We start from the raw sequence: 54,849 nt of genomic DNA, 5'->3' as shown, positions 1-54,849 counted from the left end.
TCGCCCGATCCTGTGCGCCAGTGCCGACCAACTGGCGGCCTGATCCGGCGAAAGTTCTGCCGATAGAGTCGCGTCGAACAGCTTCAGCCATGGCTCGAACATGCCCGGCCGCACATTGCCCGCCTGAATATGTTTCTCCATCGGGTTGCCGTCATAGCTGCGCTCGCCCAAAATCGCATTGGCCCAAAACCGGGCGATCTTGGCCTCGTGCGGGGGCCAGTCGGTGATATGGGCGGCAAAGACCGGGCCAAGCACCGGATGCGCGCGGACACCGGCATAGAACCGGGCGACGACACGCTCGATCTCTGGTCTTGTGATGTCGAATTTGGCAAACGGAGTGGACGTCATGACGCCAAGATGGGGCTGCAACCCCCTGTTCGCCAGTGGCCATCTGGTCGCGCCACGGGCCTCTGGACGACCCCCGCCCGCAGGCCTATAAGGCGCGTTATGACCCGCCTATTCGTGCGCATCATTATTCGAATTATTGGCCCGGCTCTCTGAGACCAAGAGACGCCGGGACAAGGTGTTTGATTTTTCGCACCGCCCTGATAACCCCATCCCGACCGAATATCACGAGGACGCCGATCCATGTGCGCCGACACGCCTGAGCAATCGCTCGACTACAAAGACACACTGAACCTGCCCAAAACCGATTTCCCGATGCGCGCGGGCCTTCCCAAGCGCGAGCCTGAATGGCTGGAACGTTGGGAGAAGATGGGCATCTATGATCGCCTGCGCGAAAAAGAGGGCCGCACGCCCTTCACGCTGCATGACGGCCCCCCCTATGCCAACGGCCACCTGCATATCGGCCACGCGCTGAACAAGACGATCAAGGACATGATCGTGCGGTCGCATCAGATGATGGGACATGACAGCCGCTACATCCCCGGCTGGGATTGCCACGGTCTGCCCATTGAATGGAAGATCGAGGAACAGTACCGCAACAAGGGGCTGAACAAGGATGACGTGGACGTGGTGGCCTTCCGGCAGGAATGCCGCAAATTCGCGGAAGGCTGGGTCGATATCCAACGCGAGGAATTCAAGCGCCTTGGCATCACCGGCAACTGGGCCGATCCCTACCTGACCATGGCCTATCACGCCGAGCGGGTCATCGCCGAGGAATTCATGAAGTTCCTGATGAACGGCACGCTCTATCAGGGGTCCAAACCCGTGATGTGGAGCCCTGTTGAAAAGACCGCGCTGGCCGAAGCCGAGATCGAATATCACGACCACAAGAGCCACACGATCTGGGTGCCGTTCAAGTCCACGAACGGGCAGGGCGATCTTCAAGGCGCCAAGGCTGTCATCTGGACGACGACCCCCTGGACGATCCCGTCGAACAAGGCCGTGGCCTTCAATCCGGCGATCTCTTACGGGCTTTACGAAGTCACCGGCCGGCCCGAAGAATGCTGGTGCCGGATCGGTGACCGCTACCTGTTGGCCGACAAGCTGGCCGCCGACGTGCTGACCAAGTCGCGGCTCGAAGAGTCCATGTATCGCCGCTTGCGCGACGTGACGGCGGATGAGCTTGGTGCGCTGATGCTACAGCACCCCTTCCACGGCTTCGATGGGGCAGAGGGCTTCTGGGACTACGACGTGCCGATGATCGACGGTGATCATGTGACCGACGATGCGGGCACGGGCTTCGTCCATACCGCGCCGTCCCACGGGGCCGACGACTATGAATGCTTCATGAAGCGCAACTGGCTTGACCGGATGACCCACAACGTGGGTGAGGAATCCGAGTTCCTGCCGCATGTGCCCTTCTTCGCCGGTCTTCAGGTCTTTGATCGCAAGGGCAAGGAAGGTAAGGCCAACGCCGCCGTGATCGACAAACTGGTCGAGGCTGGCAGCATCATCGCCCGTGGCCGCGTGACCCACAGCTATCCTCATAGCTGGCGGTCCAAAGCCCCGGTCATCTTCCGCAACACGCCGCAATGGTTTGCGGCCATCGACAAGCCCGTGGGCGACGAGCAGGACCAGTACGGCACCACGATCCGCGAACGCGCCCTGACTTCTATCGACAGCCTTGTGAAATGGACCCCGCAGACCGGGCGCAACCGGCTTTATTCCATGATCGAGGCTCGGCCCGACTGGGTTCTGTCCCGTCAGCGGGCCTGGGGTGTGCCACTGACCTGCTTCACCAAGAAAGGCGCCTTGCCGACCGACGCAGATTTCCTGCTGCGCAATGCAGAGGTCAACGCCCGCATCGCAGCGGCATTCGAAGCCGATGGGGCTGACGTCTGGTACATGGACGGCGCGAAGGAGCGGTTCCTGGGCGGCATCGTGAATCCGGGCGACTACGATCAGGTCTTCGATGTGCTGGATGTGTGGTTCGACTCTGGCTCCACCCACGCTTTCGTGCTGCGGGACCGGGAAGACGGCACCGCTGATGGCATCGCCGATGTCTACATGGAAGGCACCGACCAGCATCGCGGCTGGTTCCATTCCTCGCTGCTGCAGGCCTGTGGAACCCTTGGCCGCGCGCCCTATCGCAATGTGGTGACGCATGGCTTTACGCTGGACGAAAAGGGCATGAAGATGTCCAAGTCGCTCGGCAACACCATCGTGCCCGAGGCGGTCGTGAAGCAATACGGGGCCGACATTCTGCGCCTTTGGGTGGCTCAGGCCGATTACACAAACGACCAGCGCATCGGGCCGGAGATCCTTAAAGGCACCGCTGACAGCTATCGCCGGTTGCGCAACACGATGCGCTTCATGCTGGGGTCGCTGGCGGACTTCAGCGAAGCGGACCGGGTTGACCCCGCCAATATGCCGGAGCTTGAACGGTGGGTTCTGCACCGTTTGGCGGAACTGGATCACACCGTGCGCGCGGGCTATGCGAGCTTCGATTTCCAAGGCGTGTTCCAGGCGCTGTTCAACTTCGCCACCACGGATCTGTCGGCCTTCTATTTCGACATCCGCAAGGATGCGCTCTATTGCGATGGCGACACCCTGAACCGCCGTGCGGCGCGGACGGTGCTGGATATCCTGTTCCACCGGCTGACCACCTGGCTTGCGCCGATTCTGGTTTTCACGATGGAAGAGGTCTGGCTGGAACGCTTCCCGGGTGATGACAGCTCGGTCCATCTGGTGGATTTCCCCGAGACTCCGGCCGATTGGCGGGACGAGCCGCTGGCCGCGAAATGGGCCAAGGTGCGCTGTGCCCGTCGGGTGGTCACGGCCGCGCTGGAAATCCAGCGCCGAGAGAAGGTGATCGGTGCCTCGCTGGAAGCCGCCCCGGTGGTTCATGTGCGCGATGCCGACACATTGGCGGCGCTTCGGTCGATCGACTTCGCAGATGTCGTGATCACTTCGGATGTCAGCCTGACCGGTGACCCCCTGCCGCAAGAGGCGTTCCGCCTGCCCGAGGTCCAGGGCGTCGGCGTGGTGTTTGAAACTGCCGAGGGAGAGAAGTGCCAGCGTTGCTGGAAGATCCTGCCCGATGTGGGCAGCCACAGCCATGCAGCTACCTGCAAACGCTGCGATGAGGCGCTCGGCTAAGGCAAGCTGACGGTTTTCGGAAAGGGCGTCCAGAAAGGGGCGCCCTTTTTCGTGGACGGATCAGTCGAGCAATGTCCGCAAATAATCCGGGTCCGCAAAGGTTCCCCAGCCCAGGACCATTCGGCCCGGTCCGCGTGTCGTCTGTATAGATTCAACAAAAGTGCCGCGCACGGATGTGCCGTACATTCCGGCGGGGATGACTTGCGCTTCGGAATAGATCTCTGCGCCGGTCGTGTCCCGGCAGGTCATCGTGCCCGCGCCAGACCGGTCCAGTCGCATCTCCATCGGCATCTCGCAGGTGATCCCGTCACCCGACAAGCGGGTCAGGCTGGACAGTTCGAAATCCATTTGGCTGTCGCCCGTCAGCACCCATTCGGTTCCATCGGCCAGTTGCATGACACCGGCTGCCTGAGTTCGCAGCGTGTCGGAACATCCGGTTAGCCCCGTCAAAAGAAAGGTCGTGATCGCAATAGTCCTGAGCGTTTGCATCGCAGCCTCCTGCCCGTGTTTTTCGAGGATCATCCGGCAGTTGGTGCGCGCTGGCAATGGGCGTGGGGCAGGGCCGCGCAAACCGGCGGTGCTCAGCGCAAGGGACATGTGCGTTTTCGCAGGGTCTCCCACGCCTTTCACATACCTCGGCCACATCCTATCTTTGGTTGACGACAGCGCGACTCAGCCAAGACAGGACAGCTTCATGACCGACCCCAAACCCTATGAGCCCCCCAAGGTCTGGACCTGGGTAAAGGAAAGCGGCGGCACCTTCGCCTCTATCAACCGGCCTATTGCCGGTGCGACCCATGACAAGGAATTGCCCGTCGGTCAGCATCCCTTCCAGCTTTATTCTCAGGGCACACCCAATGGGGTGAAAGTCACCGTGATGTTCGAAGAGCTTCTGGCCGCTGGCCATGACGCCGAATACGACGCCTGGCTGATCAGCATTGGCAAGGGCGACCAGTTCGGCTCGGGCTTCGTGGATGTGAACCCCAACTCCAAGATTCCGGCGCTGGTGGACCGGTCAGGTTCCGAACCCGTGCGCGTGTTCGAGTCCGGCTCGATCCTGATGCATCTGGCCGAGAAATTCGGGGCGTTCCTGCCTGCCTCTGGCCCGGCGCGGACCGAAACGCTGAACTGGTTGTTCTGGCAGATGGGCAGCGCGCCTTATCTGGGTGGCGGGTTCGGCCATTTCTACGCCTATGCGCCGGAAAAATGGGAATACCCGATCAACCGCTTTGCGATGGAGGTGAAGCGTCAGCTGGACGTATTGGACCGCCATCTCGCGGATCACGAATGGATGGCCGGCGGTGAATACTCCATCGCCGATATGGCGATCTGGCCATGGTACGGTGGCCTTGTGAAGGGCTGGCAGTACGGTGCGGGTGAGTTCCTGGACGTGGAAAGCTACACCAATGTCGTCGAATGGGCCGAGCGGATCTACGCCCGTCCGGCGGTCAAGCGGGGCCGGATGGTTAACCGCACGGCGGGCGATCCGGCAATGCAGCTGCATGAACGTCATGACGCCTCGGACTTCGATCTGCGCACCCAGGACAAGCTCGACGCCGCCGAATGATCGCCTGTGTTGATAGCCCCGTGGGTCGCCTGACCCTGACCGAGAAGGATGGGGCCATCACCGGCTTGGAATGGCGGGACGAAGATGCCACGCCAGACACTGATCTGATGAGACAGGCGGCTAGGGAACTGGCCGCCTATTTTGCGGGAAACCGGACGAGTTTCACCCTGCCGCTTGCCCCGCGTGGATCAGAGTTTCAGCAACAGTTCTACCGAGCGCTTTGCGCCATTCCCTTTGGCGAAACCCGAACCTATGGCGATCTGGCCGCTGAGCTCGGCGTCTCTGCACAAGCCATCGGGCAGGCCTGCGGGGCCAACCCCATCCCGATCCTTATTCCTTGCCACCGGGTTCTGTCCTCTACCGGGCTTGGCGGCTTTTCCGGGGCGGGTGGAATCGAGACCAAGGTGGCACTTCTCAAGCTGGAAGGCGCGGCGTCGCTTCTCATATGACCGTTTTTTAAGGCCTTTCCGGTTTCGTGCTATCCTTCGGCTCGGAACAGCCGAAAGGAGCCATGCCAATGTCCGATTTCCTTATTCATATCCACACTGGTCCGGAAAACCCCACCAAAGCCACGCTTGGCTGCCTTGTCGCGGCTACGGCGCTGAAGGCCGGTCATGATGTTCGGCTATTCTTGGCTGGAGATGGGGTGCGGTTGCTGGACCCAGAGGTGATCGAGACCCTGGAAGGGCAGGGTACCGGAAAACTCAAGGACCACATTGCCGAGATCGAGGCCCATGGCGGGAGGCTCTACCTGTCGGGCATGTCTGCGAAAGCACGGGGCTATGACGCGAGCCTGCTGGAGGGGCACCCGGCGGAATTCGCCATGCCAGATGTGCTGGTCGGTCTTGCCGACGAGGCCACCAAGGTATTGTGCTACTGATCAACCGGAGGCGCGGCAACGACCTTTCCTAGGTCGCGCGCGGGCAAGACAGGGGCGGCTGGCTGCCTAGGGTCGAAGGGTATTTCAGACTCTGAGCCCCCATGCACGAACGCCGAATACCTGAATGGCTGCGCCACGCTCCTGCGCCGGGCGTCAAGGGGTTTGCCACGCTCGCGGGATGCGAAGCGGTGGCGCGCGGCATCCTGATTTCGGTCATGCCGCTGGCGATGCTGGAGACCCTGGGCAGCGCGAAATCGGTCTCGGAGGCCTATTTCATCGTCGGGCTGCTGTCGATGGTTGCGGGGTTTCTGGTCCCTTGGCTCAACCGGTTTGTCCCGCGCCGCTGGCTCTACTCCGGGGCGGCGCTGACTTTCCTTGTCGGGGCAGTGATCGGAGCCGCCGCGCCCGACCTCATCGTCGTGACACTCGGTCTGACAACGGTGGCTGTAGCCACGCTCTTTGTCTGTTTCAACGCCTATGTGCTGGACTATATCGAACGGGTGGAGCTGGGGCGCAGCGAGACCCTGCGCATGTTCTACAGCGCGGCGGGCTGGACGATCGGTCCAGTCGCGGGCGTTTACCTTATGGAATGGTGGTACCCCGCGCCTTTTCTGATCTCGGGTGTTGCGATCCTTGGGATGTTGGGGACATTCCTTTACCTGCGCCTTGGGAATGGCAAACTGATCCAGAAGGCCAAGCGGCCCGCCACGAACCCTCTGGCCTATCTTGGCCGTTTCGCCGCGCAGCCACGGCTTGTGGCGGGCTGGCTTTTTGCCGTTATCCGGTCCTGTGGCTGGTGGGTTTATGTGGTCTACCTGCCGATCTTCGCGGTCGATGCGGGGCTGAGTGAGCAACTGGGCGGCATCATGCTGTCGATGACCAACGGCTTGCTTTTCATAACGCCACTGATGCTGCGCTGGATGCAGGGCCGGTCTGTGCGCCAGTCAGTACGCACCGGGTTCCTCGGGGCAGGCGCCCTGTCTGTCGCAGCCTTTGCACTGGCGGACTGGCCGGTGGCGGCGGTGGTGGCGTTGGCCTCGGTGTCGTTCTTCCTGATCCTGCTCGATGTCTGCGGGGGCTTGCCCTTCCTAATGGCGGTCAAACCCTCGGAACGGACCGAGATGTCAGCCGTCTATTCCAGCTTCCGCGATGTATCGGGCATTTTGACACCTGGTGCTGCGTGGCTGTTGCTGCTGGCCGCGCCACTATCATCCATCTTTGCGCTGTCCGGCGGGGCGCTGCTGGCGGCCTGGATGCTGGCCGGGCGGATGCATCCGCGTCTTGGCTTGCGACGGATTCGTATTCCGGTGCCGGAACCCGCGCCGGTCCTGGATGTGCTGCCGTTCCCGGCCCCTCCTGAGAAGGGGGCGTAGCCGGCTATTTCGGCAGCCCGGACAGAACCTCTGCCGCCGCTGCATCGGGCGATGTCTCACCCTTTGCTACCGCTGCCCCGAGCTCTGCCATGCGCGCCCGCATCGCCGGGTCGCCCGTCAAACGCGCAAGAAGTCCTGACCGCACCTCCTGCTCGAACCAGTGACGCGCCTGTTCCGCCCGCCGTTCCTGCCAGACGCCATGCTCCTTGCGCCAGTCGGCCAGCGCCTGCATCTCGTCCCATGCCCGTTCCAACCCGTCGCCCTCCACCGCTGAGACTGTCAGCGCCTTTGGGAAATCCTGCGGGTCGCGCGCGCGTTTGCGCAGCAGCCTCAGCGCCCCGGCATAGTCGGCACAGGTCCGCGTGGCTGTGGCCTTCAGATCGCCATCGGCCTTGTTGACCAGAATAAGGTCGGCAATCTCCATGATGCCACGTTTGACACCCTGCAATTCGTCGCCGCCAGCCGGGGCCAACAGCAGAACGAACAGGTCGCACATTTCGGCCACCATTGTTTCGGACTGGCCGACGCCCACGGTCTCCACAATGATCACGTCAAAACCGGCAGCCTCGCACAGTGCCACGGCCTCTCTTGTGCGGCGCGACACGCCGCCCAGATGGGACAGCGATGGCGAGGGACGGATAAAGGCGTTCTTCTGACGGCTGAGTTGCTCCATCCGGGTCTTGTCACCAAGGATGGATCCGCCGGACCGGGTCGAACTGGGGTCGACGGCCAGAACGGCAACTTTCAACCCCTGTTCCACCAGCATCATGCCGAAGCTTTCGGTGAAAGTGGATTTGCCAACGCCGGGCGTGCCAGACAGCCCGATCCGCAACGCCTGCCGCCCGTGGCCCTGCAAGGTTTCCAGCAAGGCCGTCGCCTGCGCCCGATGATCGGCCCGTGTGCTTTCAACCAGCGTCACCGCGCGAGCCAGCGCCCTGCGTTCCCCGGCAAGGATGCGGTCGGAAAGATCAGCGGGCAGGCGGGTGTCAGTCATCGGGCATCGTTTCCTGCAACGGTTCGGTGAAGCGCCAGACGTTGTTTGCCCCGCCGGATGCAGGCTTGTCTACCCGGCGCGTCGTTATAACATTCACAGGCAGCGGTTGACGCGGGCCGTTCGTGCCGCCCTTTATGGCCCGACATGACGATCAGCCCCTGGACGGACCCCAGCCAAGTGACCCGCCTGCCGATTGACCCCATCCTGCCAGATCTTGTGGCCGCCCTGCGCAGTCACGGTCGTGCCGTTTTGCAGGCCCCTCCGGGCGCGGGAAAGACCACCCGCGTGCCGCTGGCGCTGCTCAAGGCCGGGATTTCACCTGGCCGCATCCTGATGCTGGAACCCCGCAGGCTTGCTGCCCGGGCCGCGGCGGAACGCATGGCCGAGACCTTGGGTGAACAGCCCGGTCAGACCATCGGCTACCGGGTGCGCGGTGACAGCAAGGTGGGCGCTGAGACGCGGGTAGAGGTGGTGACAGAAGGCATCCTGACCCGAATGTTGCAGGACAACCCTGAATTGCCGGGCATCGGTGCGGTGATCTTTGACGAATTTCACGAACGCTCTCTCAATGCGGATCTGGGGCTGGCCCTGACATGGGAAGTGCGTGGTGCGCTTCGAGAGGACCTGCTGCTGCTGGTGATGTCGGCCACACTGGATGCAGCGCCGGTTTCCGCCCTGCTGGACAGTGCGCCGGTGATCACGTCAGAAGGCAAAGCCTTTCCGGTCGAAACCCGTTGGCGCGATGCGCCGCCGCGCAGGGAAGAGCGGTTTGAACAGTCCATGGCCACCCTGATCCGGCAGGCCCTTGCCGACTCAGTGGGGGGCATCTTGGCCTTTCTGCCCGGTGAAGGCGAAATCCGCCGTACCGCTGCCCTGCTGGATGGCCTGCCGGGCAACGTTGTCCTTCATCAGCTTTTTGGGGCCATGCCCCTTTCCGCACAGCGCGCTGCCCTGAGCCCCGAGGCCAAGGGTCTGCACAAGCTGGTGCTGGCGACGTCGATTGCCGAAACCTCGCTGACCATCCCCGATATCCGGGTCGTGGTGGACGGGGGCCGTGCCCGACGCGCGCGGTTCGATCCATCATCTGGCATGTCCCGGCTGGTGACAGAGCCCGTGTCCCGGGCCGAGGCCGATCAACGCCGGGGACGCGCGGGCCGGGTGGCGGAAGGCATCTGCTACCGCAACTGGACCAGGGGCGGCGAGGGGGCCCTGCCCGCCTTTCCCCCGGCCGAGATTGAGGCCGCCGACCTTGCGTCACTGGCACTTGACCTTGCGCTTTGGGGCGCTGGGGACGGCCAAGACCTTGCGTTCCTGACCCCACCACCCGCGGGTGCCCTGTCAGAGGCACAGGCCCTGTTGCAGGGGCTCGGGGCGTTGGACGATGCAGGCCATGTAACCGATCACGGCAAGGCGTTGTCCCGGATGCCGCTGCACCCTCGGCTTGCGCATATGCTGGCCTTGGGCGGAAAGGGGGCAGAGCGGTTGGCTGCGCTTTTGTCGGAGCGCGATCCTTTGCGTGGTCGGGGCACTGACCTGTCGCTGCGGTTACGCGCGCTGGACAACCCCGGAGAGATGAATGCAGACCGTGGCGCCGTGGCCCGCATCAAGGAAGAGGCCAGGCGGCTGGCCCGTTTCGCCAAGGGGCCAAGCCATAGCCTCGCGGAACAGGCGGCACTTGCCTATCCCGACAGGATCGGGTTGCGCCGCAAGGGGGATGCACCCCGTTTTGTCCTGTCCGGTGGTAAGGGGGCCGTGATGCCTGAAGGCGACGGGCTGGCAGGCCAGCGCCTGATCGTCGCCACGGATCTGGATGGCAACCCGAGAGAGGCGCGCATCCGCCAGGCGGTGGCCTTAAGTGAAAGCGACCTTCGGGGGCTTTACACCGACCGCATTCACTGGGTGCGGCGTTGCGACTGGTCGCGCCGGGATCGGCGGGTGATGGCGCGGGAAGAGCAGCGGTTCGGCGCGCTGACCCTGCAAGACCGGATCTGGGCGGATGCCCCGCCAGAGGCCATGATAACCGCCTTGCTTGCGGGGGTGCGCGATCTGGGGCTAGAGGTGCTCGACTGGACCAAATCGGCCCGGTTGCTGCGGGCTCGGTTGCGGGCGTCGGGGTTGGTGGACGTCTCGGATGCGGCCCTTCTGGAAAGTTTGGAAAAATGGCTCGCGCCGTTTCTGACGACCCAAACGAGCGCCGCTGATCTCAAGCGATTTGACCCGACCGAGGCGCTGAAAACCCTTGTCGATTGGGGACAGCAGCAAGAGCTGGACCGCCTTGCGCCTGCCAATTGGGTTACGCCTATGGGACGCAAGGCCGCCATTGACTATTCGGGTGAGACGCCAGAAGTCGCCCTGCGTCTGCAAGAGGTCTTTGGGACCACGACCCACCCCACGATCGGGCAAGATCGCCAACCCCTGAGGATGACATTGCTGTCCCCTGCAGGCCGTCCCGTTCAGACAACAACCGATCTTCCCGGCTTCTGGTCAGGCAGCTACGCCGATGTGCGCAAGGATATGCGGGCCCGATACCCCCGGCATCCCTGGCCGGAAGACCCCGCCCAGGCCGATCCGACGCTCCGCGCCAAACCGCGCAAACCGTGATGGGTGTGATCTTGCGGTTCGGGTCGGGGGGAGCAGGGGGGGCGTCCCCCCGCACGGACGGACGAAGGCCCCAAAGGGGTCTGAGTTCGGCCGTTCCCGGATCGACGCCGAAGGCGGCGAAACGCCCTAGCTGACCCGCAAGGCCCCGTCCGACATCACCGGCAACCCGGCCTGTCTTGCGGCGGGCAGGGCGGTCGGGTGGATCCGTTCCGACCGGTCCAAACCGATCCGCCGCTTATGCCTCAGTACGAAAATCCGGCTCCAGCCGCGCATGGTTCCGACCGACGGAGCGGCTGCATCCGTCAGGAAGCGGCTTCTCCAATGGGGGGGCAGCGGCAGCCCGCAGGCTTCTGCCTCTCCCAGCATCCAGACCAGCGGAATATTCGACAAGGGCCGCGCCGCGTTCCAGTCGCCAAGCTGACCGCCCACATCGCCATGGGTGCCGCGAAACCACATCTGCACGATATCGCCATCCCGTCCCTCGGGCAGGTCCCACAGGACAGGCGCATAGACATCGCGGGTTTCATCCATTGCCAAGGCATGACGCCCATGACGGGTGGAGGCCCCAAGTTCGTGGCTGTGAAACTCATGCGCCTGCGGGGCAAGCCGCCACAGAAGCGGCCAGCGCAGCCCGAGGGCGCGGACCGTGTCGTAGACGCCCACCAAGTCAATCCCGACCCGATCGTGACAACGGGCCGCGCGAAACGCTTTGGCCTGCGCACTGTCGGGGGCTTCCTGATACAGGCCATAAAGCCGGTCCAGCGTCTCTTCACTGATCTGTGCGGGCCTCAGCAGCCCCAGCTTGTCGATCAGCCCCGCCAATGATCGTACGGCGAAGGCCCCGCGAGAATATCCCATCAAGACCACCCGGTCGCCCGGGCGATAGTTGCGGGCCAGAAACAGATAGGCGCGTTTGATCTGGCGGTTGATGCCGATTCCGGCCAGCACCTCGACCGATCGCTTTACGCCGCGCCACTGTATGCCCGGTTCGTAGTACAGCATCACATTGGCAGAGGCGTTCAGCTCGGACAGAAGGCGGTAGGTCAGGCCAATATTTGTCTCATGGCCCCGGCGCAGCGTGGACATAGTGCCATCGAGCAGAACCACATGAGTGCAAGTCGGCCGGACCTCCGGCAGGCGCGGTTCCGGGTTCTTGAAGCCGCGCCAGAAAGACCATTTACCCCTGATCGGTGCCACTGCTCCCCTTCGCCTCCTCGATCATCTGCCAGACACGATGCGGTGTGAACGGCATATCCGCAACCCTGACGCCCAAGGGCCAAAGCGCATCCTGCACTGCGTTGGCAACGGCTGCCATCGCGCCGATGGTCCCCGCCTCGCCACAGCCTTTCATGCCGAGCATGTTGGTATCCGTATCTGTCGGTTCCGAGTGGAAATCGAAGAACGGAAAATCGCCCGCGCGCGGCATCCCGTAATCCATGAACGTGGCGGTAAGAAGCTGGCCGTTTTCGTCAAAGACCACGCGTTCGTTCATCGCCTGACCTGCCCCTTGCGCAATGCCGCCGTGTATCTGGCCCTCGACCAGCATCGGGTTCATCATGTTGCCCAGATCGTCGGTCACAGTGTAGCGCTCGATGGTTAACAAACCGGTTTCGGGGTCGATCTCCACCTCCGCGATGTGGCAGCCATTGGGGAAAGAACGGCCCGCATTGCGGATTTCCTTTTCGGCCACCAGCAAGTTGGCGTGCCCCTCTGCCTCGGCGCGTTCCGCCAGTTCCATGAGCCCCACGACCGTGTTGGACCCCGGCGCGCGAAACACAGCTTCCTCAGGGTCGAACCGCGCGCCCTCGGCGCCGATCACTTCTTCCGCGAAGGGCAAAAGCCCATCCAGCAGCACGTCAGAGGTCGCGTAGATGGCAGAGCCCTGCACGGTGACGGACCGCGATCCGCCCGTGCCGCCGCCCTTCACGATCTGATCACTGTCGCCCTGCACGATCTCGATCTGGTCCAGTTCCAGTCCCAACCGGTCGCGCAGCAGTTGCTTGTACACGGTTTCGTGCCCCTGTCCTGCGGACTGTGTGCCGACATAGACCTTTGCCCCCGTGCCGGTCAGCTCGATCTTCGCGGTTTCCATCGGCTGGCCCAGAATGGCCTCGATGTAATAGCACAGCCCCTGACCGCGCAGCTTGCCCTGTGCGGCACTTGCGGCCCGGCGAGTGGCAAAGCCGGTGCAGTCGGCTTCTCGCGCGGCCCGGTCCATCGCCCGCGCGAAATCACCGGAATCGTAGAGCTCGCCAGCCGCTGTCTTGTAGGGCATCTGGCCCGGTTTGATGAAGGAGCGGCGGCGCAGATCCATCGGGTCCATACCCAACACCCGCGCCGCATGATCCATGGCGCGTTCCAGCACATAGATCGCCTCTGGCCGTCCGGCCCCGCGATAGGCGTCGACCTGCGTGGTGTTGGTGAACACCGCCTTGTTGTTCATATAGGCCGCCTGCACGTCATAGACGCCGGGAAAGACGTGGGAAAACAGGCGGCTCTGGATGATCTGCGCGAATCCCGACACATAAGCCCCGACATTCGAGACCGTGTGCAGGCGGTAGCCTGTCAGCTTGTAGTCCGTGTCGAACGCCAGCTCTGCCGTGCAGGTCAGGTCGCGCCCGCCATTGTCCGACAGCATGGATTCCGTCCGGTCGGCCATCCAGCGCACGGGACGTTGCAGTTCCCGCGCCGCGAAAGACAGCAGGAAATGTTCCGGGTAACGCATGGTCTTCATGCCGAAGGCACCGCCCACGTCGGGTGTGGTCACCAGTACTTCATCGGGGGCCATCCCCAACCATGCGGAAATCTCGGCCTTCTTGGTCCAGACGCCCTGCCCATTCTCACACACATGCAGCCGGTCGCCCTGCATTTCGGCAGTGATCGCGCGGGGTTCCATGCTGGCGCACATGATCCGGTTGTCCTCGACCGTGACCTTGACCACATGTGCCGCCTCAGAAAGCGCCTTGTCGGCTGCGTCCTTGTCGCCCGCGCCCCACGAATAGCACAGGTTCCCCGGTGCTTCGGGGTGGATCTCCGGCCCGCCAATGGCGACACCCAGCTTCGGTTCCAGCTCGTCGAAATCCAGCACCACAAGCTCCGCCGCATCCTTCGCTGCGGCCATGGTCTCGGCCACGATGAAGACCACAGGTTCGCCCACAAACCGTACCCGGCCTTCCGCCAGAATGGGGCGGCGAGGAGCAGCGGCCTTGCCGCCGTCTTCTGTGTCGATGACCGTGAAAGGGATGGAATTGGCCAGCCCTGCCGCCACCAGATCAGCGGCTGTGACCACCAGATGTACTCCGGGGGCGGTCCGCGCCTCGGATACGTCCATTTCGGCAATCTCAGCATGGGCGACCGGGCTGCGCAGCAGGTAGCAATGCAGCGCGCCTTCGGGCACGATATCGTCGACGTACCGCCCATGCCCGGTGAGGAACCTTTGATCTTCCTGCCTTGTGACCGACTGGCTGCTTCCGAATTTCATCGCATGCTCCGCTGCTTTGCCTCATCCCCATAGGTAACAACCCCTTGGCCACTGTCCAGCCCACGCGAAAACACCCCATTTCCCGATCCCGCGCCCTTGGCCTTTCTGCGCGAAGCAGGTAAGCCAAGCGCTGACAACAGACATGGGACATCGGGCGCATGGAAAAGACCTTTAACGCCACCGAGGCCGAGCCGCGGATTTCCGCGAAATGGGAAGAGACAAACGCCTTCGCCGCTGGTGCCAATGCCAGCCGGGACGACACGTTCTGCATCATGATCCCGCCGCCGAACGTGACGGGCAGCCTGCATATGGGCCATGCCTTCAACAACACGCTTCAGGATATCCTGGTGCGCTGGCACCGGATGCGGGGGTTCGACACGCTCTGGCAGCCCGGCACCGACCATGCGGGCATCGCCACACAGATGGTGACGGAACGCGAGATGGCGGCAAAGGGCGAACCCACCCGCCGCGAGATGGGGCGCGAGGCGTTTTTGGATCGCGTCTGGCAACAGAAGGTCAAATCGCGCGGCACCATCATCGGTCAGCTGAAACGCCTTGGTGCCTCCTGCGACTGGTCGCGTGAGGCCTTTACTATGGGCGGCGCCAAAGGCGACCCCGAGGCCGGCAACGGCCCCAATTTCCACGACGCGGTGATCAAGGTCTTCGTGGAGATGTACAACAAGGGCTTCATCTATCGCGGCAAGCGGCTGGTGAACTGGGATCCGCATTTCGAGACCGCGATTTCCGACCTGGAGGTGGAGCAGGTCGAAGTGAACGGCAAGATGTGGCGCCTGCGCTACAAGCTCGATGGCGGTGAGACCTATGAACATCCGATCGAGTTCGACGAGGAAGGCAACCCGACCGACTGGGAAACCCGCGATTACCTGACCGTCGCCACCACCCGCCCCGAAACGATGCTGGGCGATACTGGCGTGGCCGTCCACCCCGAGGATCGGCGCTATGCGCACCTGATCGGCAAGACCGTGACGCTGCCGATCTGTGGCCGATCAATCCCCATCGTGGCCGACGAATACGCCGACCCCGACAAGGGCACCGGCGCGGTCAAGATCACGCCTGCCCATGACTTCAACGACATGGAAGTCGGCAAGCGCACAGGTCTGAAGGCGATCAACGTCATGACAACCCGCGCGGCGATGTTCCTGCGCGGCAATGACGATTTCGCAGGCGGCTGCCCGGCCGACATGATCGGCGCGGCCATCGAGCGTTATGACGGTATGGACCGTTATGAGGCGCGCGATGCCATCGTGACCGAGGCACGCGACAATGGCTGGCTCGACGGGATCGACGAAGACAAGCACATGGTGCCCCATGGCGACCGGTCCAAAGTGGCGATTGAGCCCTACCTGACCGACCAGTGGTTCGTGGATGCCGCCAAGATCGTGGAACCGGCGCTCGATGCCGTCCGGCAGGGCATGGCCGCGCAGGAGGCCGGGAACTTCGACGAGACCGCAGGCTACACCCGCATCCTGCCCGAACGCGACGCCAAGACCTACTACCATTGGCTGGAGAATATCGAGCCCTGGTGCATCTCGCGCCAACTCTGGTGGGGTCATCAGATTCCGGTTTGGTATGACGAGGACGGCAATGAGTACTGTGCCGCAACCGAGGACGAGGCGATTGTCATGTCGGGCGGCAAGGCGCTGACCCGGGACGAGGACGTTCTCGACACCTGGTTCTCCTCCGGTCTGTGGCCCATCGGCACGCTCAGCTGGCCCGAGGAGACCGAGGCCTACGCCAAGTATTTCCCGACCTCGACGCTGATCACCGGCTTCGACATCATCTTCTTCTGGGTTGCCCGGATGATGATGATGCAACTTGCCGTGGTCGATCAGGCCCCGTTCCACACGGTCTATGTCCATGCGCTCGTCCGCGACGAGAAGGGCAAGAAGATGTCCAAGTCCCTGGGCAACGTGCTGGACCCGCTGGAGCTCATTGACGAATACGGCGCCGACGCGGTGCGCTTTACGCTCGCCTCCATGGCTGCTATGGGCCGCGACCTGAAGCTTTCCACGCAGCGGATTGCAGGCTACCGCAACTTCGCCACCAAGATCTGGAACGCCGCCCGTTTTGCCGAGATGAACGAGTGCAAGCCGGTGCCGGGCTTCGACCCCGCAGGCGTCACCCAGACCGTCAACCGCTGGATCGTGGGCGAGATTGCCCGCGCGCGCGTGGCCCATGACGCGGCGCTTGATGCTTACCGGTTTAACGATGCAGCCAACGGGCTTTATGCCTCTGTCTGGGGTCAGGTCTGCGACTGGTATCTGGAGTTTGCCAAGCCGCTTTTCGCCTCCGGTGACGAAGCGGTCATCGCAGAAACCCGTGCCACCATGGCCTGGGTCATCGATCAATGCCTGATCCTGCTGCACCCTACCATGCCCTTCGTCACTGAAGAGCTGTGGGGCCAGATCGCGGACCGCGAAAAGATGCTGGTCCACACCGATTGGCCCGCTTATGGCGAAGACCTGATCGACGCAGACGCCGACCGCGAAATGACCTGGGTCATCGGCCTGATCGAGGCGATCCGGTCGGTGCGCGCCCAGATGCATGTGCCTGCCGGTCTGAAAGTGCCGCTCTTGCAGGCAGAGCTGGACGACAAGGGCCAGGCGGCGTGGGATCGAAACGAGGCGATGATCCTGCGGCTGGCCCGCGTGGTTGGCGTGCAAGCGGTCGATGCGCTGCCCAAGGGCGCTGTCACCATCGCCGTCGAGGGTGCGGTCTTCGGACTACCGATTGCCGATATCATCGACGTGGACGAGGAAAAGGCGCGGCTGGAAAAGGTGCTTGGCAAGCTGGCCAAGGAACTTGGCGGCCTGCGCGGGCGACTGAACAACCCCAAATTCGCCGAAAGCGCCCCGGCAGAAGTGGTCGAGGAAACACGCGACAACCTTGCCGCGCGGGAAGAGGAAGAGGCCAAGATCAAGGACGCGCTTGCCCGTCTGGCAGAGATTGGTTAACAGCTTGGCCTTTAAGGATAACCAGCGGCGCGCGGGAAACCCTTGCGCGTCGCTTCGCTTTTGGGTTCTTCTTTTGCCATGACCGGTCCACGCTACACCTCGCTCGTCCAGAGCCTTCCCGCTTCCGTCCCCTTTGTGGGCCCCGAAACCCAGGAACGGGCCCGCGGTGAAGCTTTCCGCGCGCGGCTTGGGGCCAATGAAAGCGTTTTCGGCCCATCACCCAAGGCCAAGGCCGCTATCGCCGAGGCCGCGAATGAGGCGTGGATGTATGGTGATCCAGAATCCTACGATCTGCGCGCAGCGCTTGCATCCCATCACGGGGTGGGCATGGAAAATATCGTTGTGGGCGAGGGGATCGACGGCCTGCTTGGCTATCTGGTGCGGCTGCTGATCAAGCCGGGCGATGCGGTGGTGACCTCGGACGGGGCCTACCCGACGTTCAACTACCATGTGGCCGGGTTCGGCGGTGAGCTGCACAAGGTGCCCTATGGTGGCGACCATGAAGATCCTCTGTCGCTGATCGCCAAAGCGCATGCAGCCCGTGCCAAGCTGATCTATTTCGCCAATCCCGATAACCCGATGGGTAGCTGGCATGATGCGGCCACGGTGCAGCACCTGATCAGTTCGGTACCAGAGGGCTGCCTGCTGGTGCTGGATGAGGCCTATTGTGACAGTGCCCCGGCAGATGCAGTTCCACCGCTTGATGTGGCGGACATCCGCGTGATCCGGATGCGCACCTTCTCAAAAGCCTACGGGCTGGCGGGCATGCGCGTTGGCTATGCGATTGCCGAGGCCGGGCTGATCACGTCGTTCAACAAGATCCGCAACCACTTCGGCATGAGCCGCGTGTCGCAGGCTGCTGCATTGGCGGCACTCGCCGATCAGGACTACTTGCGCGAAACGGTGAAACGGATCGCGGATGCGCGTGAAAAAATCGGCCAGATCGCGCGGGATAATGGGCTGACGCCGCTGCCATCAGCGACCAATTTCGTGACCATTGATTGTGGCCGTGACGGGGATTTTGCACGCTCCGTACTGCAAGGACTGGTATCGCGCGGAATCTTCGTTCGTATGCCGTTCACCCCCCCGCAGGATCGCTGCATCCGCGTCTCCTGTGGCCGCGACGAGGATTTGGCGGCCTTTGCAGAAGCCCTTCCCGAAGCTTTGGCAGAGGCCCGGGGCTAGGAAAATTCTTCTTGAAGAATTTTGGGTTGGAGAAGAATTTTTTCTGAAAATTCTTCTATTCCCTGGCGATGACTGCGGCCGCTGCATCCAGTCCGCCCGGCCCGTGCGGAATGCCGAGCGAGATCATCCCCGCCTGGATCGAGCCTAATACACCTAAGATCATATGCGCATTCACATGCCCCATGTGGCCGATGCGAAAGATACCATTGGCGTCTTCTTCTGGCGCGCCAAGCGGAATGCCAAGCGTGATCCCCGCCTGATGCTCCAGCCAGTGGCGAAGGCGCGTGCCTGCCACGCCACCCATCCGAACCGTTGTCACCGCGTGTGATCGGGCTTCGGCCTTTGCAATGTTCAGCTCTATCTCACTGCCCTGACCCCAGGCCTCGAACGCGGCCCAGACTGCCTGTGCCAGCACTTTGTGACGATGCCAGACCGCTTCCAGGCCCTCTTCTTTCAGGATCATATCAAGCGCTTCGCGCAGGCCGAACAGATGATGGGTGGGCGCGGTGCCGCAAAAGTGCTGATAGTAAAGCGCCGGATTGGCGCGAGGACGCCAGTCCCAATAGGGCGTCACGCAATTGGCGGCTTCGCGAGCTGCATCCGCCTTGTCGTTGAAAAAGACGAAGGCCACCCCCGGCGGCACCATCAGCCCTTTCTGGCAGCCCGCCACCATTACATCGACACCCCAATCGTCCATGTGGAATTCATCCACAGCCAGACAGGCGATATTGTCGGAAAACAGAAGGGCGGGATGCCCGGTCTCGTCCAGAACGCGGCGCAGGCCGGGGATGTCGTTCTTCACGGATGAGGCGGTGTCGACCTGAACCGCCAGAACGGCCTTGATCTTGTGGCCAGTATCGGCGCGCAGCACCTCGGCCACGCGGTCCAGATCAACGCCGGCGCGAAAGCCAAAGTCGATAACGTTCGTTTCAATCCCCAGGCCGCGTGCCATTTCCCCCCAACCCTGACAGAACCGCCCGGTTCCCAGGATCAAAATGGTATCGCCTCGTGACATTGTGTTGCTAAGCGCCGCTTCCCACGCGCCATGGCCATTGGCGATATAGATCGCCACGTCATGGGTGGTACGTGCCACCTTTTTGAGATCCGCAACGATGGTTTCCGTCATCTCCACAAGCGGCCCGGTATAGATGTTCGGTGCGGGCCGGTGCATCGCCTGCAAAACCCGGTCGGGCATGACCGACGGGCCGGGTATGGCAAGATAATGACGACCGTTGGCGAGGCTCATGGCTGGTCCTTTCTGCAGGGTATGTGCAAGCGGTAGCGGCCTGCGCAGGCGGGGTCAATTGCTGCTGTGATAGCGTTTGGCAAGCTGCGCGGGATCGGCTCCCATGCGGTATCGCAACAGGGTGAAGAGGTTCCGCCCCCCGCGTTTTATCCAACCCTCTGTCTCGTAGCGGATGGCAGAGGTTCGGGCCTCCACCGGCAAAACCGCAAGCCGCCCTTTCAGTGCTTTTGCCAACGCCACGTCTTCCATCAGGGGCTGATCGGGGTGGCCGCCAACCTGATCGTAAAGCTCATGCGAGATCAGCAATCCCTGGTCCCCGTATGGCAAGCCAAGCATCCGCGTCCGCCAATTTGCCCAGGCCGCCACGCGCCGTGCGGCCCCTGCTTCGCTGCGAAAGGCCAAGCGAAACGTTGCGGCCATGTCAGGGCTGGCGTTCATATGGGTCAGGGCAACCTCTGCCCATCCCGGTGCAAGCCACGTATCCGCGTGCAGAAACAGCAACCAAGGGGCCGATGCGGCCTTTGCTCCGCGCGCCAGCTGCCCGCCCCGGCTGGCGGGGCCGCTGACCCAGACCGCGCCCAGTTCCTTCGCGGCTTTTGCGGTTTCATCGGTAGAGCCGCCGTCCGACAGGACCAGCTCCCTCACCAGCCCCATCTCGACCCCTTCCATCAGCGAGGCAGTGCTGGCAGCCAGAAGCGGTGCGGCGTTCAGGGTCGGGATGACGATGGACAGCGGTGCAGGCATTTGGAAAAGCCCATGGTTCAGGACACTCACCCGTCCTATATGACGGGAAAGGCGCGAAAGGAAACGTGGATGACCGGGGAAATCGCAGAGAACCGCACCGTTCTGAGGATTGCTGGCACGGACGCCAGCCACTTCTTGCATGGGCTGGTGACCAATGATGCCAAACCCGGCGCTTTGGTTTATTCCGCGTTGCTCAGCCCGCAGGGCAAGTTTCTGGTGGATTTCTTTCTTCTCGACAGGGGTGAAGACATCCTGCTCGACGTAGCAAGCGATCTGGCACCTGGGCTGTTCCGGCGGCTTTCCATGTACAAGCTGCGCGCTGACGTGGTGATCGAGGAAAGCGGGCTGCCGGTCGCTCGCGGGATTGGTGACGCGCCCGCAGGGGCACTCCCCGACCCCCGTCATCCGGCGCTTGGCTGGCGGGCCTACGGGGTGGAGGGCGGTGATCCAACCATCGACTGGGACGCGATCCGGGTCGCGCATTGCATCCCTGAAACCGGTGTCGAGCTTATCCCGGATGACAGCTATATCCTTGAAGCCGGCTATGACCGGCTGCACGGGGTCGATCACCGCAAAGGCTGTTATGTGGGGCAGGAGGTCACTGCGCGGATGAAGCACAAGACCACCCTGCGCAAGGGGCTGGTCACGGTCGACATTGACGGGACCGCCCCGGTTGGCACGCCGATCATGGCGGGCGACAAACCGGCTGGCACACTCTTTACGCAGTCAGGTGGTCGGGCCATCGCCTATCTGCGTTTTGACCGTGCCAAAGGGGACTTATCGGCAGGCGATGCAGTCCTGCGCTGGTCAGAGCCGGGTGAGAATGACGCCTGACACGATCAGCACCGCCGCAACGATCTTGCCACGGTCCATCTTGTCGCCGAATAGCAGCCAGCCAAGCAAGACGGCAAATAGGATTGATGTTTCCCTGAGCGCTGCGACAAGGGCCAGCGGCGCGACTGTCATGGCCCAGACCGCAATCACATAGGCCGCAAAGCTCGCCGCTGCCGCAATCATGCCCATGACCCAGTCTCGTGCGCTGGCCCTGATCACCTCTGCCCCGCGCAGCGCAATCGCGGCTGGTGTATAGAACAGCGCCGACATCATCATAAGCCAGCCCACATATTGCAGCGGGTCGCCCGCCACCCGCGCGCCTAGCCCGTCGGCAAGTGTATAGCCCGCCGTCGCCATGGCCGAGCCGAAAGCGAAAGGCAGCAGCCGACGCGACTCTCCATTGGTGAAAACGCCCCGCGCCATGAAGGCGATGCCAAGACCCAGAACCAGCACGCCGACATAATCCATCACCCCCATCGGATCGGACAGGAACAGAACGCTGACCACCAGCACCATCATCGGTGCTGCCCCTCGTGCCAGCGGGTAGACACGGCTGAGGTCGCCCTGTTCATAGGCGAAGGCCAGAAACAGCTGATAGGCCATGTGGATCAGACCGGATGCCAGCAGCCACGGCCAAACCTCGGCCTCTGGGAATGGCTTGGTCAGGGCAACGCAAAAGCCAATGGCCGCATGTCCCACCGAAAGCAGGAACATCGAGGTCTGTTTGGACAGACCCGTCTTGATGATGGCGTTCCAGCCGGCGTGCAGCAATGCCGCGCCCAGAACCGCCAGAAGAACAGTGAAAGACATTACCTGCCACCTCGGCGGAGTGTTTCAGCGATATGACACGAGACACAGCCGAAGGGAAAACCCAAATCGGTTGTCAGGCGGTGCTTTGAGTGTCGGCCTTTGGCTGTGCAGGTTCTGGCGCACCATAGCGCTGCAAGCCCTCGATCCCTTTCGGGGTCAGGGTGTAGACGCCCTTGTCCACTTTCTCGAACCATCCGTAGTGATCGTCCCGCATCAGCGTTGTGGCTCGGTCCACCCCGGTGGCGTCTTTCACATCGCGCCCCCGTGACGGGCCCTGCTCTGCCAAATGGGCCGCACAGCGCAGGGCGTCCTGCCGATAGGCCGTGACAAGCCCCACCCGCGTTGCCCCGCCATTGTTCGGGTCGCCCACCCGGCGCGAAAACTCTCGCAACAGACGTTGGCGTTTCGGTTTGGAGATGCGCGGCGCATATGGCCCCGGATCGCAATGCGCCTCGACAAACCCGTCGCGCAATCGAACCGTCAGCAGGCCAAGCCCGAGGCGGCGACAGAGGCTCACATTTTCCTTTAACGCCTTCTGAAATCCGCGCCCGGCGCCTCGCGGAACTGCAAGATACACCAGATCGGCCAATGCCAGCCGCGCCACGCCCTGATGAAACAGGGCCAGCGAAAAGCGGGTTTTCAGCTCAACAATCACCGGGTCTTCGCCCGCGCGGAGGGCCACCACATCAGCGGCACCCACCTCTGATTTCACCTCGTAGCCCTGTCCCTCCAGAAAGGACTTCACCGGCGCGTAAAGATCGGTTTCCTTCACCATGGCGGCAGGCTATGACGAGAAACAGGGAAAGTCATCCCGAGCGGGGATGAATCGCTTGACACTGCCGGTACAGCGCCGTATCCACCCGCCAGATTTGTAGGGGCGCTGACCGGCTCAGCGCCCTTGTCCGTTTCTGAGACCGAGGATAAGCACATGTCGCGCGTCTGCGAATTGACCGGAAAAGGCCCCATGTCTGGCAACAATGTCAGCCACGCCAACAACAAGACCAAGCGTCGGTTTCTTCCGAACCTGAACGACGTGACCCTCGGGTCCGAGGCGCTTGATCGCAGCTTCAAACTGCGGATTTCGGCAGCGGCGCTCCGCTCTGTCGACCACCGCGGTGGTTTGGATGCATTCCTTGCCAAAGCAAAAGACGAAGAACTTTCGTCCAAAGCACTGAAAATCAAGAAAGAAATCGCGAAAGCACAGGCAGAAGCCTGATCTTCCCCGATCCTTTCGGCACGATTTTGCGGCCTCCGGCGTTTGCTCGGGGGCCGCGTCCTTTTTGCGCTTTGCGCAGGGCGCGCCTCATGCCTATTTAGGCGGTATGAACCGTCTGCTGAATCCCGCAACCGCTGTGCTGCTTGGTCTGGTACTTGCCATGACCTCCGTCAGCATGGCCGTGGCGCGCGGGGGCATGTCGATGACGGGCTCGATGATTCTCTGTATCGACGCCGAGCAGCAGATCGTTCCGATCGGTCCCGATGGCGAACCGATGCAGGTGACACATGCGTGCCCTGACTGCACCATCGGCGCACTGGCGCTGACCGGGCTGCAACCTCTGGACGCGCCCGAATGGCGCATGGCGCTGCTTTATGCGCGGCCCTTTACGCTGCTCGTGCATGAGACGACCGTGCAAGGAGGGCAGGGGCGTGGCCCCCCATCCCGGATCTGATCCTGAAGCCCCCCAATTCAATCAGATCAAGGAGGACGACCGATGTCGTTCAAATCCACCCTTCTCGCGGGCGCCGCTGCCCTGTCTTTCGCCCTTCCAGCCTTTGCCGACGGCATCATGGTGCAGGACCCCTATGCCCGCGCTTCGGCAGCGACGTCGCAATCTGGCGCGGCCTTCATGGAGATCATCAACCAGACCGATACCGATGACCGGCTGATCGATGTCCGGTCCGACGTTGCTGAACGCGTTGAACTGCACACCCACCAGGAAGACGCCAATGGCGTCATGCGGATGATGCATGTTGAGGAGGGCTTTGTCCTTCCAGCCGGAGAAACCCACGCATTAGCGCGCGGCGGCGATCATGTCATGTTCCTCGGTCTGACCCGCGAACTGGCCCATGGCGACGAGCTGGAACTGACGCTTGTTTTCGAACAGGCGGGCGAGGTCACGATCACCGTTCCGGTCGATCTGGAACGCAACCCGCTGCGCCAGCAGATGCAGGGCCATGGCCAGATGAACCACGGCAACATGGGCGCGGCCTCTGACTAAGCCCCGGGACAGGGCCGCAACGGTGCTGTCCCTCCCATGGCGGCCCTTGGCGGCGCGCCGAACGTTCCATCCGGCGCGCCGTCCCAATTGCTACCCTACTGCATCAGCGCAATCGCGGCGGCCTGCGCCTCGGCATATCCGTCAAGACTGACCGTGTATGCAACGCCGTCTGGAAAGACCGTGGTCTCCGAGATGAACTCGGCCGAAGTGTCGGGGCCGGCATAGGTCAGCAATACCTCTTGGGCGCCGAAACCCTCTCCCTCCCGCATCATTCCATCGCCTGGGACATGCCCTCGGCGCGTATAGGCGAAGTAGCCGAACGGATTGACGAAAACGACCAACCCGTAGCGATCCTCAATGGCGCAATCGCGTGGATAGGACCAACTGCCGCTGCCCACGGGCGTGCACAGAACACGCCAGTCGTCATGCACCGAGATGACGCGATAGGGGGTCAGGTCATAGCTTTCCAGACCGGGCTGAGCGTGGGCCGCCGGGCTGTGGGCGGCAAACAGCAGACAAAGGGCGAGGATGGAACTGCGACGGCACATGGTGGATCCTTTCTGCAAGTCAGGAGGTGTAAATTATACACCATTATGATGATGCAATCAATCTGCCTCACCGGCTTGTGAAGGGATCACGGCGCCAGCATCTCTGTCACCCAATCGGGCACAGCCTCGGTGGCTGGCCCTGCGATCACCCGGTCGAACAGCCCCGGAACGCGCGACGGTTCCAGGTTGATCTCCAGCGTCTCAGCCCCTGCGGCCTGCGCCTCCTGCACGAAACCGGCGGCGGGATAGACCTCGCCCGAGGTGCCGATGGAGACAAACAGATCCGCCTGCCACAGCGCCTCGGCGATCTGGTCCATGTGATAGGGGATCTCTCCGAACCACACGATATCGGGCCGGGTGCGCGGCGCGGAGCAGTTGGGGCAGGGGGCGTTCGGGTCCATCACGCGGGGCGCAGGCCAGCGATGGTCGCAGGCCGCGCACAACGCCCCCGGCAGAGCCCCATGCATGTGCAGGACGTTCCGGCTGCCCGCGCTCTCATGCAGATCATCGACGTTCTGGGTTACGATCAGCACCTCACCCGCCCAATCACGTTCCAACCGGGCGAGCGCTTGATGGGCAGCATTCGGGCTGGCATCCAGCGCATTGGCGCGGCGGGCATTGTAGAAATCATGCACCAGCCGGGGATTGCGGGCGAAGCCCTCGGGTGTCGCGACCTCGTTCAGGTCATAGCGCGTCCAAAGCCCGTCCTTGTCGCGAAAGGTGCCAAGCCCGCTTTCCGCCGAAATCCCCGCCCCGGTCAGGACAACTATGCGTTCCATTTCAACCCCCGTCATGGCACCAAGGGGCACCCAGGTAGGAGCACCCATGTCCAAGTCTATCCTCTGTGTCTGTCTCGGCAATATCTGCCGCTCACCGACGGGCGAAGCACTCTTGCGTGCGGCCCTGCCGGGAGCACGCATAGACAGTGCCGGAACCGCCGGCTGGCATGTTGGAAAGCCGCCCTACGGCCCGATGCAGGCGGCAGCGCGGGAACGGGGCTACGACCTGTCCGCGCAACGCGCCCGGCAGGTCACGACCGATGATTTCTATCGCTTCGATCTGATCCTTGCGATGGACAGCAGCAATCTGGAAGATCTTCAGGCGATCCGGCCCACTGATGCCACGGCAGAGCTGTCACTCTACCTCTCTGCGCTTGCAGATGCCCCGCGCGATGTCCCTGATCCCTACTACACAAGGGATTTTGACGGGGTGCTGACGCTTATCGAAAAGGCCGCAGGGGCCTGGGCCGAAAAGCTCGTCTGATCTCAGCCGCACATCTGTTCTGCGGTATCCCCGAAGGCTCGGTACCGATCCCAGAACGCCTCGTCGCGGCTGTTGTCCGACATGCGCAGCTCTTCCGCCTCGTCCGGGTCGTCAAAGAGCCGCGCCGCCCGGCGCTGTTCCCCGAAATTGAGCGTGATCCGTGCGGCGCTGCCGATACAGGCGCAGAGCGACGGATTTGCCGCCGTCCTTCCCGATGACATGCAGGCCCGTTCCACCGGGTTCGCGTTTAGCGGCCCGCCGGTCAGAAGGAAGGTGATAAGAAATGCCGAGAATGTCTTGGTCATCCCACTGCCTCGTTTTCCCCATGCAAGGGGTTGATCCCCTCATCTGCATGGCACTGTGCCGAAAACGCCCCCACAGTGCAATCTGCGAGGGCGTGATCCGGGGAAAATGGGCGGAAAATGGCGGGTCAGGCGGCGGGGCGCTGCTGCATTCGGGACAGCACGATATCATCCGCCACCTTATGCGGTGCCAGCCCACGCGCGGTGGCTTGGCTCAGGATCGCGTCCATCGTGGCCTCTGCCTCTGCCAGCTTGTCAGCAACGAAACCGTCCCGATCCCGGATCTTCAGGATCTCAGTTGCTACATTCACGATGCCGCCCGCATTGGCCACGTAATCTGGCGCATAAAGGATGCCGCGCTTGTGCAGGGCGTCGCCATCGGCTGGGGTCGCAAGCTGGTTGTTTGCCCCGCCCGCAACGGCCTGCACCCGCAGCTCAGGAATGGTCTCGGCGTTGAGGATGCCGCCAATCGCGCAAGGGGCGAGGATATCGGCCTCCGCCTGCAAGATCTGATCCACTGGGGCAATCGCTGCGCCAAAGCGCTCTGCCGCCCGGTCACAGCGTGCCGGGTCAATGTCGGTGACGATCAGGACCGCCCCCGCATCGTGCAGCATCTCGGCCAGATACCAGCCCACATGCCCCAACCCTTGAACCGCAACTTTGCGTCCGGTCAGATCGGTGCTGCCAAACCGGTGCCGGCTCACGCAACGAATGGCGTTGAAGATACCGCGCGCGGTGATGGGCGAAGGGTCGCCGCTGGCGAACTCCCCATCCGGCAGGCCGGCCACGAACTCAGTCCCGCGTGCAATCACCGCCATGTCCTCGGGGCTCATCCCCATGTCTTCCGCTGTCCAGTACCGCCCTTTCAGCGCCGCGATGGCCCCGGCGAAACCCGCCAGCAGCGCCTCGGATTTCAGCACCAAGGGATCGCCCATGATGACCGCCTTGCCGCCACCCAAGGGCAGCCCCGCTGCGGCGTTCTTGAAGGTCATCCCGTGGCTTAGTCGCAGCGCATCGGTCAGTGCCGCTTCCTCGCTGGCATAGGGCTTCATCCTCAGGCCGCCCGCAGCCGGGCCCAACTGGGTGGAGTGGATGGCAATAAAACCCACAAGCCCCGTTGCATCGTCGGAAACGCGCAATACTTCTTCATGGCTTGGCGTGGGCAGGGTCGTGATCTGCATGGGTGTCCTCCTCTTTGCAGTGGAGAATATCGTCAGGGCAAGGGTGATAGACGCCAAATATCCGTTCCAACGCCGCAACCATTGGTGATATTCTCTGTCATTCCCCTCTGATTCGAAGGATTCACGCGGATGGACGATCTCGACCGCAAGATTCTGACCACCCTGCAACGCGATGGCCGCCTGCCGGTCACCGATCTGGCCGAACGTGTCGGCCTGTCCCCCACCCCTTGCGCCCGCCGTATGGCGCGGATGGAGGCGGAGGGCATCATCACCGGCTATGCCGCCAAGGTCAGCCCGGAAAAACTGGGCTACCCCATCACCGTCTTCGTCTTCGCCGAACTGGAACGCCAGAGCCGCGACGCGCTGGAAGGGTTCGAGCGCGCCATCCGCCGCTTCCCCGAAGTGCTGGAATGTCACCTGATGACCGGCAGCCGCGACATTCTGCTGAAAATCGCCGCCCGCGATCTGCGCAGCTTCGACAGCTTTCTGGAGCACAACCTGATGAGCGTCCCCGGCATCCGCTCCACCCGCACCAGCTTTTCACTGCGCGCGATGGTGGATCGAGATCTGCGCCCCTAATGCAACCGTGCGCGGGTCAGATAGCCCTGAATGCTGTCTTCCCCCAAGGCCCGCAGCGCCTCCAGCCGGTGCAGACCTTCCTGCAACACATAGCGCCCCTTGCCCTCGCGCAGGCGGATCGGCACCTTCTGGCCGTTCTCCAGAATATCCTCGGCCAGCGCCTGCACCTTCTCAGGGTCCAGCGTTTTGGCCCGCTTTGCCGGAACATAGATCTCGCTGATGGGGAAGGTCAGGATCGGGGGCATGGCGGGGTCCAGTTCATGAGGGGTCCAGCCACACGCTAGCACAGACCGGGCCGAATGCCCGCGCTGATCGCAGGCGGGGTCATGATCGGCGGAGGATCGGGGGTGTTGCCGCGTTAGTTGGGCATCTAATCGCCATCTACGGCGCTCGCGGGGGCGATGGTGCGGCAGCTTTGCCGCGATTTCGCGCTGAAGGGAGGACGCTCTGTCTGTCTTGGCAAAACCACCTATGTTCGCAAGGAACCGCAACCCTGACACCTGCCGGTCACAGACATCACGACTGCCCTACGGACCCCATTGACCAAACCCAAAATCCCGCTCATATCCCACCATCATGACCGACCTTGATCTCATCCGCAATTTCTCCATCGTGGCGCATATCGACCACGGTAAATCCACCCTTGCCGACCGGCTGATCCAGCTGACAGGGACGGTGGCCGAACGCGATATGCAGGCGCAGCTCTTGGACAGCATGGATATCGAGCGCGAGCGCGGGATCACCATCAAGGCGAACACCGTCCGCATCGAGTACCCGGCCAAGGACGGCAAGACCTATGTCCTGAACCTGATCGACACGCCCGGCCATGTGGACTTCGCCTATGAGGTCAGCCGCTCGATGCAGGCCGTGGAGGGCTCGCTGCTGGTCGTCGATGCAAGCCAGGGGGTGGAGGCGCAGACGCTCGCCAATGTCTACCAGGCCATCGACGCGGATCATGAGATCGTGCCGGTCCTGAACAAGGTTGACCTGCCCGCCGCCGAACCCGAACGCGTGGCCGAGCAGATCGAGGACGTGATCGGCATTGACGCCTCTGACGCCGTCCTGATCTCTGCCAAAACGGGTGTCGGCATTCCCGATGTGCTGGAGGCCATCGTCACCCGCCTGCCGGCCCCCAAGGGCGACCGCAATGCGCCCCTCAAGGCGATGCTCGTCGACAGCTATTACGACAGCTACCTCGGCGTCGTCGTCATCATCCGCATCATCGACGGGGTGATAAAGAAGGGCGACCGCATCAAGATGATGAAGACCGGCGGCCGCTATCCCGTCGACCGGCTCGGCGTCTTCCGCCCCAAGATGCAGGATATCGGCGAATTGGGGCCGGGTGAGATCGGCTTCCTCACCGCCTCGATCAAACAGGTGCGTGACACCCGTGTGGGCGACACCATCACCCATGAAAAGGGCGGCACCGACAAGGCGCTGCCGGGCTTCAAACCTGCGCAGCCCGTGGTTTTCTGCGGCCTCTTCCCCGTCGACAGCGCCGAATTCGAGGACCTGCGCGACGCGATTGAGAAACTGGCCCTGAACGACGCCTCTTTCAGCTTCGAGATGGAAACCTCGGCGGCCCTCGGCTTCGGCTTCCGCTGCGGCTTCCTCGGCCTGCTGCACCTCGAAGTCATCCGCGACCGCATCGAACGCGAATACGATATCGAGCTGATCACCACCGCGCCCTCCGTGGTCTACCATGTCCACATGAAGGACGGCACGGTGCAGGAGCTTCACAACCCCGCCGACATGCCCGACCTGACCTATGTCGACCATATCGAGGAACCGCGGATCAAGGCGACCATCCTTGTCCCCGATGAGTATCTCGGCGACGTGCTGAAGCTCTGTCAGGACCGGCGCGGCATCCAGCTTGACCTGACCTATGCGGGCTCCCGTGCGATGGTGGTCTATGACCTGCCGCTGAATGAGGTCGTCTTCGACTTCTACGACCGGCTGAAATCGGTGACCAAGGGCTATGCGTCCTTTGACTACCAGATGGAGGGCTACCGGCAGGACCACCTGGTCAAGATGTCGGTGCTGGTGAACGAGGAACCGGTCGATGCGCTCTCGATGATGGTCCACCGCGACCGGGCCGAAATGCGCGGCCGCGCCATGTGCGAGAAGCTGAAAGAGCTCATTCCCCGCCACATGTTCAAGATCCCGATCCAGGCCGCCATCGGGGGCCGCGTGATTGCCCGCGAGACGCTGTCGGCCATGCGCAAGGACGTGACCGCCAAATGCTACGGCGGCGACGCGACCCGGAAGCGCAAGCTGCTGGACAAGCAGAAAGCGGGTAAGAAGAAGATGCGGCAGTTCGGGAAGGTTGAGATCCCGCAATCGGCGTTTATCAATGCGTTGAAGATGGATAGTTGAGGCGGATTGGCCTCACGTAGGGTGGGCAGTTTTGCCCACCTTCGTGCGCCTTGGTGGTGGGCAAACTGCCCACCCTACGCTTGCTTGAGTCAAAAAGAGAGATCCCATTTTAGACTCTAGTCATCTTAGGGTGAACCTTCTTAATTTCGTATCCGACGGTTCTGGCGAGGGGGTAGTGTTTTCGGAGAGCGGCTTCAGAGTACATCACCCACCCTGACCCAAATCAAAGCCCCCCGCCGCCCCACCGGCTAGGACATCCCCCATGTCCTATCTTCTCCTCCTCCTCCACCTCTTCATCGGCGCCACCCTCGCGGGCGTGTTCCTTGTCATCCTTCTGGTGGCGGGGTGGGCTGGGGTCTTGCCGATCATTGGGGCCGTCGTTGCGGGCTTTCTGCTGGCCTTCCCAATCGCAATCTACATCGCCCGCGCGATGCAGGGGCGGTGATTTCGTCTGCGCGAGGGGTAAACGGGGGGGTGTACAGGCGGTGTCCGCATGGCGCGCGCGCCTGTTCTCAGCGGGTGAGTCGCGGGTCGGTCCCCCGTAGCAGCGCAGAAAATCACCCTCGCAGGCGCAGAAACGGCCCCCGTGTCTGATGGCACCGGCACATCGCCCGCAACCCTGCCGAAAACTTGCGCTTTTCCGCCCCCATCCCCCGGTTGTCCCCAAGTCTTCCCACAAGCTGTCCACAAGAAATATCCATGCTGCAGTGCTATTTTCTTGAGCCACCGCCGCCCTTGTCCGACAGTTAATCCATCGCAAGGGTTCTTCGGAACCGGAGCGGGACGCAAAGGCCCCCAGGGACGGGTGCAGCAGGACGGCCTTATGGATCCGGAATGCAGGTAACCGTCTGGGATCGCAGCGGAAATTCGGGTGATACCTTCGGGTGGATCTTGGAGGGCTGAGATGTTCGGGTCGGTGCGGACCAGCTTAAAGCCTTCGGGCAGAGAGGTGGTTTTCCGGTCGTGTCTTGGGACGCGCCGGGTGCTGAAACCCTTCGGGGTGGAAGCAAGCGGAGGATCCTTGATCCAACGCACAGGGACCGGGTGGACCTTCGGGAAAGCAACGGACTATGGAAGGCGTCAGGCTGTGCCGCAAGGCACGATGCGAAGACCGCGTCTAAGCACCTGGCGCCTTCTTTCTGTTTTCACGTCTGAAACGAAAACGGGGTTCGCAGGCCATCACCCGCAAACCCCGCCACGTCAGTGGATGCATTACCGCGTCTAAAGCACCTGTGCCGCCAGCTAACACAGGACATTTCACAGGATCAACCATATCTCGGGGTCGACCCAAAATCAGGGGGGGACTGTGGCAATTTCCCCTATATGTGGACGTGAGGCACCCGATTCAGGGCTGTGCCCCATGAGCAGCCTCGGGGTGATCCTTCAGGAAGTGGTGTAAAACGACGAACAATTCGCGCGCGTGGTTGAGATCATCGCGGTGCAGGGCGGCGCGAATATCCTCGCAGATCATCTGCTGAACCCTCTGCGGCCCGTGATGCATATGCATCAACCGGTCTGCCAATGCAGCCGCATTGAGGGGAGGCAACGCCTCGTGTTCCGCAATGGAGGCGATCTCTTCATGGCTGAGCTCGGTCATGTCCATGATGTCATCAAGTGTAATCATCGTAACTCCTCCTCGTCGCCGATCATCGTTGTTGGCGGAGGATCCGGGAATGATTTGAGTCAAGGCAGCGCAGTGATACTTCGCGTGCGCACATTGCTTCAGGAGCGGGGATCAAGGATCGGAATCCTCCATGCGAAACTGCTTGTCCCTATCAAAACCAAGTCTGACGGCGGCCTAATCGGCGGCGACGTCTCTGTCGCGCTCGTACAGGGCCATGTGGTTTCCGGAAAAACGCGCAATCTCTGAGGGTTATCTGTTCAGGAACGCCCGCACCGCTGCCTCGAATTCGCGCGGTTTGTCGGCATGGAGCCAGTGCCCCGCGCCGGGAATTTTTGCAAAACGCGCCTTCGGGAAATAGCCTTTGATCGCCGCCCGATGGTCAGGGCGCACATAGTCGGACTCTGCCCCCGACAGCATGAAAACCGGCCCGTCGAACCGGCCCTCAACGGCCTCCGGCCAGCCCGTCGCCTTGCCCATGTCGCGGTCCAGAACGTCGTGGTTGAGCCGCCAGCGCTTGCCCTTAATATCCAGAGATTGCAGCAGAAAAGCGCGGACCCCGGCTTCGGGCACTGCCGCGCTCAGCTGGTCGTCCGCATCGCGCCGCGTCTCGACCCGCGACAGATCCACCGCGCGCATGGCGTCGATCAGGTGGCTCTGGCTGTGGCCATAGGCAACGGGCGCGATATCGGCCACGACGAGCCGGTTCACCATCTCGGGCCGCGTCAGCGCCAGCATCATCGCGGCCTTGCCCCCCATCGAATGCCCAAGCACATCCGCCTTGCCCCCATGCGCGGCGATCACCTCCGCCAGATCACCGGCCATATCGGGATATGTATGCGTCGGCTGAAAATCACTATCCCCATGATTGCGCATGTCGACGCTGATCACTTGCCGTTCGTCTGACAGGCGTTTGGCGACGACGTTCCAGTTGCGTGCGGAGCCGAAAAGGCCATGCACGATCAGGAGCGGGGGGCGGGTGGTGGGATCACCGATGATATAGGTCGCGAGCATGGCTCTGGAATATCCGATCCCGACCGATCCGGCCAGAGCCGTTGAGTGGAGAGGCGGAGGCCGCTAATGTTGGCCGTCGAAGAGGGAATCCCATGGCCGCCGATCCACAGGAACTCGCCAGATTGTCCGACCGCCTGACCGCGCTCATGCGCGAGAAACTGGGGGTGCGGGCAGATACTCTGCCTGCGGCGCTGCGTCGGGCAGGACGGAAACTGCCGCGGCGGCTGCGGCAGGACGGGGACGTGATACTGAACGCAATCGAACGGGCGCAGAATCCGCGGCTTGCGCGGGTCACCGATGGGGACGGGCCGATCCAAGCCGCGCGCCGGATCGAAAGGTATCTGTCCACGATTGACCCCGCCGCCGCCCGAGCCCGCGCGAGGGCGTATCTGTTCGCCGATCTGGCGTTTCGCCTTGCCGTGGTGATTGCCCTCGTCATTGGCATTCTTGCCTGGCGCGGCTACGTCTGAGCGATTGCGCTGGCCAGCCTGCGGCGGCCATCGCCATAGGGGGCGCGCCTCGTCAAGCCTCCCCTTCAAGGGAGGCCCTCCTCGACCCGCATTGCCATGGATAAACGGCGAAGGCAGGTATGCGCGACATCCGTTTCACCTGCGTCCGGCTGCCGCATCGAAAGCCTTTCGGTCGGTCCTATCTGGCTCATTGCGTGAACCTAAATGGACCAGAAAGGGAATTCTCATGTTCAAGGGATTGGGATTGTCGCTTGTGTTGATCATTGGCGGCATGATGGCGGCACCGGCCTTGCTGATTGCCGTCGTGTAACACAAGAAAGGCCCCGGGACTGGTCCGGGGCCTTGATTTCGCTACTCAGATCAGTGCTGCGGCTTGAGGAAGGTGCCGTTCCTCAGATCTCGCATCGCTTGTTGAATTTCAGCCTGGGTGTTCATTACGATCGGGCCGTGCCAGGCGACGGGTTCCTCGATCGGGGCACCAGAGATCAGCAGGAACCGAACGCCCTCTGGCCCGGCCTGCACCGTTACCTCGTCACCAGTGCCAAAGCGGATCAGCGTCCGGTTGCCCGACAGGTCACGCATGTTGACCTCTTGGCCCATCACCTCTTTTTCCAGCAACACGCCCTCTGGCTGAGAGGCATCGGCAAAGGCTGCTGCCCCTTCGAAGACATATGCGAAGGCGCGGCGATAGGTGTCGATCTTGAAGGTCTTTTTCACCCCGGCAGGCACGTAGACATCCAAATATTGCGGATCGGCGGCGATGCCGTCCACGGGGCTGCGTTTGCCCCAGAACTCACCCACGATGACTTTCACCTGCGTGCCATCATCGTCAATGATCTCCGGGATCTCTTTGCCCTGCACGTCCTGGTACCGCGGGGCGGTCATCTTCAGCGATGAGGGCAGATTGCCCCACAGCTGGAACCCATGCATCTGGCCTTTGGCATTCCCGAAGGGCATTTCCTGATGCAGGATGCCCGAGCCCGCCGTCATCCACTGCACGTCGCCTGCCCGAAGCTTGCCCGTGTTTCCCAGGCTATCGCCATGTTCCACGGTTCCGGCCAGAACGTAAGTGATCGTTTCAATCCCGCGATGCGGATGCCATGGAAAGCCGCGCATGTAGTCGCTTGGGGTCTCTCCACGGAAGTCGTCGAACAACAGGAACGGGTCCAGTTCGCTCGGGTCTTGAAAGCCGAAGGCGCGGTGCAGCTTGACACCTGCGCCTTCCATTGTGGGTTGGGCGCGCCGGGCTTCGGCAACAGGTCTGATGGACATGGGGCTCTCCTACTCCAGTTCGACCACAAGATAGGGCGGGGTAGGGGGGTGGGCAATTGCTGGTCCCCAAACGGATGATGTGCAGCCCTGCAGAGCGCCCGGGATGTTGTCCGGTCCAACCTGGGATGGCCATTGCGATCTGGCCATTTTCAACGCGCCATGCTCTAAGCCAGCGAACGGATTGGAGAGCCGCATGACCGATACCAACGAAGTTCTGGAACGCATTACGCCGAATGGCCCACGCCGGGTTTTTGCGACGGGGTCGCTCGGGATTTTGGGGGCGCTTCTGATCTGGATTGCGGCCAATCACCCGCCCAGTGACCTTGGCTTCGTCGCACTGCTGTTGATCATCGGTGCAGGAAGCATCTGGCTGTCCCGGACCCTGTGGCAGGCGTCGTCCGTCGTGCTGGAACTGACGCGCGAAGAACTGCGCGAAAAGGGCGGGCGGTTGATTGCGCGGATCGACAATATCGAAAAGGTGGATCGCGGCTTTTTCGCCTTCAAACCGGCTGCCGGGTTCCGCTTGGCGCTGAAGGAACGGATGTCATCGGTTTATGCGCCGGGACTTTGGTGGCGGCGCGGGCGAACGGTGATGATTGGTGGGGTGACCTCGCGCGCGCAGTCCAAGGCGGTGGCGGATCTGATCTCGATCCGCATAGCACAAAAGCGCGGAGAGCTGTAGCGCCCCCCGCGCTTCGCCGTATTACAGACCTTTGGCCCGGTAGCTGGACGCCACGCGTCCGATGGCAACCATGAACCCGGCCGTGCGCAGGTCGGTTACGTCGTTGCGGGTGTGCCAGACCTCCCGCATCGACTGATAGGCCGCGCGCATCGTGTCATCGAGACCTGAGCGCACCAGTTCCAACTCATCCGCGCCTCTGAGGTATTTCTCCTTGAAGTTCGGTGTCAGTTGCCACCCGATCCCGGTGTCTGCCGACAGGCGTTCCAGTTCGTTTACGATCAACTGGTGGCGCGCTTCTTCCTGGCGGCGTTGCATCCGGCCAAAACGGATGTGGGACAGGTTCTTGACCCATTCGAAGTAGGACACGGTCACACCGCCTGCATTGGCATACAGGTCTGGGATGATCACCGTGCCCCTCTTGCGCAGGATCTCGTCCGCGCCTGCGGTGATCGGGCCGTTCGCGGCTTCGATGATCAGCGGGGCCTTGATATTCCCCGCGTTCTGAAGATTGATCACCCCCTCAAGCGCGGCGGGAATGAGGATGTCGCACTCTTCCTCCAACGCCCTGACGCCGTCCTTGATGTAGCGGGGGCCGGGGAACATATCGACGCCGCCAGTGCGGGCGATATGGTTCTTGACCGCCTCTACATCCAAGCCATCGGGATCTAGCAGGGCACCATCGCGTTCGATGATGCCGACGATCTTGGCGCCATCTTCTTCCGACAGGAATTTGGCGGCGTGATAGCCCACATTGCCAAGGCCCTGCACGATGATCTTCTTGCCGTCCAGCGAGCCGGACAGGCCAGCCTTGGCCACATCATCGGAATGGCGGAAGAATTCTTGCAGCGCATATTGCACACCGCGCCCGGTCGCCTCGACCCGGCCCCGGATGCCGCCCGCATGGGGCGGTTTGCCGGTGACGCAGGCCTTGCCGTTGATGTCGGTGGTGTGCATCCGGGCGTATTGGTCGGCGATGATCGCCATTTCCCGTTCGCCGGTGCCCATGTCGGGTGCGGGCACGTTCTGCGCCGGATTGATCATGTCGCGCTTGATCAACTCATAGGCAAAGCGGCGAGTGATCTGTTCCAGCTCGTGCTCTTCGTAGTCGCGCGGATCAATGCAGAGCCCGCCCTTCGACCCGCCGAACGGCGCCTCTACCAAAGCGCATTTGTAGGTCATCAGCGCGGCCAGTGCCTCGACCTCGTCCTGGTTCACATTGGGGGCGTAGCGGATGCCGCCCTTGGCAGGCTCGAAATGCTCTGAATGGACCGAGCGATAGCCTGTAAATGTCCGGATCTCGCCACGCAGGCGAACCCCGAAGCGGACCGTGTAGGTGGCGTTACAAACCCGGATCTTTTCCTCCAGACCCGGCGGCAAGTCCATCAGGGATGCAGCACGGTTGAACATCAAGTCCACTGACTGACGGAAACTCGGTTCTCCCTTGGGGGACATCGCGTATACCTCCTTGGCGCGTTCCATGGGCAATACTTGATACGTTCACAATCTGCCCATTTTTTGAGCGGAACACAGGTTGACGTTTCATGCAAGACAACCTCTCGTTGAAACAGTCAGTTTCATGAGAATGGCCCGCAAAATGCAGCAAAGTTGATTGTTGTCATTCACTAAACTCCCCGTTTCCATCTCGCTTCCGCCCCATTTCTGCCGTTGTTCTAAACGACTAAGAGGATGGGTCGAACTGCGTCGACCCGCGACTCGTCACATCGAATGAGGCTTCCGGGATGACCCGCGCTACAGATCCGATCCGCAAAGAGCGACCCGCTGCACCAGCACGGCGCAAGGTCGGTTTTCTGCGCGACGAACGCGGTACAATCACGATTTTTGCATTGATGATGTTCGTTTTGATGCTTGCTGCTGGTGGCATCGCGATTGACGTGATGCGCTACGAAACTCAGCGCACCCAGTTGCAATATACGCTAGACCGCGCCGTTCTGGCTGCGGCAGCGCTCAACCAGACCGAAGACCCTGAAGCGGTCGTGATCGACTATTTCGCAACGTCAGGTCTGGAACATTACCGCCTGAATGTGGACGTGGACCAGGGCCTGAACTATCGCCGTGTGTCCGCCTACGCGGAAATGGATCTGCAATCCTACTTCATGAATATGTTTGGGGTGAACGCCCTGACATCACCTGCCCGCGGTGCAGCCGAAGAACGGATCATGGATATCGAGATTTCGATGGTTCTCGACATCTCCGGGTCGATGGGGTGGAACAACAAGATCCGCAACATGCGGGACGCCGCGAATGAATTTATCGACACGGTGCTGGCTGCGAATGAAGAGGAAGATCAGGTCTCGATCTCGATCATCCCTTACCACAGCCAGGTGAATGCAGGCACGACGCTGGCCAGCGTCTTTACCCTGTCGGATGAGCATAGCGAGTCCAATTGCACCCGGTTCGATCCCTCCGAGTACAACTACACCGCGCTGGATCCCGAGGTCGCGATCGAGCGGATCGCGCATTTTGATTATCGCAACCGCAGAAACTACCGCACTTTCAACACCCCGCACTGCACAACCAGCGACTACGCGGCGATTGTGCCATGGTCCAACGATGCGGCTGAACTGCACGCTCTGGTCAACAGCCTTTCTGCAAACGGAAACACCGCGATTGACCTTGGCATGAGATGGGCAGTTGGCCTGCTTGATCCGGCCGCACAGCCCGCCTTGTCGGCGCTGATCGACGCAGGCGAGGTGGACGAAGACTTCGCCGGGCGCCCCCATTCCTTTGAAGAACCCGAGGTTCTGAAAATCATCATTCTGATGACCGATGGCGAGAACACCAGTCAGGTTGACGTCGTTCAGGAATTCAAGCGCGGCCCCTCGACGGTATTCCGCGACCCAAGCAGCGGACGCACCTCTGCCTACCTGCCGCGCTACGACCTGTACTACTGGCACCACAATGACAGCTACAATTCCTACCCCTATGGCGGCGCCAATGCCGAGGCGATCCCGTGGGCGGAACTGTGGGGGCAGTATTCGGCACGAATGCTTGCGGGCGAGTACTACTACTACGCCGGTGACTGGGATTATTACCGCCAACTTCGGTACTACTCGATCGAAACCTATGCGGGCGCAAATGAGGCGGACGCGAACCTTCGCAACATCTGCGACGCCGCGAATGACGCCGGGATCATCGTCTTTACCATCGCGTTCGAAGCGCCGACCCGTGGTGAAAACGTCATGCAGTATTGCGCCACGACCCCCGCCCATTACTACGATGCTGAAGGGATCGAAATCTCCGAAGCGTTCGCCTCTATCGCGGCGTCGATCAACCAGCTCAAGCTGATCCAATAGAGCGTGTCATGTGGGGCTTGACCAATATATCACGCTTCTTCCGCCGCGAGGATGCCAATGCGACGGTGGAGTTCGTCATCGTCTTTCCGTTGATCCTGCTGATCTTCGTGGCGGCGTTCGAAACTGCGATGCTGCTAACCCGCCAGGTCATGATGGAGCGTGCATTGGACAGTGCGGTACGTTATCTGCGCCTGACATCGGGCGTGTCGGTGAGCCATGATGCGATCCGCGACAATATTTGTGACAACTCTCCGATCCTGATCAACTGTGAGGAATCGCTGCTTCTGGACCTGCGCGTCATCGACCAGGACACCTACAACCTGCCGGATTATCACACTCTTTGCGTGGACCGGTCCGGCACCGTGAATCCGGCCAATGAATTCAATCCTGGTGCCGACAACGAGCTGATGTTGATCCGAACCTGTGCCCTTGTGGACCGTATTCTGCCGATTTCGGGACTTGGTCTTGATCTGACGCGCGACGACACCGGCGCCATTCACATCACTGCTGCCACCGTCTTCGTGAACGAGCCGGAGTGAGATGACAATGACCCGACTGATCAGAGCATTCTGGAAAGACGAACGTGCCTCGGTCGCGCTTGAGGCGGTAATCGTGGTTCCGATTCTGGCGTGGGTATTCGTGGCGAGCTTTGTGTTTTTTGATGCTTTCCGGGTCTATAACACCTCGATCAAGGCCACCTATGCAGTGGCAGACGTTCTGTCACGACGCACGAGTGAGATTTCCAGCACCGATATCGAGGGGCTGGCAGATGTGTTTCAGTTCCTGACGCGGAATACCGCCGGGTCGTCCCTTCGTGTGTCCCAGATCACCCGGCAAGAGGGTGGATACCGGATTGACTGGTCTCATGGCACCGATGGCCTGACCTATATCCGAGCCTCGGACTTTCCGGATTTCATCGACAGGATTCCGATCATGGCCTTTGGCGACAGAATGCTGCTGATCGAAACCTTCCTGCCGCACCGCCCGGCGTTCAGCGCCGGCCTGGCAGATCAGGAATTTGTGAATTTCACCATCACCCGCCCCCGTTTCGCCGGGCAGGTGGCCTTTGTGGCCAACCTGAGCAATTCCTATGTTTATTCAAATAGCGGATACCCCACAGGACAGGATGGGTTCTACTACACCAACGAAGAGGGCGGTGCAGATCCTGCGCATGATCCGGATTGGGATGTCGATCCGTCCTGAATTGCGCGAACGTCGATAACTGACCTTTCCGTGTCGTGCGCTTGAGTTCCCTTTCCCGCATCGCCTGACTACACTCGCCCCGTTTATACCACCGACCGGGCAAGGAGAGGTCATGCGCTATTCGGGTTGGCAGGTCATCAAGCAAGGTCTGTCGGGCAACCGGGGCTGGAAACCGGCATGGCGCGATCCGTCGCCCAAGGCCGAGTATGACGTGGTGATCATCGGTGGCGGGGGGCACGGGCTGGCGACGGCCTACTACCTGGCCAAGGAACATGGGCTGACCAACATCGCGGTCCTTGAAAAAGGCTATCTTGGCGGCGGCAACGTTGGTCGGAACACCACGATCGTGCGCGCCAATTACGGGCTGGAAGGCAACTCTCAGTTCTATTCGCACTCTCTGAAACTGTGGGAAGGGCTGGAGCAGGATCTGAACTACAATGTCATGCACAGCCAGCGCGGGATCGTGAACCTGTTCCATTCCGACGGCCAACGCGACGCTTATGCTCGGCGCGCCAACATGATGATGAGCCAGGGCGACGACGCGATCCTGCTGGACCGCGAAGGGTGCCGCCAGCTGATGCCATTCCTGGATTACGACCAGACACGGTTCCCCATTTTCGGTGGCCTCTACCACAAGCGTGGCGGCACTGCCCGTCACGACGCCGTGGCCTGGGGCTTCGCGCGGGGGGCTGATCAGCGGGGCGTCGATCTGATCCAGAAATGCGAAGTGACGGGCATCGATGTCGAAAATGGCAAGGTCGTGGGCGTTCAGACCAGCCGCGGTGCGATCCGGGCCAAGAAAGTTGCGATGTGCGCGGCAGGCCGGTCCGGTCAGGTCGCGGCAATGGCCGCGATGCGCCTTCCGATTGAAAGCACCGTCTTGCAGGCTTTTGTCACCGAAGGGCTGAAACCTGTCATCGACAACGTGATCACCTACGGAATGGGCCACTTCTACATCAGCCAATCCGACAAGGGCGGCCTGGTGTTCGGCGGCGATATCGACTTCTACGCGTCCTATGCCTCTCGCGGGAACCTGCCCACTGCGGAACATGTGATGGAGGCGGGAATGACCCTGATGCCGATGATCGGCAAGGCCAAGATGCTGCGCAGTTGGGGGGGGATCATGGATATGTCTTCGGACGGCTCGCCCATCATCGACAAGACCCATATCGACGGGCTCTATGTCAATGCAGGATGGTGCTATGGCGGCTTCAAGGCGACGCCCGCTTCGGGCCATTGCTATGCGCATCTCATCGCCACAGATCGCCCGCACGAGGCCGCCACGCGCCACCGGCTAGACCGCTTCAACACAGGGAGGATCATGGATGAGGAATCCAAGGGCTCTCAGCATAATCTTCACTAGCGTGATGGCGGCGGCCCCGGCTTTGGCGAATGACATCTTCCCCTTGGGCTGCTTCGCGCGTGACTATTCGACAGAGCATCTGTCCGCGCATCCGTCGCAGGTGGTGGAACGTCTGCGGTTGAACTTTTACCAGCTGGAAGGCAGCGCGCCGGACAGCCTGCTCTATTTCAACGTCATCGCGCTGATGGCCGATCAGGGACATGCGGCCCAGGACGGGCTTGGCGGCAATGTCATGACCGAGACCGGCTTTTGCAATCGTCCATCCGGCTGCGGAGTCGAGGCAGATGGCGGCACGTTCGAAATCACTCAGTTCGATGGCGATATGATCGAATTCACCACCTCTCATCTGCGCGTGGGTATGAATCGTGCGGACGACTACGACGGGGTCTATTCCTCGCTTGGCGAAACCTACGACGCCGAAACCACTTACCGGCTTTATGCCGCCCAACCTGAAGCCTGTTCGGAGTTCTGATGCGTATCAAATGCCCCCTCTGCGGGGACCGCGACAGCCGCGAATTCACCCCCATGGGCCACGAGACCTATCTCGACCGGCCGACTGACGAGACATGGAGCCCGGCCTGGGACAATTACCTGCACCTGCGCGATAACCCGGCGGGTGTCACGCAAGAGCTGTGGTATCACGGGGCGGGCTGCACCAGCTGGCTGCGTGTGGAACGCGATACCGTCACCCATGACATCCTGCGGGTCGAACTGGCCCGCGACGCCAAGCGGGGGACTGCCTGATGCGGATCGAGGGCAAAGGCCGGGTCGACATTTCGGCCCCGGTGAAATTCAGCTTCGACGGGCAGGGATACACGGGGTTCAGGGGCGACACGCTGGCCTCGGCGCTGCTTGCGTCCGGCGTCCGGCTGGTGGGCAGGTCGTTCAAATACCACCGCCCGCGCGGGGTGCTTACGGCGGGATCGGAAGAACCCAATGCAATGGTGGAAGTCGGGCGCGGCGCGGCGCAGGTACCAAACGTGCGCGCCACGGTGCAGGAAATCTACGACGGGCTCGACGCCTACAGCCAGAACCGCATGGGGCCGCTGGCCTATGACCTGCTGTCAGTGAACGATCTGTTCCCGAACTTCCTGAGTGCCGGGTTCTACTACAAGACATTCATGTGGCCGCGTGCCTTCTGGGAAAAGCTCTATGAGCCGGTGATCCGCCGCGCGGCGGGTCTGGGATCGTTGTCGGGCAAGCACAACCCGGATCACTATGAGAAAGCCTTCGCGCATTGCGATATCCTCGTGATCGGATCCGGCCCCACCGGCCTGATGGCGGCGCTGACAGCGGCGCGGGGCGGCGCGGACGTGATCCTGTGTGAAGAGAGCAGTGACTTCGGCGGTCGGCTTTTGTCCGAGGCTGAGGAAATCGACGGTCAGCCGGGGGCAGAATGGGTCGCCTCGATGCTCGACGCGTTGCGCGACACGGGCCGAGTACGTCTCATGTCCCGCACCACCGTCACCGGCGCTTACGACCAAGGCACCTACGGCGCGCTGGAACGGGTGGGTCTGCATGTAAATGGCCCCGCCGAGCTGCCCAAGGAATGCTTCTGGCGGATCAACGCGCGGCAGGCGGTTCTGGCGGCGGGCGCGCTGGAACGTCCTTTGGCCTTCCCGATGAACGACCGCCCCGGCATCATGATGGCCAGCGCCGTGCGCAGTTACCTGCATCGCTACGGCGTGGCGGCGGGGCGCAAGGTGACGCTCTTTGCCACCAATGACGACGCACACCGCACCGCGCTCGACCTGATGGCCTGTGGGGTGGAGATCGCGGGCGTGGTCGATGCCCGCGCGGACGCCAAGGCGCAAGGTGACTACCCGCTATTCGCCGGGGCCGAAGTGATCACCACCAAGGGCCGCAAGGCGTTGTCAGAGATCACGATCCGTCACAACGGGTCCGAGCGCAAAATCGCCACCGATTGCCTGGCCATGTCTGGCGGCTGGAACCCAACCCTTCACATGACCTGCCACATGAACAGCCGGCCGGTTTGGAACGAGGAGATCGCGGGGTTCGTGCCCGCCGATGACGCGGTTCCAGGGTTGATCCCGGCAGGCGCTTGCAAGGGCACCTATTCAACGGCGGGCTGTCTGGCCGAGGGCGTGGACGCCGCGAAACAGGCGCTTTCTGCACTTGGCGGGAAGCTGCCAGAGGTGGAGATCCCGCAGGCAGGCGATGCTGTCGGCGGGTCGAAACCGCTCTGGCTGGTCAGCGGCAAGGGACGGGCCTGGCTCGACTTCGCGAATGACGTGACCTCGAAGGACATCAAGCTTGCAGCGCAGGAGGCGTTTACCTCTGTCGAGCACATGAAGCGCTACACCACGCAAGGCATGGCGCCGGATCAGGGCAAGAACTCCAATATCGGGGCGCTGGCCATTCTGGCGGATGCGACGGGACGGGCGATCCCCGAAACCGGGACGACCACCTACCGCCCGCCCTTCGTGCCGGTCTCTATTGCGGCCTTTGGGGCAGGGGCGCAGGGCAAGGGCTTCGCGCCCGAGCGCTTCACCACCAGCCACGACGCCAGCATTGAACGCGGCGCGCCGATGATTACGGCGGGTCTGTGGTATCGTCCCAGCTACTTCCCGCGTCCGGGCGAAACCACCTGGCGGCAAAGCTGTGATCGAGAAGTCATGATGACCCGCAACGCCGTGGGCGTCTGTGACGTCTCTACGCTTGGCAAGATCGACATCCAGGGGCCTGACGCGGGCGCGTTTCTGGACTTCGTCTACACCAACATGTTCTCCACGCTTAAGGTCGGTCGCGTACGCTATGGCCTGATGCTGCGCGAAGATGGGCACGTGATGGATGACGGCACCACCGCCCGGTTGGGCGAGACGCATTATGTCATGACCACCACCACGGCGGCGGCCGGCGAGGTGATGAAACACCTTGATTTCGTTCAGCAATGCCACCGGCCAGACCTGAATGTCCGCTTCATTTCAATCACCGAACAATGGGCGCAGTTCAGTGTCGTTGGCCCCAAATCGCGCGAGCTTCTGAATGGTTTGCTGGACGCGCCGATCGACAATGACAGCTTCCCCTATATGGGCTGTGGTGAGGTCAGCGTGATGGGCGTCAAGGCGCGCCTTTTCCGTATCAGCTTCTCAGGCGAACATGCCTATGAAATCGCGGTCCCGTCTCGTTATGGCGAGGCTCTTTATCGCCAATTGGTGACGCAGGCCGAAACGCTCGGCGGCGGCGCCTACGGGATGGAAGCGCTGAACGTTATGCGGATCGAGAAGGGCTTTATCACCCATTCCGAGATTGATGGGCGCGTGGTGCCGTTTGATATCGGGATGGATCGGATGGTGTCTGCAAAGAAGATGTGCGTCGGCAAACCCGCCACAACGCGCGAGGCGCTGAAGGAAAGCGACCGACCGCAGTTGGTGGGGCTCAAACCGGTTGGTGCGGTCAAGCAACTGACCGCTGGTGCGCGATTGTTCTCGGCGAATGCCGGGACCGTTCGTGAGAATGTAGAGGGTTACACGACCTCGGTCGGCTTCTCACCCACGCTTGGCCATTTCATTGGGCTCGGCTTCCTGAAGGATGGCCCGAACCGGATCGGAGAAGTCGTGAAGATGGTCGATTTTGTGCGGAAGGTGGAAACGATGGTAGAGGTGTGTAGCCCCGTCTTTCTCGATCCAGAAGGGGAGAAGCTCCGTGGTTAAGCTGGTTGCGAAATCGCCCTGTGACGGGGTTTTGCCTATGGAAATCAATGGGTTGAGCCTGACGGAAGTTGCGCCCGTGATGATCACCTCGGTTGCCCCCTATGCCGGGCAGGAGGCCGCGGCCTCGGCCGCTATGAAAGCTTTGATCGGGGCCGAAATGCCAGCCCCCAACCGGTCCACGGGCCGCGACGGGGCGCGGGTGATCTGGACCGGAGCCGGGCAGGCGATGGTGATTGGCGTGGCGGTTGATGCATCGCTCGCGCAACATGCGGCGTTGACAGATCAAAGCGACGCTTGGGTCACGTTTCGCCTGCAAGGTCAAGGGGTTGAGGATGTATTGGCACGGCTCACACCGCTTGATCTGAACCCCGGTGTCTTCAAGAAAGGCCACGCCGCGCGCAGCCAGTTGGGGCATATGAATGCGGTCTTTCTGAAGGTCGCTGCAGACGCGTTCCAGATCATGGTTTTCCGGTCCATGGCGCGCACGGCGGTGCATGAATTCGAGGTCGCCATCAAAGCCGTCGCAGCCCGCGCCGCGCTGGCTTGAGACACTAAAAACAGGGGGGTGCCATGCGTACACCCCCTGTGCACCGGGCGTGCAGACAAATTGCCGGATTCACAGCGGGCGCAACTGTCCGCTATAGCGGATGAGCAGCCCGACCAGCGGCAGCGACGCTGATACATCAAAACCGAACTTGCCGTCCTCGGTCTGGTACTCGCTGGTTTCGCTTCTCGGGGTCAGCCACCGGGGCATCGGCAGGCCGAGAACATGCATTTTGGTGATGTCATAGTGCAACCGCCCGTTCGTCATCCGCAATGACATCCGCAGGCGGATCGGACCGAAGCGTTCGAGGACCGCGCGGCCATCGTCCGAGATGCTCAGGCGGGATTGCGTGACATGGCCGCCGAAATCGCGCCGCCAGGTGCAGCCGTCCGGTGCGGTCTGGGTCAGCACTGAAACCGGAAGATCGGGGGCGGCCTGCGGGAACCCGCCAAGCCATAGCGCCAAACGGGCGATCAAAGAGCCCCCACGCGTCACTGTACAGCGGCCCAGGAAGCTGGCCTGTCCGTTTGTCTCATGAAGGGCAGCCACGGCGGGGGGCAGGGTCAAACCGGTGGTGCGGGCCACCTGCGCGACCGGGTCCATCAGCCCCAACCACCGGGCAGGAAGCGCGCTCGGACATCGGCATCGGGGATCATGCAGGCGTCATATCGTCCAAACCAGCGATAGCGGTTTCGGGCAATGAGCGTGTAAAGCGGGCCAGTCATCCAAGCAGGTGGCCAGCCGGTCACCGCCAGACCGCGCCATGGCCAGCCAAGCGCGCGCATGGCCGCGGCAAAAGCGCGGGCTTTGGTATGGACCCGCCCGCCGATGATCACCAGGTTCGTCTCGTAGTCTTCGATAGAGAGCCCAAGAGCCTGATAGAGCTGATCGCCAAGGGGCGATTGGGCCACGACAAAGCGGAATTGTCTCTCGCGATCATGCCGCAGAAGGAATCGGAAAAAGCCGGAACACAATACGCATTCCCCGTCGAACACCACCACCGGGGCGGGGCCGATCCGGTCGATCAGGGGCGGGGGCAGCTGCATGGCGGGGCCTCTTGTGACCGGTCAAAAGATCCTGTCGCCCATCTGATCGATCATGGATTTGGCTTTTTCGATCGAAGCCTCTGCGGCCTGATCGGGCCCGTGTAGCACATCTGCGCGGATCAGGTGGTGGGTTTTAAGCTCTCCGGCGATCTCTTTCTCGATCCGGGCGGCGATGCGGTAGCCGTCGGGCTCTTTCACCGGTTCGGGAAGGATGGTGTAGCCATTATAGACGACTGGCTCGGGGCCCTTGGGGGTGCCGGACCCGCCGAAGAGTTTCTTGAAAAGGGACATACCTATGCTCCTGACCTGTTCGGGGCAGAGTGAAGCAAAGGCGACGGGGGATGTCCACCTGTTGGGTGCTTAGGTGCGGGTGGGAGGCGCGGGAACCAACCTGAGGAACAGCAGCAGCCAGGGCAGAGCGTGCAGGGCAAGGTCGAAGATATCAATGGGTTGGGTAAGCGTGCCGCCCGCCAGCATTTTAAGCTTCTCCCAGATATGCGGTTCCGGCGTGAACGGCGCCAGCCCAAGGGTGAGACTGGCAAGGATCAGGTAGAGCACAGGGATGGCATCGAGGCGTCGTTTGAGGGCGGACATGGGCGGCTTCCTGCATGGGGTGGGCGGAGTGAAACAGGCGGGGCAGGGGATGTCCAGGAAACCGCTTGCCGCGAATAAGGGAAAAGGGGGGGCTGGGATCTTGATGCCCTGGCTATCCGTGCAGCAATTGAATCTGAGGCCGCTTGAGATTCTAACTGATTTTGCCTGTTTTGCGAATGGGCGGTGCGGAAATTATCAATTACGCCAAATGTTTTTTTAGTTGAGTGGCAGATTGATACGGGTTTAACAATGGAGATGTGTGAAGCCTTTAGAATGGTGGTTTAACTTAAGCTGCTGTTCATAAACGACTTGGGGGGAGTGAAAAGTCGAAATGAGTATACGCTATTTGAAGAAAGCGGGTGTGTATCAAGCATTTCTGGCATTGGGGTTGGTATTGGCAGTTTCCGCCCCCACCCAGGCCCAAACGTTTGAACTGGCCGTCGATGACAGCTTCGTTGAATCCGATATCCGCTTTACCGGCGAACTCGGGATTGTCTATTCTTTTTTGTGGCGCGCCGTTGCCTATGAGGGAGAAGTGGCCATTTGCGGTGTCGGGCGTGTAACGCGGCCGCGTCTGAGAACCACTGTGCGGGGAATGCTTCGTGGGGCGTCAATCCAGACGTCCGGGCAGGACGTTCCGTTGGATCTGACATATTTCACCAATGCACGCAGTGTGCCGGCTCTGCGGACAGAGACCGCGACCTGCCGCAGCACCGGTATTCCGCTATCGCAGGCGAGCGGGGGCATTTCCCTGATCTTCGGAGATGCGATCTGGCGGAACTGAGGCGGGGGCCGAACCTGCGTAGGGTGGGCAGTATCTGCCCACCTGCCGTCAACTGCCTTCGCCGAATTCCTCCAGCACCTTCGCGAACAACTCCGCATCCACATTGCCGCCAGAAGCCACGGCGATGACTGCGTCGCCCTCTATCGTTTCGGGGTGGAACAGTGCTGCGGCAAGTGCAATCGCGCCGCCCGGTTCAAGCACCACCTTCAGCCGCGAAAAGGCCAAAGCCATGGCGCGCAGGCAGTCGCGTTCGGGAACAACGACGCCTAGCCCACATAGCCGGTGCATGATCGGAAAGGTCAGCTGCCCCGGTTCAGGTGTGATGATCGCATCGCAGAGCGAACCGGAAGTACGGGCGTTTCGCTCGATCCGGCCGGAGGTCAGGGATCGGGTCACATCATCGAACCCTTCCGGTTCCACGGGGCGCGCGCGCAGGCCCGGGGCTTTGGCCTCCAGCGCCAGGGCGATGCCAGAGGTCAGCCCGCCCCCGCCGCAGCAAACCAGAACATCGGCCTTTTCAACACCCTCCTGCGCCGCCTGTTCCGCCATTTCCAGCCCGACGGTGCCCTGGCCCGCGATCACATAGGGGTTGTCGAAGGGCTTGATCAGGGTCAGTCCACGGTCCTCCGCCAACCGCGCGCCTATTTCGTCACGATCTTCGCTTTCACGATCATAGGTGATGACCTCGGCCCCCAAGGCCTTGGTATTGGCAATCTTCAGGCGCGGGGCGTCTGCGGGCATGATGATGACGGCGGGCGCGCCATGCAGCTTCGCCGCATAGGCCACGCCTTGCGCGTGGTTGCCAGACGAAAACGCGATGACACCGCGCTTGCGGGTTTCAGGGTCCAGTGCCGACACTGCCGACCAGCCGCCGCGAAACTTGAAGCTACCGGTGTGTTGTAGGGCCTCTGGCTTGATCAGCACCCTGCGACCAGCGATCTCGTCCAGGAAAGGGGACGACAGCAGCGGCGTGCGTCTTGCGTGGCCCTTCAACCGCTCGGCGGCGGCTTCGATCATGGTGATATCGGTCATGTCAGGCTGTCCAGGAACTGTGTGATGACAGAAAGGCTTTCGGGTTCATCCAGAAAGGGCACATGGCCACGGTCGGCGACATCCGAATAGATCATGTCGGGGCGCAGGGCCTGCATCTGCGTGGCGGTTTCGAGCGATAGCAGGTCCGAATTCGCGCCGCGTATCAGTGCCAGAGGAAGCCCCTCAAGCGCGGCGAAGAGCGGCCAGAGGTCGGGGGCGGGCTGACCCTCGGCAGCTTTCATCTGGTCAAGCGTCGCATCACGTAGCTTCGGGTCATAGCGCAGGGACAGGGTGCCGTCGTCAGCTACGGCCCAAATCCGGCGGATGTAGTTGGCCCAGATCTCGACAGGCACATTGGGAAAGCGTGTGCCCATGCGTTTCGGAACCTCTCTCAGCGCCGTGTCAAAATCCGGATCTATCGGCGGCAGGCCCAGATAGCCCATGATATAGGCCAGCCCCGCAGGCTCGATCACCGGGCCGATATCGTTGAAACAGACACCCGCCAGCCGGTGCTTGGCCGTGGCTGCCAGCGTCATTGCCACCAGCCCCCCGCGCGAGGTGCCAAGGATCGCAGCCTGTTCCAGGCCCAGATGGTCCAGCAGGCCAATGACGTCCTGGCTTTCCTGTAATACATTGTAGTGGCCGTAATCGGGGTCAAAGCCCGAGGCCCCGCGCCCTCGGAAATCCATGCGGATCACACGGGCGCGATGCGCGAAGTGATCCACCACCGGTTCGAAGTCATCCATGTTGCGGGTCAGGCCCGGCAGGCACAAAAGCACCGGCCCTTCACCTCGGTCATCATAGGCGAGCCTCAGCCCGTCGGCGGCAGTGAAGAAGTCCATCAAAGGGCCTGTGCTATGTTGGGGACAGTGGTCAGGTCGGTGGCAATCCGGTCGGGCGGGTCGGGCAAGCGGTCAAGCGGTTCGCCCGCACGGTTGACCCAGAGAACCCGGAAACCAAAGGCGCGGGCAGAGGTCGCATCCCAGCCATTCGAAGATACGAACAGCACCTCGTCCTTATCGCAGCCGAACCGGTCGGTCACCAGCTTGTAGACGCTGGCATCGGGCTTGAAGATGCCCACTCTTTCGACACTCAGCACATCGTCCAGAACATCGTCCAAACCGGCACTGTCCACCGCGCCTTTCAGCATCGGCGGAGACCCGTTGGACAAGATTGCGGTATTCATGCCCGCAGCCTTCAGTGCCGCCAGCATGGCGGGGACTTCGGGGAAGGCCGCAAGGTTGAAGTAGAGCCCGAGCAGCTTTTCACGCAGATCAGGATCCGTCTGACCGGTCTTTTCCAACGCCCAATCCAGACCGTCTTTTGTAACCTGCCAGAAATCGGTGTGTTGGCCGGTCAGGGCCCGGATCCAGGTGTATTGGAGCTGCTTGGCGCGCCAATGGGTCGACACCTCTTGCCAAACGGCGGCGAAGGCCTCCTGCCCCGGTTCAGAGGCAACCGCGCGGGCGGCAGCGTTCACGTCAAAAAGCGTGCCGTAGGCATCGAAAACGCAGGTTGTGATGGTCATGACCTGTCCCCCTTTGCGGGCAGAGTTGCACAAGGGCACGGCGGGGGAAAGCCATCCTCACAGCTTTTCAGGATTCACGGTTTCAACTCAGTGTCAGGGCTGATAGCGTAGCGGCCACATCTGCGGAAGGATGGGCCGGGATCTGCGCCCACCCCGCGAAAACTCACCCCCCTACATACAGGATGACTTCATGACAGAGGCCACTTCAGGCAGCAAAGTTGCGTTTCATTACACCGGCACGCTTACCGACGGCAGCGTCTTCGACAGCTCGGAAGGCCGCGACCCGCTGAGCTTCACCATGGGCCAGGGCCAGATAATCCCCGGTCTGGAGAAGGCTTTCGATGGCCTGAAAGTGGGTGACGAGAAGACTGTGACCGTTCCTGCCGCCGAGGCCTATGGCGAGCACAACCCGCAAGCTGTGCAGCAAATCCCCCGCGACCAGATTCCCGAAAACATCCCGACCGAAGTGGGTACCCAGCTGCAAATGCAGGCCCCGAACGGGCAGGCGATCCCGGTGGTTATCGCCGAGGCAACGGACGAGCATATCACGCTCGACGCCAACCATCCGCTGGCAGGGAAAGACCTTACCTTTGCGGTTAAGGTTATGTCGGTCGAGTAAAACGCAATGCGGCACCCATTTGGGTGCCGCTTTCGCCCTGCCACCGCTGGGCACATGAAAAAGCCGGGATCAGAGATTCTCCGGCTGCATCATCCCCAACACATGGTAGCCGCCGTCGACGGTGATGATCTCACCGGTCGTGCAGGCGCCGTAGTCAGACGCCAGGTAGACCGCCGTTCCCCCGATGGACTCGAGCGTGGCGTTGTCACGCAAGGGGGCGTTGTCGCGGGCGGTGTTGAAGGTCTTGCGCGCGCCCGAAATCGCCGCGCCTGCCAGCGTCTTCATCGGGCCTGGGCTGATCGCATTCACGCGGATCTTGTTCGGGCCCATATCGTTGGCCAGATACCGGACTGAGCTTTCCAGCGCCGCCTTGGCCACGCCCATCACGTTGTAGAACGGCGTCACCCTGTTTGATCCCATATAGGTCAAAGTCAGGATCGTGCCGCCATCGGTCATCAGCGGTTCTGCCCGCCGGGCCACGTCGATGAGCGAGTAGCACGAGATGGTCAGTGAGTTGCGGAAGTTGTCGCGAGTGGTGTTGATGAACCGCCCGCCCAGTTCATTCTTGTCGGAAAACGCGATGGCGTGTACCACGAAATCGAGCTTGCCCCAGGCCTCTCCGATCTGCCCGAAGCAGGCGTCGAGAGAGGCATCGTCGGTCACGTCCACATCAACCAGCAGATCGACGCCAAGCTGCTCCGCCAAGGGTTTCACCCGCTTGCCGAATGCGTCGCCCTGATAGGAAAACGCCAGCTCTGCGCCCTCGGCATGCATGGCCTTGGCGATGCCCCATGCGATCGAGCGGTCATTGGCAACGCCCATGACCAGCCCGCGTTTGCCCTTCATCAAATCAGCCATCTGAGTTTATCCAATATATCTGGAAAGCAGCATCGACCCGTTGGTCCCGCCAAAGCCGAAGCTGTTGGTCATCACCGTGTCGAGCCCTGCATTTTCAACGTAAGACGTCGCAACTTCGCCGGGGTTGATCCCCTCGGCCAGCGTTTCGACATTGATCGACGGGGTGATGAAATCCCCCTTCAGCATCAATAGGCAAAAGATAGCCTCCAACGCGCCCGCCGCGCCTTGTGCGTGGCCGGTCATTGACTTGGTGGAGCTGATCGGCGGCACATGGCCTTCGCCAAAGACACGGCGCACGGCGGCAACCTCGCCCACATCGCCCACGGGGGTCGAGGTGCCATGGGCGTTGATGTAGCTGACCTTGCGGCCCTCGGGCAGCGTTTGCAGAGCCAACCGCATCGCCCGCTCGCCACCCTCACCCGAGGGGGCGACCATGTCATGCCCGTCAGAGGTGGCGGCAAAGCCGGTCACTTCCGCATAGATCGTCGCGCCGCGCGCCAGTGCGTGGTCCAGATCCTCCAGCACCACGATGCCGCCGCCGCCGGAAATGACGAAGCCATCACGGCCTTCGTCAAAGGCGCGGGAGGCCTTGGTGGGGGTGTCATTGTACTTCGAAGACATCGCGCCCATGGCATCGAAGAGGCAGGAGAGCGTCCAATCCAGTTCCTCGCCGCCACCTGCGAACATCACGTCCTGCTTGCCCATCATGATCTGTTCCGCCGCGTTGCCGATGCAATGCAAGGACGTCGAACAGGCCGAGGTAATGGAATAGTTGATGCCCTTGATCTTGAAGGCCGTTGCAAGGTTTGCCGAAATCGTCGAGGACATGCATTTGGGCACGGCAAAAGGCCCGATCCGCTTGGTCGCGCCCGAGGACAGTACCGTCTGATGCGCCGTCAGCATGGCGGAGGTCGAGGGACCACCGGAACCCGCCACCAGACCGGTGCGCACATTGCTGATCTGATCCTCGGACAGCCCTGCATCGGCAATGGCCTGCGTCATCGCGATATGGGCATAGGCGGCACCCGGCCCCATGAAACGCAGGGCACGCTTGTCCACATGGTCCTTGGGGTCGATCTTGAGCGTGCCCGCGATCTGGCTGCGGAACCCGTGTTCCACCATTTCGGGGCTTGCTTCGATGCCGGATTTGCCCGCCTTCAGGCTGGCTGTGACCTCTTCGGCATTGTTTCCGATCGACGAGACGATCCCAAGGCCCGTGACAACTACTCGGCGCATGTGGCCTCCCTTGCTTTGCTCTCGTCTTAGTAGGGCATTGCCGGGGGCAGGTGCAAGGTGGCGTGTCCGTTCATACAATGGGCTTGATCAGGGGAAGCTGGCGACAAGAGCCAAAGCGCGAAGGATTGTTTGGCCTGAACAGGATCAAGTTGCTACTGCGCGCGTGGCGGCCTTACCACGCGGAGATCCGGACATTTCGGAACGACACGGACACGTTGTCTGTTTCAGCGATATTCATGCCGCCAAAGAGCCCATATCGGAATTGAATTTCACTGCCTTCAGCCAAATTGGGTCGACCGCTTCCATCAACGATCACCTCGCCATCGCATTCGACCACGAGCACGCCAGGCGTCCGGTCCCTAAGGGATTGGCGGGGGGTGGAGTCGTACTGAATGCGCACAGAGATGCTGTGCCATTCCCCGAATTCTTCGGCAGGGATGCAGGTCTGCGCCCGAAACGTGTAGCCATCGTTGTTCAGCTCGAACCCGTAGAGCATGTCGGTTCCGGTTTCGAGCTGGCCGACGGTCAAACGTGCATTGGTTGCAGAGTAGCTGAAATCCTCCGGGATGAAGATATCCCATTCGTACAACCGGCGATCTCCGGCGCTTGATGTCGATGTTTCGAAATACTCGATCCGGTTTCTTTGGCGCCCGCAATCGGATGTCATGATCTGCAACTCGTCCGAGAAGTATTCAAAGTCGCTGCATTCACCAGGGAGAAGCCGGAAAGTCTCGCTTCCGTCTGCATTGCGAACGGGCGCATCTTCACGGGGGGTGATCAGGTCGAAATCCTGGGCAACGACCGGGGCGGCAAGGAACAGCAGCGCAGAAACTGCAAATGCGCGCCTCGACGCGGCCCCAAGTGCCGGTCCGGTGGACCGAACGTTCGCTATTCTCGTCATGGGTTTCATAACGTATCCTCCTTTTAGGGAGCGGCTGACGCCCCTGCATTTTGCCAAAGGCCTGCTGTCGGGAGAGAAGGTTCAGCGGCCTATGGTACCGGTCGGATTAGAGGGCCACGGGATGCGTTTCGCGAAACGAAATAGCTTGAATTCTTTTGAAATGCGCCTGGGAACCGCGCTCCTCGATTGCGCCTCTGGCAGGGTTTTTGACGCAGCGGGGAACGAGCTCGGCTTGCGCCACCAGACGCGGGAAGTCTTGTCCTTTCTGTCAGAAACGCCAGGTCGCACGGTCACGCGCGAGGCGTTGATTGATCGTATCTGGTCTGGCAGGGCGATCTCGCCGGATAGCGTGGCGCAGTGCATTTCCGAGATACGGCGCGTGCTTGGCGACGTGAACAAAACCATCGTCGAGACCGTGCCGCGCGAAGGCTA

At 61.8% G+C, this 54,849-nt stretch carries 57 protein-coding genes (2 of these 57 running past the window's edge); 29 read left to right on the top strand and 28 right to left on the bottom strand.

Annotated elements, in window-relative coordinates:
• Positions 1–348: the 5' portion of a group III truncated hemoglobin gene (locus ACROHD_RS01440; protein ID WP_432675491.1), read on the bottom strand. Its footprint begins 63 nt before the window's first position; 348 of the gene's 411 nt are visible here — the first part of the coding sequence; it begins with the start codon at positions 346–348; the stop codon falls past the left edge of the window.
• 240 nt (positions 349–588) lie between these two features.
• Between ACROHD_RS01440 and ileS the strand changes: the two genes are divergently transcribed.
• On the top strand, positions 589–3,504 hold the full coding sequence (ileS, locus tag ACROHD_RS01435) for an isoleucine--tRNA ligase (RefSeq protein ID WP_432675490.1): 2,916 nt from the start codon (positions 589–591) through the stop codon (positions 3,502–3,504).
• 60 nt (positions 3,505–3,564) lie between these two features.
• Here ileS and ACROHD_RS01430 read toward each other — a convergent pair whose 3' ends face one another.
• Positions 3,565–4,101, bottom strand: a complete 537-nt coding sequence (locus ACROHD_RS01430) for a hypothetical protein (protein WP_432675488.1) — start codon at positions 4,099–4,101, stop codon at positions 3,565–3,567.
• Positions 4,102–4,198: 97 nt separating this feature from the next.
• On the opposite strand from ACROHD_RS01430, the gene yghU reads away from it, so the two are divergent.
• From yghU to ACROHD_RS01410, 4 genes are all read left to right on the top strand, one after another.
• On the top strand, positions 4,199–5,071 hold the full coding sequence (gene yghU / locus ACROHD_RS01425) for a glutathione-dependent disulfide-bond oxidoreductase (protein WP_432675487.1): 873 nt from the start codon (positions 4,199–4,201) through the stop codon (positions 5,069–5,071).
• Positions 5,068–5,520: a methylated-DNA--[protein]-cysteine S-methyltransferase gene (locus tag ACROHD_RS01420; protein ID WP_432675486.1), complete on the top strand. Its 453-nt coding sequence runs from the start codon at positions 5,068–5,070 to the stop codon at positions 5,518–5,520. Before yghU ends, ACROHD_RS01420 begins: the two co-directional genes overlap by 4 nt.
• A gap of 68 nt (positions 5,521–5,588) precedes the next feature.
• Positions 5,589–5,951 (top strand): DsrE family protein, encoded by a 363-nt coding sequence (locus tag ACROHD_RS01415; protein ID WP_432675485.1) that lies wholly within the window; start codon positions 5,589–5,591, stop codon positions 5,949–5,951.
• A 101-nt stretch (positions 5,952–6,052) separates the two neighbouring features.
• Positions 6,053–7,324, top strand: coding sequence for an MFS transporter (locus tag ACROHD_RS01410; protein WP_432675484.1), 1,272 nt, complete (start codon positions 6,053–6,055; stop codon positions 7,322–7,324).
• 4 nt (positions 7,325–7,328) lie between these two features.
• Here the strand turns inward: ACROHD_RS01410 and meaB are convergent, their stop codons facing one another.
• Positions 7,329–8,318, bottom strand: a complete 990-nt coding sequence (gene meaB / locus ACROHD_RS01405) for a methylmalonyl Co-A mutase-associated GTPase MeaB (RefSeq protein WP_432675483.1) — start codon at positions 8,316–8,318, stop codon at positions 7,329–7,331.
• Positions 8,319–8,462: 144 nt separating this feature from the next.
• On the opposite strand from meaB, the gene hrpB reads away from it, so the two are divergent.
• Positions 8,463–10,919, top strand: a complete 2,457-nt coding sequence (gene hrpB, locus ACROHD_RS01400; RefSeq protein WP_432675482.1) for an ATP-dependent helicase HrpB — start codon at positions 8,463–8,465, stop codon at positions 10,917–10,919.
• A gap of 126 nt (positions 10,920–11,045) precedes the next feature.
• On the opposite strand, the gene ACROHD_RS01395 is transcribed toward hrpB, so the two are convergent.
• Both ACROHD_RS01395 and ACROHD_RS01390 read right to left on the bottom strand, forming a co-directional pair.
• On the bottom strand, positions 11,046–12,116 hold the full coding sequence (locus tag ACROHD_RS01395) for a T6SS phospholipase effector Tle1-like catalytic domain-containing protein (RefSeq protein WP_432675481.1): 1,071 nt from the start codon (positions 12,114–12,116) through the stop codon (positions 11,046–11,048).
• A complete protein-coding gene (locus tag ACROHD_RS01390) occupies positions 12,097–14,400 on the bottom strand; it encodes a xanthine dehydrogenase family protein molybdopterin-binding subunit (RefSeq protein WP_432675480.1) in 2,304 nt (767 codons plus the stop codon). The genes ACROHD_RS01395 and ACROHD_RS01390 overlap by 20 nt, the downstream gene beginning before the upstream one ends.
• Before the next feature lie 158 nt (positions 14,401–14,558).
• Between ACROHD_RS01390 and ACROHD_RS01385 the strand changes: the two genes are divergently transcribed.
• The gene (locus ACROHD_RS01385; protein WP_432675479.1) at positions 14,559–17,375 is read left to right on the top strand and encodes a valine--tRNA ligase; all 2,817 of its coding nucleotides are present in this window, start codon (positions 14,559–14,561) and stop codon (positions 17,373–17,375) included.
• Between the two features lie 78 nt (positions 17,376–17,453).
• Entirely contained in the window at positions 17,454–18,560 is a 1,107-nt protein-coding gene (locus tag ACROHD_RS01380) for a pyridoxal phosphate-dependent aminotransferase (RefSeq protein ID WP_432675478.1), read from the top strand.
• Between the two features lie 55 nt (positions 18,561–18,615).
• Here the strand turns inward: ACROHD_RS01380 and ACROHD_RS01375 are convergent, their stop codons facing one another.
• Together ACROHD_RS01375 and ACROHD_RS01370 are read right to left on the bottom strand one after the other, a co-directional pair.
• The gene (locus tag ACROHD_RS01375) at positions 18,616–19,806 is read right to left on the bottom strand and encodes a pyridoxal-phosphate-dependent aminotransferase family protein (RefSeq protein WP_432675477.1); all 1,191 of its coding nucleotides are present in this window, start codon (positions 19,804–19,806) and stop codon (positions 18,616–18,618) included.
• A gap of 54 nt (positions 19,807–19,860) precedes the next feature.
• A complete protein-coding gene (locus tag ACROHD_RS01370) occupies positions 19,861–20,550 on the bottom strand; it encodes a TIGR04283 family arsenosugar biosynthesis glycosyltransferase (protein ID WP_432675476.1) in 690 nt (229 codons plus the stop codon).
• Positions 20,551–20,619: 69 nt separating this feature from the next.
• Here ACROHD_RS01370 and ygfZ point away from each other — a divergent pair, with 69 nt between their 5' ends.
• The gene (ygfZ, locus tag ACROHD_RS01365) at positions 20,620–21,384 is read left to right on the top strand and encodes a CAF17-like 4Fe-4S cluster assembly/insertion protein YgfZ (RefSeq protein WP_432675475.1); all 765 of its coding nucleotides are present in this window, start codon (positions 20,620–20,622) and stop codon (positions 21,382–21,384) included.
• On the opposite strand, the gene ACROHD_RS01360 is transcribed toward ygfZ, so the two are convergent.
• The gene (locus ACROHD_RS01360) at positions 21,358–22,194 is read right to left on the bottom strand and encodes an EamA family transporter (RefSeq protein WP_432675474.1); all 837 of its coding nucleotides are present in this window, start codon (positions 22,192–22,194) and stop codon (positions 21,358–21,360) included. The genes ygfZ and ACROHD_RS01360 overlap by 27 nt on opposite strands.
• A 73-nt stretch (positions 22,195–22,267) precedes the next feature.
• A complete protein-coding gene (locus ACROHD_RS01355; protein WP_432675473.1) occupies positions 22,268–22,969 on the bottom strand; it encodes a DUF2161 domain-containing phosphodiesterase in 702 nt (233 codons plus the stop codon).
• A gap of 153 nt (positions 22,970–23,122) precedes the next feature.
• Between ACROHD_RS01355 and rpmB the strand changes: the two genes are divergently transcribed.
• The 3 genes from rpmB (at position 23,123) to ACROHD_RS01340 (ending at position 24,413) form a co-directional block, all read left to right on the top strand.
• A complete protein-coding gene (gene rpmB / locus ACROHD_RS01350) occupies positions 23,123–23,410 on the top strand; it encodes a 50S ribosomal protein L28 (RefSeq protein ID WP_432675472.1) in 288 nt (95 codons plus the stop codon).
• 106 nt (positions 23,411–23,516) lie between these two features.
• The gene (locus ACROHD_RS01345; protein ID WP_432675471.1) at positions 23,517–23,864 is read left to right on the top strand and encodes a hypothetical protein; all 348 of its coding nucleotides are present in this window, start codon (positions 23,517–23,519) and stop codon (positions 23,862–23,864) included.
• Positions 23,865–23,906: 42 nt separating this feature from the next.
• Entirely contained in the window at positions 23,907–24,413 is a 507-nt protein-coding gene (locus tag ACROHD_RS01340) for a copper chaperone PCu(A)C (RefSeq protein ID WP_432675469.1), read from the top strand.
• A gap of 95 nt (positions 24,414–24,508) precedes the next feature.
• Here ACROHD_RS01340 and ACROHD_RS01335 read toward each other — a convergent pair whose 3' ends face one another.
• Both ACROHD_RS01335 and ACROHD_RS01330 read right to left on the bottom strand, forming a co-directional pair.
• A complete protein-coding gene (locus ACROHD_RS01335) occupies positions 24,509–24,961 on the bottom strand; it encodes an invasion associated locus B family protein (protein ID WP_432675468.1) in 453 nt (150 codons plus the stop codon).
• An 86-nt stretch (positions 24,962–25,047) separates the two neighbouring features.
• Positions 25,048–25,740 (bottom strand): NAD-dependent deacylase, encoded by a 693-nt coding sequence (locus ACROHD_RS01330; protein ID WP_432675508.1) that lies wholly within the window; start codon positions 25,738–25,740, stop codon positions 25,048–25,050.
• Positions 25,741–25,786: 46 nt separating this feature from the next.
• Here ACROHD_RS01330 and ACROHD_RS01325 point away from each other — a divergent pair, with 46 nt between their 5' ends.
• A complete protein-coding gene (locus tag ACROHD_RS01325; RefSeq protein WP_432675467.1) occupies positions 25,787–26,224 on the top strand; it encodes a low molecular weight protein-tyrosine-phosphatase in 438 nt (145 codons plus the stop codon).
• A gap of 2 nt (positions 26,225–26,226) precedes the next feature.
• Here ACROHD_RS01325 and ACROHD_RS01320 read toward each other — a convergent pair whose 3' ends face one another.
• On the bottom strand, positions 26,227–26,529 hold the full coding sequence (locus ACROHD_RS01320) for an arginine transporter (protein WP_432675466.1): 303 nt from the start codon (positions 26,527–26,529) through the stop codon (positions 26,227–26,229).
• 125 nt (positions 26,530–26,654) lie between these two features.
• Positions 26,655–27,707 carry a Leu/Phe/Val dehydrogenase gene (locus tag ACROHD_RS01315; protein ID WP_432675465.1) on the bottom strand — a complete coding sequence of 351 codons (1,053 nt, stop codon included), beginning with the start codon at positions 27,705–27,707 and terminating at the stop codon, positions 26,655–26,657.
• A 129-nt stretch (positions 27,708–27,836) separates the two neighbouring features.
• Between ACROHD_RS01315 and ACROHD_RS01310 the strand changes: the two genes are divergently transcribed.
• Positions 27,837–28,286, top strand: a complete 450-nt coding sequence (locus ACROHD_RS01310) for an Lrp/AsnC family transcriptional regulator (protein ID WP_432675464.1) — start codon at positions 27,837–27,839, stop codon at positions 28,284–28,286.
• Here the strand turns inward: ACROHD_RS01310 and ACROHD_RS01305 are convergent.
• A complete protein-coding gene (locus ACROHD_RS01305) occupies positions 28,283–28,531 on the bottom strand; it encodes a ParB N-terminal domain-containing protein (RefSeq protein ID WP_432675463.1) in 249 nt (82 codons plus the stop codon). The genes ACROHD_RS01310 and ACROHD_RS01305 overlap by 4 nt on opposite strands.
• Before the next feature lie 331 nt (positions 28,532–28,862).
• Between ACROHD_RS01305 and lepA the strand changes: the two genes are divergently transcribed.
• Positions 28,863–30,662 carry a translation elongation factor 4 gene (gene lepA / locus ACROHD_RS01300; RefSeq protein ID WP_432675461.1) on the top strand — a complete coding sequence of 600 codons (1,800 nt, stop codon included), beginning with the start codon at positions 28,863–28,865 and terminating at the stop codon, positions 30,660–30,662.
• Between the two features lie 262 nt (positions 30,663–30,924).
• Entirely contained in the window at positions 30,925–31,107 is a 183-nt protein-coding gene (locus ACROHD_RS01295) for a CTP synthetase (RefSeq protein WP_432675460.1), read from the top strand.
• 900 nt (positions 31,108–32,007) lie between these two features.
• On the opposite strand, the gene ACROHD_RS01290 is transcribed toward ACROHD_RS01295, so the two are convergent.
• Positions 32,008–32,286: a hypothetical protein gene (locus tag ACROHD_RS01290; protein ID WP_432675459.1), complete on the bottom strand. Its 279-nt coding sequence runs from the start codon at positions 32,284–32,286 to the stop codon at positions 32,008–32,010.
• Positions 32,287–32,535: 249 nt separating this feature from the next.
• Positions 32,536–33,297, bottom strand: coding sequence for an alpha/beta fold hydrolase (locus ACROHD_RS01285; protein ID WP_432675458.1), 762 nt, complete (start codon positions 33,295–33,297; stop codon positions 32,536–32,538).
• Between the two features lie 92 nt (positions 33,298–33,389).
• Here ACROHD_RS01285 and ACROHD_RS01280 point away from each other — a divergent pair, with 92 nt between their 5' ends.
• Positions 33,390–33,767, top strand: coding sequence for a hypothetical protein (locus ACROHD_RS01280; protein ID WP_432675457.1), 378 nt, complete (start codon positions 33,390–33,392; stop codon positions 33,765–33,767).
• A 360-nt stretch (positions 33,768–34,127) separates the two neighbouring features.
• Here the strand turns inward: ACROHD_RS01280 and ACROHD_RS01275 are convergent, their stop codons facing one another.
• Positions 34,128–35,039 (bottom strand): pirin family protein, encoded by a 912-nt coding sequence (locus ACROHD_RS01275; protein ID WP_432675456.1) that lies wholly within the window; start codon positions 35,037–35,039, stop codon positions 34,128–34,130.
• Positions 35,040–35,232: 193 nt separating this feature from the next.
• Between ACROHD_RS01275 and ACROHD_RS01270 the strand changes: the two genes are divergently transcribed.
• The gene (locus tag ACROHD_RS01270; protein ID WP_432675455.1) at positions 35,233–35,721 is read left to right on the top strand and encodes a hypothetical protein; all 489 of its coding nucleotides are present in this window, start codon (positions 35,233–35,235) and stop codon (positions 35,719–35,721) included.
• Positions 35,722–35,742: 21 nt separating this feature from the next.
• On the opposite strand, the gene ACROHD_RS01265 is transcribed toward ACROHD_RS01270, so the two are convergent.
• Positions 35,743–37,173, bottom strand: coding sequence for a Glu/Leu/Phe/Val family dehydrogenase (locus ACROHD_RS01265; RefSeq protein ID WP_432675454.1), 1,431 nt, complete (start codon positions 37,171–37,173; stop codon positions 35,743–35,745).
• A 287-nt stretch (positions 37,174–37,460) separates the two neighbouring features.
• Between ACROHD_RS01265 and ACROHD_RS01260 the strand changes: the two genes are divergently transcribed.
• From ACROHD_RS01260 to ACROHD_RS01225, 8 genes are all read left to right on the top strand, one after another.
• On the top strand, positions 37,461–39,035 hold the full coding sequence (locus tag ACROHD_RS01260) for a pilus assembly protein TadG-related protein (protein ID WP_432675453.1): 1,575 nt from the start codon (positions 37,461–37,463) through the stop codon (positions 39,033–39,035).
• An 8-nt stretch (positions 39,036–39,043) separates the two neighbouring features.
• A complete protein-coding gene (locus ACROHD_RS01255; RefSeq protein WP_432675452.1) occupies positions 39,044–39,574 on the top strand; it encodes a TadE/TadG family type IV pilus assembly protein in 531 nt (176 codons plus the stop codon).
• A gap of 7 nt (positions 39,575–39,581) precedes the next feature.
• Complete coding sequence (locus ACROHD_RS01250; RefSeq protein WP_432675451.1) at positions 39,582–40,238, top strand: TadE/TadG family type IV pilus assembly protein; 657 nt, start codon at positions 39,582–39,584, stop codon at positions 40,236–40,238.
• 112 nt (positions 40,239–40,350) lie between these two features.
• Positions 40,351–41,601 (top strand): sarcosine oxidase subunit beta family protein, encoded by a 1,251-nt coding sequence (locus ACROHD_RS01245; RefSeq protein WP_432675450.1) that lies wholly within the window; start codon positions 40,351–40,353, stop codon positions 41,599–41,601.
• A complete protein-coding gene (locus ACROHD_RS01240; protein ID WP_432675510.1) occupies positions 41,564–42,073 on the top strand; it encodes a hypothetical protein in 510 nt (169 codons plus the stop codon). Before ACROHD_RS01245 ends, ACROHD_RS01240 begins: the two co-directional genes overlap by 38 nt.
• A complete protein-coding gene (locus ACROHD_RS01235) occupies positions 42,073–42,345 on the top strand; it encodes a sarcosine oxidase subunit delta (protein ID WP_432675449.1) in 273 nt (90 codons plus the stop codon). Before ACROHD_RS01240 ends, ACROHD_RS01235 begins: the two co-directional genes overlap by 1 nt.
• Positions 42,345–45,275, top strand: coding sequence for a sarcosine oxidase subunit alpha family protein (locus tag ACROHD_RS01230; RefSeq protein ID WP_432675448.1), 2,931 nt, complete (start codon positions 42,345–42,347; stop codon positions 45,273–45,275). The genes ACROHD_RS01235 and ACROHD_RS01230 overlap by 1 nt, the downstream gene beginning before the upstream one ends.
• Complete coding sequence (locus tag ACROHD_RS01225) at positions 45,268–45,822, top strand: sarcosine oxidase subunit gamma (RefSeq protein WP_432675447.1); 555 nt, start codon at positions 45,268–45,270, stop codon at positions 45,820–45,822. Before ACROHD_RS01230 ends, ACROHD_RS01225 begins: the two co-directional genes overlap by 8 nt.
• A gap of 69 nt (positions 45,823–45,891) precedes the next feature.
• Here ACROHD_RS01225 and ACROHD_RS01220 read toward each other — a convergent pair whose 3' ends face one another.
• The 4 genes from ACROHD_RS01220 to ACROHD_RS01205 form a co-directional block, all read right to left on the bottom strand.
• The gene (locus tag ACROHD_RS01220) at positions 45,892–46,422 is read right to left on the bottom strand and encodes a DUF4166 domain-containing protein (RefSeq protein WP_432675446.1); all 531 of its coding nucleotides are present in this window, start codon (positions 46,420–46,422) and stop codon (positions 45,892–45,894) included.
• Positions 46,422–46,865 (bottom strand): thiol-disulfide oxidoreductase DCC family protein, encoded by a 444-nt coding sequence (locus tag ACROHD_RS01215; RefSeq protein ID WP_432675445.1) that lies wholly within the window; start codon positions 46,863–46,865, stop codon positions 46,422–46,424. Before ACROHD_RS01215 ends, ACROHD_RS01220 begins: the two co-directional genes overlap by 1 nt.
• A gap of 21 nt (positions 46,866–46,886) precedes the next feature.
• A complete protein-coding gene (locus ACROHD_RS01210; protein ID WP_432675444.1) occupies positions 46,887–47,156 on the bottom strand; it encodes an HlyU family transcriptional regulator in 270 nt (89 codons plus the stop codon).
• A gap of 69 nt (positions 47,157–47,225) precedes the next feature.
• On the bottom strand, positions 47,226–47,459 hold the full coding sequence (locus ACROHD_RS01205; RefSeq protein WP_432675443.1) for an RND transporter: 234 nt from the start codon (positions 47,457–47,459) through the stop codon (positions 47,226–47,228).
• 331 nt (positions 47,460–47,790) lie between these two features.
• On the opposite strand from ACROHD_RS01205, the gene ACROHD_RS01200 reads away from it, so the two are divergent.
• Positions 47,791–48,243 (top strand): hypothetical protein, encoded by a 453-nt coding sequence (locus ACROHD_RS01200; protein WP_432675442.1) that lies wholly within the window; start codon positions 47,791–47,793, stop codon positions 48,241–48,243.
• Positions 48,244–48,291: 48 nt separating this feature from the next.
• Here the strand turns inward: ACROHD_RS01200 and ACROHD_RS01195 are convergent, their stop codons facing one another.
• The 3 genes from ACROHD_RS01195 to ACROHD_RS01185 are packed head-to-tail and all read right to left on the bottom strand — an operon-like array spanning position 48,292 to position 50,803.
• The gene (locus ACROHD_RS01195; RefSeq protein WP_432675441.1) at positions 48,292–49,275 is read right to left on the bottom strand and encodes a threonine ammonia-lyase; all 984 of its coding nucleotides are present in this window, start codon (positions 49,273–49,275) and stop codon (positions 48,292–48,294) included.
• The gene (locus ACROHD_RS01190) at positions 49,272–50,117 is read right to left on the bottom strand and encodes an alpha/beta fold hydrolase (RefSeq protein WP_432675440.1); all 846 of its coding nucleotides are present in this window, start codon (positions 50,115–50,117) and stop codon (positions 49,272–49,274) included. The genes ACROHD_RS01195 and ACROHD_RS01190 overlap by 4 nt, the downstream gene beginning before the upstream one ends.
• Entirely contained in the window at positions 50,117–50,803 is a 687-nt protein-coding gene (locus ACROHD_RS01185) for a haloacid dehalogenase type II (RefSeq protein WP_432675439.1), read from the bottom strand. Before ACROHD_RS01185 ends, ACROHD_RS01190 begins: the two co-directional genes overlap by 1 nt.
• A 190-nt stretch (positions 50,804–50,993) precedes the next feature.
• Between ACROHD_RS01185 and ACROHD_RS01180 the strand changes: the two genes are divergently transcribed.
• Complete coding sequence (locus ACROHD_RS01180) at positions 50,994–51,422, top strand: FKBP-type peptidyl-prolyl cis-trans isomerase (protein ID WP_432675438.1); 429 nt, start codon at positions 50,994–50,996, stop codon at positions 51,420–51,422.
• 69 nt (positions 51,423–51,491) lie between these two features.
• On the opposite strand, the gene ACROHD_RS01175 is transcribed toward ACROHD_RS01180, so the two are convergent.
• The 3 genes from ACROHD_RS01175 to ACROHD_RS01165 form a co-directional block, all read right to left on the bottom strand.
• Positions 51,492–52,280, bottom strand: coding sequence for an enoyl-ACP reductase FabI (locus ACROHD_RS01175; RefSeq protein WP_432675437.1), 789 nt, complete (start codon positions 52,278–52,280; stop codon positions 51,492–51,494).
• A 6-nt stretch (positions 52,281–52,286) separates the two neighbouring features.
• Positions 52,287–53,516 carry a beta-ketoacyl-ACP synthase I gene (fabB, locus tag ACROHD_RS01170; RefSeq protein WP_432675436.1) on the bottom strand — a complete coding sequence of 410 codons (1,230 nt, stop codon included), beginning with the start codon at positions 53,514–53,516 and terminating at the stop codon, positions 52,287–52,289.
• A gap of 172 nt (positions 53,517–53,688) precedes the next feature.
• On the bottom strand, positions 53,689–54,426 hold the full coding sequence (locus tag ACROHD_RS01165) for a hypothetical protein (protein ID WP_432675435.1): 738 nt from the start codon (positions 54,424–54,426) through the stop codon (positions 53,689–53,691).
• 151 nt (positions 54,427–54,577) lie between these two features.
• On the opposite strand from ACROHD_RS01165, the gene ACROHD_RS01160 reads away from it, so the two are divergent.
• Positions 54,578–54,849, top strand: the 5' end (the start) of a protein-coding gene (locus ACROHD_RS01160; RefSeq protein WP_432675434.1) for a winged helix-turn-helix domain-containing protein. Its footprint extends 1,231 nt past the window's final position; the window shows 272 of its 1,503 coding nt (coding positions 1–272); the start codon lies at positions 54,578–54,580; its stop codon lies beyond the right edge, outside the window.

This window comes from Nioella aestuarii (genome assembly GCF_050896395.1).
GTDB lineage: Bacteria > Pseudomonadota > Alphaproteobacteria > Rhodobacterales > Rhodobacteraceae > Nioella > Nioella aestuarii.
The sequence above is the reverse complement of the archived record's forward strand: the minus strand, read 5'-3'. Positions and strand labels throughout refer to the sequence as shown.

Coding starts and splice junctions, on each gene's coding strand:
- ileS (WP_432675490.1), top strand. CDS start 589: ATGTGCGCCGACACGCCTGAGCAATCGCTCGACTACAAAGACACACTG.
- ACROHD_RS01430 (WP_432675488.1), bottom strand. CDS start 4,101: ATGTCCCTTGCGCTGAGCACCGCCGGTTTGCGCGGCCCTGCCCCACGC.
- yghU (WP_432675487.1), top strand. CDS start 4,199: ATGACCGACCCCAAACCCTATGAGCCCCCCAAGGTCTGGACCTGGGTA.
- ACROHD_RS01420 (WP_432675486.1), top strand. CDS start 5,068: ATGATCGCCTGTGTTGATAGCCCCGTGGGTCGCCTGACCCTGACCGAG.
- ACROHD_RS01415 (WP_432675485.1), top strand. CDS start 5,589: ATGTCCGATTTCCTTATTCATATCCACACTGGTCCGGAAAACCCCACC.
- ACROHD_RS01410 (WP_432675484.1), top strand. CDS start 6,053: ATGCACGAACGCCGAATACCTGAATGGCTGCGCCACGCTCCTGCGCCG.
- meaB (WP_432675483.1), bottom strand. CDS start 8,318: ATGACTGACACCCGCCTGCCCGCTGATCTTTCCGACCGCATCCTTGCC.
- hrpB (WP_432675482.1), top strand. CDS start 8,463: ATGACGATCAGCCCCTGGACGGACCCCAGCCAAGTGACCCGCCTGCCG.
- ACROHD_RS01390 (WP_432675480.1), bottom strand. CDS start 14,400: ATGAAATTCGGAAGCAGCCAGTCGGTCACAAGGCAGGAAGATCAAAGG.
- ACROHD_RS01385 (WP_432675479.1), top strand. CDS start 14,559: ATGGAAAAGACCTTTAACGCCACCGAGGCCGAGCCGCGGATTTCCGCG.
- ACROHD_RS01380 (WP_432675478.1), top strand. CDS start 17,454: ATGACCGGTCCACGCTACACCTCGCTCGTCCAGAGCCTTCCCGCTTCC.
- ACROHD_RS01375 (WP_432675477.1), bottom strand. CDS start 19,806: ATGAGCCTCGCCAACGGTCGTCATTATCTTGCCATACCCGGCCCGTCG.
- ACROHD_RS01370 (WP_432675476.1), bottom strand. CDS start 20,550: ATGCCTGCACCGCTGTCCATCGTCATCCCGACCCTGAACGCCGCACCG.
- ygfZ (WP_432675475.1), top strand. CDS start 20,620: ATGACCGGGGAAATCGCAGAGAACCGCACCGTTCTGAGGATTGCTGGC.
- ACROHD_RS01360 (WP_432675474.1), bottom strand. CDS start 22,194: ATGTCTTTCACTGTTCTTCTGGCGGTTCTGGGCGCGGCATTGCTGCAC.
- ACROHD_RS01355 (WP_432675473.1), bottom strand. CDS start 22,969: ATGGTGAAGGAAACCGATCTTTACGCGCCGGTGAAGTCCTTTCTGGAG.
- rpmB (WP_432675472.1), top strand. CDS start 23,123: ATGTCGCGCGTCTGCGAATTGACCGGAAAAGGCCCCATGTCTGGCAAC.
- ACROHD_RS01345 (WP_432675471.1), top strand. CDS start 23,517: ATGAACCGTCTGCTGAATCCCGCAACCGCTGTGCTGCTTGGTCTGGTA.
- ACROHD_RS01340 (WP_432675469.1), top strand. CDS start 23,907: ATGTCGTTCAAATCCACCCTTCTCGCGGGCGCCGCTGCCCTGTCTTTC.
- ACROHD_RS01335 (WP_432675468.1), bottom strand. CDS start 24,961: ATGTGCCGTCGCAGTTCCATCCTCGCCCTTTGTCTGCTGTTTGCCGCC.
- ACROHD_RS01330 (WP_432675508.1), bottom strand. CDS start 25,740: ATGGAACGCATAGTTGTCCTGACCGGGGCGGGGATTTCGGCGGAAAGC.
- ACROHD_RS01325 (WP_432675467.1), top strand. CDS start 25,787: ATGTCCAAGTCTATCCTCTGTGTCTGTCTCGGCAATATCTGCCGCTCA.
- ACROHD_RS01320 (WP_432675466.1), bottom strand. CDS start 26,529: ATGACCAAGACATTCTCGGCATTTCTTATCACCTTCCTTCTGACCGGC.
- ACROHD_RS01315 (WP_432675465.1), bottom strand. CDS start 27,707: ATGCAGATCACGACCCTGCCCACGCCAAGCCATGAAGAAGTATTGCGC.
- ACROHD_RS01310 (WP_432675464.1), top strand. CDS start 27,837: ATGGACGATCTCGACCGCAAGATTCTGACCACCCTGCAACGCGATGGC.
- ACROHD_RS01305 (WP_432675463.1), bottom strand. CDS start 28,531: ATGCCCCCGATCCTGACCTTCCCCATCAGCGAGATCTATGTTCCGGCA.
- lepA (WP_432675461.1), top strand. CDS start 28,863: ATGACCGACCTTGATCTCATCCGCAATTTCTCCATCGTGGCGCATATC.
- ACROHD_RS01295 (WP_432675460.1), top strand. CDS start 30,925: ATGTCCTATCTTCTCCTCCTCCTCCACCTCTTCATCGGCGCCACCCTC.
- ACROHD_RS01290 (WP_432675459.1), bottom strand. CDS start 32,286: ATGATTACACTTGATGACATCATGGACATGACCGAGCTCAGCCATGAA.
- ACROHD_RS01285 (WP_432675458.1), bottom strand. CDS start 33,297: ATGCTCGCGACCTATATCATCGGTGATCCCACCACCCGCCCCCCGCTC.
- ACROHD_RS01280 (WP_432675457.1), top strand. CDS start 33,390: ATGGCCGCCGATCCACAGGAACTCGCCAGATTGTCCGACCGCCTGACC.
- ACROHD_RS01275 (WP_432675456.1), bottom strand. CDS start 35,039: ATGTCCATCAGACCTGTTGCCGAAGCCCGGCGCGCCCAACCCACAATG.
- ACROHD_RS01270 (WP_432675455.1), top strand. CDS start 35,233: ATGACCGATACCAACGAAGTTCTGGAACGCATTACGCCGAATGGCCCA.
- ACROHD_RS01265 (WP_432675454.1), bottom strand. CDS start 37,173: ATGTCCCCCAAGGGAGAACCGAGTTTCCGTCAGTCAGTGGACTTGATG.
- ACROHD_RS01260 (WP_432675453.1), top strand. CDS start 37,461: ATGACCCGCGCTACAGATCCGATCCGCAAAGAGCGACCCGCTGCACCA.
- ACROHD_RS01255 (WP_432675452.1), top strand. CDS start 39,044: ATGTGGGGCTTGACCAATATATCACGCTTCTTCCGCCGCGAGGATGCC.
- ACROHD_RS01250 (WP_432675451.1), top strand. CDS start 39,582: ATGACCCGACTGATCAGAGCATTCTGGAAAGACGAACGTGCCTCGGTC.
- ACROHD_RS01245 (WP_432675450.1), top strand. CDS start 40,351: ATGCGCTATTCGGGTTGGCAGGTCATCAAGCAAGGTCTGTCGGGCAAC.
- ACROHD_RS01240 (WP_432675510.1), top strand. CDS start 41,564: ATGAGGAATCCAAGGGCTCTCAGCATAATCTTCACTAGCGTGATGGCG.
- ACROHD_RS01235 (WP_432675449.1), top strand. CDS start 42,073: ATGCGTATCAAATGCCCCCTCTGCGGGGACCGCGACAGCCGCGAATTC.
- ACROHD_RS01230 (WP_432675448.1), top strand. CDS start 42,345: ATGCGGATCGAGGGCAAAGGCCGGGTCGACATTTCGGCCCCGGTGAAA.
- ACROHD_RS01220 (WP_432675446.1), bottom strand. CDS start 46,422: ATGGACCCGGTCGCGCAGGTGGCCCGCACCACCGGTTTGACCCTGCCC.
- ACROHD_RS01215 (WP_432675445.1), bottom strand. CDS start 46,865: ATGCAGCTGCCCCCGCCCCTGATCGACCGGATCGGCCCCGCCCCGGTG.
- ACROHD_RS01210 (WP_432675444.1), bottom strand. CDS start 47,156: ATGTCCCTTTTCAAGAAACTCTTCGGCGGGTCCGGCACCCCCAAGGGC.
- ACROHD_RS01205 (WP_432675443.1), bottom strand. CDS start 47,459: ATGTCCGCCCTCAAACGACGCCTCGATGCCATCCCTGTGCTCTACCTG.
- ACROHD_RS01200 (WP_432675442.1), top strand. CDS start 47,791: ATGAGTATACGCTATTTGAAGAAAGCGGGTGTGTATCAAGCATTTCTG.
- ACROHD_RS01195 (WP_432675441.1), bottom strand. CDS start 49,275: ATGACCGATATCACCATGATCGAAGCCGCCGCCGAGCGGTTGAAGGGC.
- ACROHD_RS01190 (WP_432675440.1), bottom strand. CDS start 50,117: ATGGACTTCTTCACTGCCGCCGACGGGCTGAGGCTCGCCTATGATGAC.
- ACROHD_RS01185 (WP_432675439.1), bottom strand. CDS start 50,803: ATGACCATCACAACCTGCGTTTTCGATGCCTACGGCACGCTTTTTGAC.
- ACROHD_RS01180 (WP_432675438.1), top strand. CDS start 50,994: ATGACAGAGGCCACTTCAGGCAGCAAAGTTGCGTTTCATTACACCGGC.
- ACROHD_RS01175 (WP_432675437.1), bottom strand. CDS start 52,280: ATGGCTGATTTGATGAAGGGCAAACGCGGGCTGGTCATGGGCGTTGCC.
- fabB (WP_432675436.1), bottom strand. CDS start 53,516: ATGCGCCGAGTAGTTGTCACGGGCCTTGGGATCGTCTCGTCGATCGGA.
- ACROHD_RS01165 (WP_432675435.1), bottom strand. CDS start 54,426: ATGAAACCCATGACGAGAATAGCGAACGTTCGGTCCACCGGACCGGCA.